Here is a 55,717-nt window from a genome sequence, read left to right on the forward strand (position 1 = left end):
TGGAGCAGGCATTCGTCGCGATCACCGAGGCCGAGGAGGCCGCAGCAGCATGAAGGCGCTCATCTCCCTGGAAATCCGCAGGTCCCTGCGGAACAAGAAGTTCCTGTTCTTCTCGGTGATCTACCCCTCCGCCCTCTTCCTGATGATCGCTGGCCCGCAGGGCAACGGAAAGGTCCCGCACACCAACCTGAGCATGGGCGCGTTCTACGTCGTCGCCATGGCCTCCTTCGGCGCCCTCACCGCCGTCCTGATGGGCAACAGCGAGCGCATCGCCAAGGAGCGCGAGAAGGGCTGGACCCGCCAGCTGCGGCTCACCACCCTCCCCGGACGCGGCTACGTCCTCGCGAAGATGGCGGGCGCGGCGGTCGTCACCCTCCCCTCGATCGTGATCGTCTTCGTCGTCGGCGCCCTGACCAAGGACGTCCGCCTGGAGGTCTGGCAGTGGATCGCCCTCACCGGGGTGATCTGGATCGGCAGCCTGTGCTTCGCGGCCCTCGGAGTGGCCCTCGGCTACCTCGTCTCCGGTGACGCGGTCCGCCCCGTCACCATGATCATCTACTTCGGCCTCTCGATCCTGGGCGGCCTGTGGATGCCCGCGACGGTCTACCCCGACTGGCTGCAGAGCATCGCGGAGTGGCTGCCGACGCACGCGTACGCGGGCCTGGGACAGTCGGTGGTGCTCGGCAGCGCCCCGGGTGCGCAGGACGTGCTGACGCTGGCCGGATACTTCGTACTGTTCGCCGCGGGAGCGGCCTGGCTGTACCGGAAGGACACCCTGAAGGCGTGAACACCCACCCGACACCCGGCCCGGCCGGTGGCAGGCCCACCGAGCCGGGCCCCGGCGCGCCCGGCCCCCTTCCCCGAGGCACCGCGCGGGTGCCCTTCGACGCCGAGGGGGAGGGGGCGTTCGGGTCGATCGGGGCCCGCCCCGACGGCCGCCGCCAGGCGCTGACCAAACTCCTGTGGGTGAGCATCTGGCTGGTGTTCATGGGCGCCCCGGTCGGCGACCTGCTCTCCGGCCGGCACACCGTCCCGGCGCTGGTGCTCGGCACGCTCGGGCTGCTCGGCTTCGTCGGCGTCTACCTCGCCCTCGTCTTCCGCTACAACAGCAGCTGCCCGCTCACCCCGCGCGCCGTCGTCGTGGTCCTCGCCGTCCTCTCGGCGCTGGCCGTCGTCCTGCCGCTGGCCCTCGGCCCGCCGTGGCTGGTGCTGTTCGTGTACGTGTCGGTGTCGGCCGGGGTCGCCCTGCCCTTCCGGTACGCCCGCTGGGTCGTCCCGGGCGCCACCCTGACACTGGTCCTCATCGGCCTGCACCTGGGCGTCACGGGGGACTCCCTGTCCGGGAACGTCCTCGGGGCGGTCCTCGCCGGGTTCTCCATGATGGGCGTGCGCCACCTCATCCGCACCACCATCGAACTGCGCGAGGCCCGCGCCACCGTCGCCCAGCTCGCCGCGAACGAGGAACGCCTGCGCCTCGCCCGCGACCTGCACGACCTGCTCGGCCACTCCCTCTCCCTGGTCACTATCAAGAGCGAACTCGCGGGCCGAATGCTGCCCGACCACCCCGAACAGGCGGCCCGGCAGGTCGCCGACATCGAGAAGGTCAGCAGGCAGGCCCTGGTGGACGTACGGGAGGCGGTCTCCGGCTACCGCCGCGCCACCCTGCCCGCCGAACTGGCGGGCGCCCGCACCGCGCTGACGGCGGCGGGCATCACGGCACAGGTGCCCGACGGCCCGCCGGACGCGGGGGACGGCGCGGGCGTGCAGCCGGAGCGCGAGGAGGCCCTCGCGTGGGCGCTGCGCGAGGCGGTCACCAACGTCGTACGGCACAGCGGCGCGCGGCACTGCACGGTGCGGCTGCGCGCGGCGCAGACCCTCGACGGCCGGTTCCTGGAACTGACCGTGACGGACGACGGCAAGGGAGCACCGGGCACCGGCCAGCAGCCCGGCAACGGCCTGCGGGGCATGAGCGAACGGCTGGCCGCGGTGGGCGGCACCGTCGGCACGGACCCCGCCCGCCCCGGCGCGTCCCCCGGCTTCGTCCTGACCGCCAGGGTCCCTCTAGGATCCGCCTCATGACCAGCAGCAACACGATCCGGGTCCTGCTCGCCGAGGACCAGTCCATGGTCCGCGAAGCACTGGCCGCCCTGCTCGGTCTGGAGCCGGACATCGACGTGGTCGCCCAGGTGGCGCGGGGCGACGAGGTGGTGGCGGCGGCGCGGGAGGCGGCGGTCGACGTCGCGCTGCTCGACATCGAGATGCCGGGGATGACGGGGATCGAGGCCGCCGCCCGGCTGACGGCGGAGCTGCCGGGGGTGAAGGTGGTGGTCCTCACCACCTTCGGGCGTCCGGGCTACCTGCGTTCGGCGATGGAGGCGGGCGCGGACGCCTTCCTGGTGAAGGACGCCCCGGCCGCCCAACTGGCGGCGGCGGTCCGCAAGGTGCTCGCGGGCGAACGCGTCATCGACCCCGCGCTCGCGGCGGCGGCCCTGGCGGGCGGCGCGAACCCGCTCACCGACCGCGAACGGGACGTCCTGCGCGCGGCGGCGGACGGCTCGACGAACGCGGAGATCGCCGCGCGGCTGAGGCTGTCCCAGGGCACGGTGCGCAACTACCTCTCCACAGCCATCCAGAAACTCGCCACCCGCAACCGGACGGAAGCGGCCCGCACGGCCCGCGAGAAGGGCTGGCTCTGACACACGCCACGCCCAGGGGCGCGGGGAACCGCGCGAGCAACCGACAACGCTCCCGCAGAGAACCCCCACCCCACCCCTCAGTTCAGCCGCGCCCGCGCCGCTCGGGCCCGCCCCCGCACCATCTCCGCCGTCCCCGGCTCCACCACCTCCACGATCTCCGCGTACGCCTCCAGGTCCCGCGCCCCGCCCAGGAAGTCCCCCCGCTGCACGAGGAGCTGCGCCCGTTCGTAGCGCAGCCGCGCCGGATGGGCCGGGAGCAGCAGCGACAGTTCGACCGCCCACAGCTGGACGTCGGTCCGCTCGGGGCGGGCCGCCGCCCACGCGCGGATGTTGTTCAGCACCCGCAGCACGATCTCCAGCGGGTCCGCAGCCCGCAGCATCGCCGGGTCGAGCGGCTCCCCGGTCGCCCCCGCCACCAGCAGTTCCGCGTCCGCGCCGGTCAGCAGCCGGCCGCCGTCGAAGGGGTCGGCCAGCACCTGTTCGCCGGGCCCGCCGCCCGGCGTCCCGAACCCGACGACGAAGTGCCCCGGCAGCGCCACCCCGTACACCGGTGCCCCGGCCCGTCTGGCCACTTCCATCCACACCACCGACAGCAGGATCGGCAGCCCTCTGCGGCGCCGCAGCACCTCCGGCAGGAGCGAGGACTCCAGCCGCTGGTAGTCGCCGGGGGAGCCCTCGAACCCGCAGCGCGCGCCCAGGAGTTCACCCAGTGCCGTCGCCCAGGACCGGGGCCCGGCCGGGCGGAACGGCAACAGCCCGGCCAGCCGGTCGAGTTCGATCTGCGCCTCGTCCAGCCCGGCCTGTCCGAGCCCGGGGTCGGCGACCGCGCCGATCAGCAGGCACAGCATCGCCGGATCGGGCTGCTCGGCCCGCGCCTCCTGAGCGAACTGCCGCCGCCAGTCCGGCAGTTCATCCTGCCCCGATGATTCCGGGGTCGTCGGAACGTCGTCTCCCATGTCTGCCTCGTACCCGCTCTACGCAGATCGGTAGTGGTGGTAGCGGTGATGGGTGGTGAATCCCATCCCGTCGTAGAGGGCCCGCGCCCCCTCGTTGTCCGACTCCACCTGGAGCCAGGCGGCCGACGCGCCCTCGTCGAGCGCCCGCCGCGCCAAAACCGCCATCACGGCCTTCGCCAGCCCCTGCCGCCGGTGCGCCGGGTCGACCTCGACGGCGGCGAACCCGGCCCACCGCCCGTCCACCACGCACCGCCCGATGGCCCGCGCCGCCGCGTCGTCACCCTCGCCGGGCACCGTCGCGAACCACACCGAGGGCCCGCTCCCCAGCACCTGCCCGACGTGCGCCCCCGGCGAGGTGAACCGCTGGTAGCGCGACATCCACCGCTCGTCGGCGGTCCGCGACAGCCCGACCCGCACCACCCCGGAGTCCACCGCCGCCGTGTCCAGGTCGCCGATCGGCGCCAGCGCCGCGATCCGTACCTCGGCGGAGACCTCCAGGGTCCAGCCGCGCGAGTCCAGTTCGGCGCCCAGGACCTCCTGGGTGCCCGCCGCGCCGGTGGCCACCTGCGCGTACGCCGGTAGGCCCCGCTCCGCGTACCACTGCCGCACCCGCGCCAGCGCCTCGTCCAGCGGACGTCCGGGGTCGCCCAGCGGCAGCACCGAGTTCGCCCGCCGGGTGAAGCCGTGCGCCGCCCGCAGCGTCCAGTCGCCGAGCGTCTCGCTCTCCACCGGCTGCCAGGCCCGTGCCATCACGTGCGCCAGTTCGGGGAAGTCCGCCGCGGGTCCGCGCCGCCGCGCCGGCGCCGAGGGCACCACCTTGCCCGCGACCAGCGCCTCCTCGTCGACCCGTACCGTCTCGCCACTCCTTCGTGTGATCGACAGCACACCCTTGTCCCAGGATGTGAGCACGCCGACCACGTCGGTGAACCGCTCACCCGCCGCGGAGCCCCCGGTCAGGCGCCGGACTGATACCCGTTTGCCCACGTCCTCGGGCGTCACGCGCACCTCAAGTTGTCCGCCGGCAGTGAATTCCACAGCTCTGCCCACCCCTCCTGTTCGGATCGTGTCCGGGAACGGAGATACTAGGTGCGGGCATCGCACGACGCCGCGCTCCCGCGCGCCCGTGGACGGAGCCGGAGAGCTGGCCCGCCGCGCCCTATCGAGGAGGAACGACAGCGTGACCTACGTCATCGCGCAGCCTTGTGTCGACGTCAAGGACAAGGCGTGCATCGAGGAGTGCCCGGTCGACTGCATCTACGAGGGCTCCCGGTCCTTGTACATCCACCCGGACGAATGCGTCGACTGTGGTGCCTGTGAGCCGGTCTGCCCGGTCGAGGCCATCTTCTACGAGGACGACACCCCGGAGGAGTGGAAGGACTACTACAAGGCGAACGTCGAGTTCTTCGACGAGCTCGGTTCGCCCGGTGGTGCCTCCAAGCTCGGCCTGATCGAGCGCGACCACCCCTTCGTCGCAGCGCTGCCGCCGCAGAACCAGTAACACTCTCGGCAGCGGTACGCGCGAGCCATGCGCCGCCCCGGTCCCGTACGGCCTCTGCCGCCGTACGGGACCGAGGCGTTTTCCCGTACGGCCCCGCGCGCCCCGTGCCGACCGGTCCGCCCTCGTACGCCACTGAAAGCGAAGAGCTCCGTGAGCACAGTCACCGACCGGCTGCCCACTTTTCCCTGGGACAAGCTGGAGCCCTACAAGAAGACGGCCGCGGCCCACCCCGACGGCATCGTCGACCTCTCCGTCGGCACCCCCGTCGACCCGGTCCCCGACTTCATCCAGAAGGCCCTCGTGGCGGCGGCGGACTCGCCCGGCTATCCGACGGTCTGGGGCACGGTCGAGCTGCGCGACGCGCTGGTGCGCTGGGTGCGGCAGCGGCTCGGCGCCAAGGACGCGGCGCACCCCCACGTGCTCCCGGTGGTCGGCTCGAAGGAACTGGTGGCCTGGCTGCCGACCCAGCTCGGGCTCGGCCCCGGCGACCAGGTCGCCTTCCCCCGGCTGGCCTACCCGACGTACGACGTGGGCGCCCGGCTGGCCCGCGCCGAGTCGGTGGTCTACGACGACCCGATCGCCGACCTCGACCCGGCCCGCCTCAAGCTGCTCTGGCTGAACTCGCCCTCCAACCCGACCGGCCGGGTCATCGGCAAGGACGAGCTGACCCGGATCGTGGCCTGGGCGCGCGAGCACGGCGTGCTGCTCGTCGCCGACGAGTGCTACCTGGAGCTGGGCTGGGAGACCGACCCGGTGTCGGTCCTGCACGAGGACGTCTGCGGCGGCTCCTTCGAGGGGATCGTCGCGGTCCACTCGCTGTCCAAGCGCTCCAACCTGGCGGGCTACCGGGCCGCGTTCATCGCCGGTGACGCGGCAGTCCTCGGCGACCTGCTCCAGCTGCGCAAGCACGGCGGCATGATGACCGCGGCCCCGGTGCAGGCGGCCACCGTCGCCGCCCTCGGCGACGACACGCACGTGGCCGAGCAGCGCGAGCGGTACGCGACGCGCCGCACCGCCCTGCGCACCGCCCTGGAGGCGCACGGCTTCCGCGTCGAGCACAGCGAGGCCAGCCTCTACCTGTGGGTCACCCGCGACGAGAACTGCTGGCGGACCGTCGCGCACCTCGCCGAACTGGGCATCCTGGTGGCACCCGGCGACTTCTACGGGGAGGCCGGCGAGCAGTTCGTACGGGTCGCCCTGACGGCCACCGACGAGCGGGTGGCGGCGGCGGTCGCCCGGCTGGCCTGAAACCGGCGGCGGCTTCGGCTGCCGCTTCGGCTTCGGTTTCGCCTTCGGCTTCGGTTTCGCCTTCGGCTTCGGTTTCGGCTTCGGTCGAGGCTGCGGCCAGAGGTGTACGGCACATGCGGAAGGGCCCCGGGAGTTCGTGCTCCCGGGGCCCTTCCGTGTGCGTATCGGCCGCGCGCCTCGGCGCCGCGGGTCAGCTCTGTGGGTCAGCCGAGGGGCAGGCCCTGGACGGGCAGCGTACCGGCTCCCGGCAGGCCACCGGTGGGCAGACCGCCGGTGGGCAGGCCGCCCTCGGTCGCGGTCTTGGCGGTCTCGCCGAGCACGTCGCCGGTGCTGCCCGCGACCTCACCGGCGGCCTTCTGGGCGGCGGGGGTGGCGGTCTTGCCGGCCTTGCCGACGGTCTTGCCGGCGGCGGGCACGGCCTTCTTCACGGCCGCGCTGCTGGTGTCGCCCGCCACGTTCGACGCCTTCTGCGACGCACCGTCGACGGCGTCACCGAGACCGGCGCCGTCCAGCTGGGTCAGACCACCGACGTTCGGAGCGGCCGGGAGGTCGACCGCGCTGGCCGAGCCGGCCGCACCGACCACGGACACTGCGCCGGCGGCGCCGAGCAGGGCGGCACGGGCGATCCGACGAGCCAGGGGGAGGGACATGGTGCTCCTTAGCGGGAGAAGACGTTGTGGAAACGTTGTCTGTCCGGCGATCGGACGACATGACAACCGGTCGAAGGGCGGGGGAGGTTGCGGTGCGGCAAGGTAAAGAGTTCGCAATGCGGCGCATGATCCGTGGCGGATAAAAACGGGCAAACAAGTTGTTTCGAAGGGGGGTGCGGTGGGGGCGATTCCCTTGAGGGGCAAGGGAATTGAGCGGATCGGGGTGGGGGTGGCCGGGGGAGTCGCGTGCGATTCGGTGCCCGGCGGCCCGGCTGCTCCCTTCGGGTGAACGCGCGGACGGGTGATCGCTTGGTGATCGGGCGGTGACCGGTGAGAGATCTGACCGTTATCGGCCAGTTGTCCGGTGAGGGGGCTGATTGGTGGGGGCGGGGCCGGGGCGTCCGGGGGGCGTCAGGGGGCCTACGGGGCCGGGGGCGTCCGGGGGTGGGGGTTCGGCTCCGCCGGGGGCCGCCCCCTTGCCCGCCCGTTCCGCCCCCGGGGGGCGGCCCCGACGCCCAAGGGGGCGGGGCTCGGCGGGCGGCCCCGCTACCCAAGGGGGCGGGGGCTCGGCGGGGGACGGGGTTAGACGGGGTTAGTTGGTGGTGCTGATGTGGACTTCGGTGGTGGTGGCCGGGGCCGTCGGGGCGGAGGTCCGCTGCCAGCCCTGCTTCGCCCGCTGGGCGCTCCACTCGCGGCCCGCGTACGAGATGCGGGTGATCCGCAGGTCGGCGGAGTGGGCCATCGCCCAGTGCGCCAGCTCCCAGCCGCGCTGCTCGCCCCGGCCGCCCGCGCCGTCCCCACGGCCGCCGTCCGCCATCACACCGACCTGTGCCCCGGTCACCGGCACGACGACGACCTTCGCGCCCGCCCTGCCGCCGCCGGCCTTGTCGTTCGTACCGCCCGCGCCGTCGCCCGCGCGGTCCTTCACGGGGGAGCCCGCCGTCGCGATCCGGGGGGCGACGCCCTCGCCGAACGCCTTGGCCAGTTCCCGCCGTACCTTCGCGGGGTCGCCGGGGCCCGCCTCGGCGGCACCGTTGGCCGCGTCGCACGACAGGGACGCGGGCGTACGGCCGGTCAGCGCCGAGGCAAGCAGCGCCGCGTCCGGCTCGTGCTTCGCGTACGCCTGCGGGAAACCGCTGCGCTGCACCCGCTGCGCCGCCACCGTCAGCGGCAGCCGCGAGTAGCCAGGGACCTCGGTGAGGTGCTGGTAGAAGCGGGCCGCCGAGTACGCGGGGTCGAGGATCTGGTCGCCGGTGCCCCAGCCCTGCGAGGGCCGCTGCTGGAAGAGGCCGAGCGAATCGCGGTCGCCGTGCCGGATGTTGCGCAGCGCGGACTCCTGGAGCGCGGTTGCCAGCGCGATGGTCACGGCCCGCTCCGGCATGCCCCGCCGGGTACCCACGGAGGAGATCACCGCGGCGTTGGCGGCCTGCTCGGCGGTCAGCTCGTACCGGGCGCCGCTGTCCTGCGTACCGTCCCCGCCGCGCACCACGCAGCGGGTGTCGGCGGGTTTGCCGCCCAGGTACTGCGCCGCCACGTATCCGGCCAGCGCCAGCAGGACGACGACACCCGCGGCGACACGGAGGGGGCGGCCACGGAGCGGGGAGTGAGGGGGGAGCTGAGGCACACAGTCAAGGTACTGGAGCCCGTACACCAGTCCGCCCGTGGCGCCCGGCCCGGACGCGGGGCCCGCCGGAGGGCCGCCGGGGGCCGGGCGGAAGGGCCGTCGGGGGCGGGCGGAGGGGCGGGCCGGGAGGTGGGACTAGGGTCGGACGCATGCCCGACACCACTCTTGACCTCAGCCGCGACGCCGCCGAGCTGACCGCACGGCTCGTCGACTTCCCGTCCGTGAGCGGCTCCGAGAAGCCCCTCGCCGACGCCATCGAGCAGGCCCTGCGGGCACTCCCGCACCTGACCGTGGACCGTTACGGGAACAACGTCGTCGCCCGTACGAACCTCGGCCTCGCCGAGCGCGTCATCCTCGCGGGTCATATCGACACCGTCCCGATCGCGGACAACGTCCCCTCCCGGCTGGACGAGAACGGTGTGCTGTGGGGCTGCGGCACCAGCGACATGAAGTCGGGCGTCGCGCTCCAGCTGCGGATGGCGGCCACCGTCACCTCCCCCAACCGCGACCTCACCTTCGTCTTCTACGACAACGAGGAGGTCGCCGCCCACCTCAACGGCCTGGGGCACGTGGCCGAGGCCCACCCCGACTGGCTGGCGGGCGACTTCGCGATCCTGCTGGAGCCGTCGTACGGCGAGGTCGAGGGCGGCTGCCAGGGCACCCTGCGGGTCCTGCTGCGCACGGCGGGCGAGCGCGCGCACTCCGCCCGCAGCTGGATGGGCGACAACGCGGTCCACAAGGCGGGCCCGATCCTCGCCAAGCTGGCCGGTTACGTGCCGCGCCGCCCGGTGATCGACGGCCTGGAGTACCGCGAGGGCCTGAACGCGGTGAAGATCGAGGGCGGCGTCGCCACCAACGTCATCCCGGACGCCTGCACGGTCACCGTCAACTACCGCTACGCCCCCGACCTCTCGGGCGACGAGGCGCTCGCGCACGTCCGCGAGGTGTTCGCCGACTGCGACATCGCCGAGTTCGTCGTCGACGACCACTCGCCCGCCGCCATGCCGGGGCTGTCGCACCCCTCGGCCGTCGCCTTCATGAAGGCGGTCGGCGGCACCGCCAAGCCCAAGTTCGGCTGGACGGACGTGGCGCGGTTCAGCGCGGTCGGCGTGCCCGCGGTCAACTACGGTCCCGGCGACCCGCTGTTCGCCCACAAGCGGGACGAACACGTCGAGGTGGCCAGGATCCATCACGCCGAAGAACGACTTCACGCCTGGCTGTCGGCCTGAATTTCACCTTTCGTCATCACCGGGGACCTAACCTGACCCGACAACGCACGGCAGCGGAGGGAGTACGGAATGACACATCCTGACGAGGGCTCGACGCCCGAACGGACGGCCGAGCGGGCCCGCGAGGAGCAGCGGCTCGGCCCGGTCGTGCGCCGCCGGGACCAGATCCAGCCCGGCACCACCGACCAGCGCCTCCTGGACACCGAGGGCGGCGACACCGCGTGGGTGCACACCGACCCGTGGCGGGTCATGCGCATCCAGTCGGAGTTCGTGGAGGGCTTCGGCGCCCTGGCGGAACTCCCCAGCGCGATCAGCGTGTTCGGCTCGGCCCGGACCCCGGCGGACACCCCCGAGTACGACGCGGGCGTACGGATCGGACGGGCCCTCGTCGAAGCGGGCTTCGCGGTGATCACGGGCGGCGGCCCCGGCGCGATGGAGGCCGCGAACAAGGGCGCCCGCGAGGCGAACGGCGTCTCGGTCGGCCTCGGCATCGAGCTCCCCTTCGAGCAGGGCCTGAACCCGCACGTCGACATCGGGGTCAACTTCCGCTACTTCTTCGTCCGCAAGACGATGTTCGTGAAGTACGCGCAGGGCTTCGTGGTACTCCCCGGCGGCCTCGGCACCCTCGACGAACTCTTCGAGGCACTGACCCTGGTCCAGACCCGGAAGGTCACCCGCTTCCCGATCGTCCTCTTCGGCACGGAGTACTGGGGCGGCCTCGTGGACTGGCTCCGCGACACGGTCATCGCCCAGGGCAAGGCATCGGAAAAGGACCTGCTGCTCTTCCACGTGACGGACGACGTGGACGAGGCGGTGGCCCTGGTGACCAAGGAAACCGGCAAATAACCCTGCCGAAGCAGCAAACACCCCCTCCTCCCACACGAGGTGCGCCCCCGTCAGGGGCGCGGGGCTGTACCAATTGTGCGGCTACCGCCGCGCGGGCACGAGCGTGGCACGCCCCGTCAGGGGCGCGGGGAACTGCGCGAGCAACCCCACTCCTCCCGCGCGGTGCGCACCCACCCTTCCTCGGCTCGCCACCCGGGGTCCGGGGCGGAGCTCCGGTTTCGGGAAGGGGCGGGGTGGGGTGAAGCTCCGCGCAGCGGGCCACTTGGGTGCGGAGCAGCGGGCCGGGGCCGGGCGGGGCCGAGGGGGTGCGGCTCCGCCGGGGGCCGCCCCCTTGCCCGCCCGTCCCGCCCCCGGGGGGCGGCCCCGCCGCCCAAGGGGACGGCGGCGGGCCCCGCCGCCCGAGGGGGCTTGCCGGGCGCGCCCGGCGCCCAAGGAAGCGGCTGGGGGCGTGGGTCAGGCGAGGCCGCGGCGGGCCACCGCCGGCGCCCGCCACCCCGCAATCGCCCCCACCATCTCCAGCACCTGCCGCGTCTCCTCCACCTCATGCACCCTGTACACCTGCGCCCCCAGCCACGCCGACACCGCCGTCGTCGCCAGCGTCCCGATGACCCGCTCCTTGACCGGCCTGTCGAGCGTCTCGCCGACGAAGTCCTTGTTGGACAGCGACACCAGCACCGGCCACCCCGTCTCCGTCATCTCGCCGAGCCGCCGCGTCGCCTCCAGGCTGTGCCGGGTGTTCTTCCCGAAGTCGTGCCCGGGGTCGATCATGATCGCGTCCCGCCGCACCCCCAGCGAGACGGCCCGTTCGGCCAGCCCCACCGTCACGTCGAGGATGTCCGCCATGACGTCCTCGTACGTCACCCGGTGCGGCCTGGTCCGCGGCTCGGCCCCGCCCGCGTGCGTGCACACCAGCCCCACGTCGTAGCGCGCCGCGACCTCCGCCAGCTTCGGGTCCACCCCGCCCCACGCGTCGTTGAGCAGGTCCGCGCCCGCCTCGCAGACCGCTTCGCCGACCTCGTGCCGCCAGGTGTCGACGCTGATCACGACGTCCGGGTACCGGCGCCGCACCTCCGCGACGAAGCCGACCGTGCGCCGGGCCTCCTCCTCGGCGCTCACCTCCTCGCCGGGGCCCGCCTTGACCCCGCCGATGTCGATGATGGCCGCACCCTCCGCCACCGCCTGCTCCACCCGCGCCAGCGCGGGCTCGTCGCGGAAGGTGGCCCCCTGGTCGTAGAAGGAGTCCGGGGTGCGGTTCACGATCGCCATGATCACCGGCTCGTGCGTCTCGAAAACCCGCCGTCCCAGCCGCAGCATCCGCACATTCCTCCTCGTGACAGGCCTGCCGGAACTCCGACAGGCCGTCTGCGACCTTAACCGTCACACCCGCATGGCACGATCGGGGCCGGAAGGTTTCCGCTTCCGTTCGTGTTCGGTGTGGCCCGGGGAGACGCGCGTGTTCTGGTTCTTGCTCTTGGCGATGGTGGTGGTCGTCGCCGCCGTGACGCTCGCCGTCGTCGGCGGCGGTGACGAGGGTTCCCTTCCGGAGGCGGCCCCCGACCGGCTGACCGACCCGCTGCCGTTGACGCGCCCGGTCGGCCGCGCCGACATCGAGGCGCTGCGGCTGCCGCTGGCTCCTCGCGGCTACCGGATGGCGGACGTGGACGACGTACTGGGCCGGGTCGGCGCCGAACTGGCCGAGCGGGACTCCCGTATCGCCGAACTGGAAGCGGCGCTGGCCGGCGCCCAGGCCGCGTCCGTCGGCGGCCCGGACCTCTTCACCAAACGCCCCCGGGCCACCGAGGACGGACCCACGGTCACCCCGGCCCCCTCGGCCACCACCCCGGAGCCCGTCGTGTCCGTCCCGGACGCCGCCCCGGAGCCCGCCCCCGCTTCCGAGCCCGCCCCGGACGACGGCCCACAGGACGCACACCCGTCCGCCCCGGCCCCCGAATCCGGCACCACCGGACCTACCGGAACCAAGGGCACCACCGCCCCCGCAGACCCACCCGCCCTCACAGACTCGTCCGACCCCACCAACCCCACCGGAACCGACCAGCCGCGCCCCGTCGGCGCCCCTGACGAGGAGCCCAAGCCGTGACCACGCCCCCCGGCTCCACAGCTTCCGGCTCCGCAGATCCCAGCTCCGCAGCCCCCGGCTCCGCCGCCCCCGGTCCCGACGGCGCCCTGCGCTGCCCCTGGGGGCTGGCCACCGAGGACTACACGGCGTACCACGACACGGAATGGGGCCGTCCGGTCCACGGCGACGACGCGCTCTACGAACGCCTCTGCCTGGAGGCCTTCCAGTCGGGGCTGTCCTGGCTGACGATCCTGCGCCGACGCGAGGGCTTCCGTACCGCCTTCGCCGGGTTCCGGATCGCCGAGGTGGCGAAGTTCGGGGACGACGACGCGGCCCGGCTGCTCGCCGACCCCGGCATCATCCGCAACCGCGCCAAGATCGCGGCGACCCTCGCGAACGCGAAGGTCCTCGCCGACTGGTCCGAGGGCGAGCTGGACCGGCTGATCTGGTCGCACGCCCCCGAACGAGCGGCCCGGCCGGTCCCGCGCACCCTCGCGGACGTGCCCGCCGTCACCCCGGAGTCGACGGCCCTGGCCAAGGACCTCAAGAAGCGCGGCATCCGCTTCGTCGGCCCGACCACGGCGTACGCCCTGATGCAGGCCTGCGGTCTCGTCGACGACCACCTCGCGGACTGCGTGGCCCGGGGCGGTGCGGGCGGCGACGGCGGGAAGTAGCCCCGCTCAGCGGCCGAGGTACTTCGGCCGCTGCTTCTCCACGAACGCCTGCACCGCGATGGCGTGGTCCTCCGAGGCGCCGGCCAGGGACTGCAGTTCGTCCTCCTTCTCCAGCGTCTCGGCCAGGCCGTGCCCGGCCCCGTACGCCAGCGACGCCTTCAGCGCCGCGTAGGCGACCGTCGGGCCCTCGGCCAGCGAACGGGCCACCGCCGTCGCCTCCGCGGCGAGCGCGGCGTCCGGCACCAGGCGGTTGACGATGCCCAGCTCGAAGGCCTCCTGTGCGGAGATCGACCGCGGGAACAGCAGCAGGTCGGCGGCCCGGCCGTGCCCGACCAGCCGCGGCAGCGTCCAGGACACGCCCGAGTCGGCGGTCAGCGCGACCCCGGCGAACGAGGTGTTGAAAGAGGCGCTCTCGGCGACAATCCGGTAGTCCGCGGCGAGCGCGAACCCGAAGCCCGCGCCGGCCGCGACCCCGTTGACCCCGGCCACCACCGGCTTGGGCATCTCGGTGAGGGCCCGTACGACCGGGTTGTAGTGCTCCCGCACGGTGCTCATCGTCTGCCCGGTGCCGGCCGCCCGGTCGGCCGCGAGCGAGGTGATGTGCTCCTTGAGGTCCTGGCCGACGCAGAAGGCCCGGCCGGTCGCGGTCAGCAACACCGCCCGTACGGCCGTGTCGGTGGCCGCGGCCTGCACCGCGTCCCGCAGGGCGACCTTGGCCTCGGTGTTCATCGCGTTCATGGCGTCGGGACGATTGATCGTGATCGTCGCGAGCCCGTCGGTCACCTCGTAGAGCACGGTGTCGGCCATCGTCGTTCCCCTCAGCACGTCCGGAAATGGCATGCCGGAGGGCATGCAAGGGCCAGCATGGCGGAGATCTCGAAGCCTGGACATGTGACCTGCGTCAAACAATCCGACCCCCGTGGCGGGGGCGAAGCGGCGAAGTATCGCAGGCGGATCCCCGAATTGGGTGGTTTTGCGGCTGCGCGTTGCACAAGCGATGCCCACCGATGTTGGTCATTGGGTCCAACGATGCGGGATAATGGCCTGGAAGCAATGTGTTCGATGCCGGTGACACCTGGGTTGTCGGCTGCGTGAGCTGGTTTCAGGAAGGGGAACGAGCATGGCGGCCATGAAGCCGCGGACGGGCGACGGCCCGCTCGAGGTGACCAAGGAGGGGCGGGGCATCGTCATGCGCGTTCCGCTCGAAGGCGGCGGTCGACTTGTCGTCGAACTGACTCCGGACGAGGCCGATGCACTCGGCGACGCCCTGAAGAAGGTCGTCGGCTGACGCCTGAAGGCGGAAAGCGCTCTCATCTCTCCACTGCCCCGGCCACGCGCGAGCGTGCACCGGGGCAGTGGTGTTTCCCCCGCGTGCGGTACGGGGCAGCGATAGCGATGGTGCCCCCGCGTGCGGTACGGGCCCCTCAGCTGCCCCCGCGTGCGGTACGGGGCCCTCAGCCCCGGCGCACCGCGCACAGCAGCCCGTCGCCCACCGGCAGCAGCGAGGAGACCAGCTCGGTGGACTCCCGGACCGTGCGCAGCAGTTCGCGCAGCCGCAGCACCTCGGCGGGCTGGGCGGCGGAGTCCACGGTGCGGCCGTCCGCGAAGACCCCCTCGAAGCACACCAGGCCGCCAGGTCGCAGCAGCCGCAACGATTCAGCGAGATAGTCCAGCGACTCCAGCCGGTCGCCGTCGCAGAACACGAGGTCGTACCCGCCGTCCGCGAGGCGGGGCAGGACGTCCAGGGCCCGGCCGGGGATGAAGCGGGCCCGGTTCCCCGCGAAGCCGGCCGAGCGGAACGCCTGCTTCGCGAAGGTCTGCCGCTCCGGCTCCAGATCGACGGTGGTGAGCACCCCGTCGGGCCGCATGCCGTGCAGCAGATAGATGCCGGACACGCCCGTGCCCGTACCGATCTCGGCGACGGCCTTGGCGTCCGCCGTCCCGGCCAGCAGCCGCAGCGCGGCGCCGGTGCCCGGGGACACCGAGGGCACGCCCGCGTCCCGGGCCCGGTCACGGGCCCAGCGCAGAGTGTCGTCCTCGGCGACAAAGGCGTCGGCGAACGCCCAGCTCGTCTGCCGGTTGGCGGTAATGACCCTCTCCTGTCCCCGTAGTTGGCGCAACGGTGACTGTATCCGCTGGAGTCGGGAACTCGCAGATGGGACCGGTCGTTATGAGGGGACAGGGGGGACAGATGGATCACGGCGACCGGGCCCGGCGACGGACCCAAAATTCACGCAAAGACTCTTATCCGGAGCTAACGGGCGAGGTGGTTATGGTAGGGGCTCCACTGGACACCACCAGAGCCGACAGGGGAGGTGCGGCTGCGGCCGGTGATCGGGGAGGAGTGCTACGGCGCTTTCTCAGGTCTGCGGGCGAGCCGAAATCCGTGACCAACACCGCTGACCGTTCCGCCTCCGCCACGGCGACCTTCGCAGAGTTCTCGGACGCCGACGAGGCGTGGACCCCTCCCACCTGGGAGGAGATCGTCAGCACGCACAGCACCCGTGTCTACCGCCTGGCGTACCGCCTCACCGGCAACCAGCACGACGCCGAGGACCTGACGCAGGAAGTGTTCGTCCGCGTCTTCCGTTCGCTGTCGACGTACACGCCCGGCACCTTCGAGGGCTGGCTGCACCGGATCACGACCAACCTCTTCCTGGACATGGTGCGCCGCAAGCAGCGCATCCGCTTCGACTCGCTCGGCGACGACGCGGCCGAGCGGCTGCCCAGCCGTGACCCGTCGCCCCAGCAGGCCTTCCAGGACACCCACTTCGACGCGGACGTGCAGCAGGCGCTGGACACCCTCGCGCCCGAGTTCCGCGCCGCCGTCGTGCTCTGCGACATCGAGGGCCTCTCCTACGAGGAGATCGCCGCCACGCTCGGCGTCAAGCTCGGGACCGTGCGCAGCCGCATCCACCGCGGCCGCTCGCACCTGCGCAAGGCGCTCAAGCACCGTTCCCCCGAGGCCCGCGCCGAGCAGCGCGCCATGGCCTCCGTGGGCACGGCCACGGGGGACGGCTTCCCGGCGGCCGCGGTCGGAGAGGGCGGACTCGGGTGAGCGGATCACGACCCACCCCGGCGGAGCAGCACCTCGGGGACCGTCTCGCCGCACTGGTGGACGGCGAGTTGAACCACGACTCGCGGGAGCGCGTCCTGGCCCACCTGGCGACCTGCGCCAAGTGCAAGGCCGAGGCCGACGCCCAGCGCAGGCTCAAGGACGTGTTCGCGCAGTCCGCACCCCCCGGCCCCTCCGAAGGCTTCCTGGCCCGCCTCCAGGGCCTGCCCGGCGGCTCCGGGGACGAGGACGGCGACGGCGGCGGAGGACCGTTCGGGCGGGGAAGATTCGGGGACGGCGCCCTCGGGGTCTTCGCGGCGGACGACCGTCTCGACGGACTGAGCTTCGGCCGCCGGATCGACTACGAGGCACCGAGCGCCCACCGCCCCATGTTCCCCGCGGGCTCCGGTGACCGGGGTTTTCGCATACACGAGGTCGGCCGTCCGGAGGGCGAGCGCTCCGGCGGGCGCAGGCCGCGCAGGTTCGCCTTCGCCGCGGCGAGCGCCGTGTCGATGGCGGCGATCGCACTCGGCGGGGCCCTGCCGCTGGACAGCACGACCGGCCCGACAGCCCGGGGCGAGCGCACGGGCGGGGTCTCCCCGGCCCGCGCCGCGACCCCGGCGAGCGGCTCGGACAGCTCGCGCCGTCAGGGCGGCGCCACCAGCGTCGGCAGCGGGATCACCAGCACGGGCGGCACCTTCGGCGCGGGCGGGGACACCACCGTGCTGTCCTCGACCACGAGCGCCAGTGGCGCGAGCGGTAGGGAGTTCACCACGGGGACCAACTCGGGCACGCCCACCGCGCCGCCCGCCCCGTACGGCAGCGGGCTGAAGATCTTCCCGATCGCGCTCCCGCAGGGCGCGGCACCGCAGTCCGGCGGCGGCCACGGCCCGTGGCGGCAGGGCGGCGGCGTACGGAACTTCCAGGCCTACCTGAACGGCATTCCGACCCCCTCACTGATACCTCCGGCGCCGACTCCGCCGCCCTCGACGGCATCGCCGGCGCCCAGCCACCTGGCCGTTCCCGCGAAGCCCGGACTGGCGGTTTCCCCCGGCCGCTGACCCGCCCTCTGCGCACGCAATCGCAAACCTGGTTGAATCCAGGGAAGGGGTGCCCGCCACGGGCGCGGAGACTGGTTCCGTGCGGATTTCCGCACGGACCGAGGGCAGTTGCGGGGAGAGCATGGACGAGGGGAAGCCCGCCGTACCACGGGCGAAGTGGTGGAGTCGTCCGGCACCCGGGAGGGCCCGCACCACGGCGGACCCGGTACCGACCGCCGGGGAGGACCTGCCGGCAGCGGCGGGCCGGGTGGACCGGGGAGAGCTGCCGGAGCGGGGCACCCCGACGGACCGGGGCACCCCGGCCGACCGCGCCCCGTACGAAGCGGCGGCGGAGTCCGAGGCCCCGTACGACGCGTCGGCTCCCGTCCAGGACGAGGGCGGTGACTACCTCGTGAAGCAGCCGGACGCCGTGCCGACGCCGGGGGACGCGGCAGCAGCGGATTCGCCGGTGAGGGACCGCGCGGTGGAGGACCGGCACCCGACGTCCCTGGTGAAGAACGAGAACGGCACGGCGGAGGACCGGCACCCGACCGGCACCGCCCCGACCGGCACCGCCCACACGGCTGACACGCCCGCCCCCGGCGCCGAGGCCGACACCGCCCACGGCGCCGACACGGCTGTCACACCCGCCCCCGGCGTCGCGGCCCACACCGCCCACACCGCCCATGCCGCCGACACGCCCGCCCCCGGCGTCGCGGCCGGGGAAGGCGTTGGCGGGGGGCAGCCGGTCGAGGCGGTCGTGCCGCGGCGGTCCGGGCCGCTGCACGACCCCGATCCGTACGGCACACCGCCCTACGGTGGCCCCGGACCGTGGGCGCCCGCGCCGCCCGTGCAGCGGCCGACCCCGGCCCAGGGCACCCACGTACCGCCGCAGCCCCCGGCCCCGGCGGCGGGCACTCATGCGTCGCCGCAGTTCAGCGCACCGCAGCCGCCGTTGCCGCACCTGCCGGAGGGCAGTCCGCTGCCGCCGCACCACCAGCCGCCGCAGCCGCCGCCGGCCCCCGGCGCGCCCCAGCAGTCCCACTCCTCCTCGCAGTACCCGCCGTCGCAGTGGCTGAGCTACGACCCGTGGAGCGCGGCACCGCCGCAGCAGCCGCTGACGTACGCCGGGCCGCCGCCCAGGAAGCGGCGGCGCGGCTCCCTGCTCGTCGGGGCGCTGCTGATCGCCCTCGTCGCCGGCGGCGTCGGCGGCGGCGTCGGCGCGTACATCGAGCGGAACAACGGGCTCACCGGCCCCGTCCAGCTCCCGCAGTCCGACAAGGCACCGCGCGACCGTGCCCCCGACACCGTCGCGGGCATCGCCGCCAGCGCCCTGCCGAGCGTCGTCACCTTCCACGTCAGCGGCAGCAGCGGCAAGGGCACCGGCACCGGGTTCGTCCTCGACAACAAGGGCCACATCCTCACCAACAACCACGTGGTGGAACCGGCCGGCGCCTCCGGTGTCATCTCCATCACCTTCAGCAGCGGCGAGAGCGCGAAGGCCAAGCTCGTCGGCAAGGACAGCGGCTACGACCTCGCCGTCGTCAAGGTCGTCGGCGTCTCGGGCCTCAAGCCGCTGCCGCTCGGCAACTCCGACAACGTCCGGGTCGGCGATCCGGTGGTGGCGATCGGTGCCCCCTACGACCTCCAGAACACGGTGACCTCGGGCATCATCAGTGCCAAGCAGCGGCCCATCACCGCGGGCGGCGAGAAGGGCGACGGCAGCGACATCAGCTACGTCGACGCCCTCCAGACCGACGCCCCGATCAACCCGGGCAACTCCGGCGGCCCGCTGGTCGACGGCCAGGCCAGGGTGATCGGCATCAACAGCGCCATCCGCGGCCCCGACAGCGGTTCGGGCCTCGAAGGCGGCCAGGGCGGCAGCATCGGGCTGGGCTTCGCGATCCCGATCAACCAGGCCAAGCGGGTCGCGGAGGAGATCATCAACACCGGCCGGGCCACCCACCCGGTGATCGGCGTCTCGCTCGACATGAAGTACACGGGCGACGGCGCGCAGGTCGGCACCAAGGGGGCGGACAACACCCCGTCGGTCACCCCCGGCGGCCCCGGCGCGAAGGCGGGCATCAAGCCGGGCGACGTCATCACCAGGATCGACGGCGAGCGGGTGCACAGTGGGGAGGAGCTGATCGTCAAGATCCGTTCGCGCAAACCGGGCGATCTGCTCCGCTTGACGCTGCGGCGCGACGCCCAGGAACGTGAGGTGTCCCTCAAGCTCGGCTCGGCAGGGGACTCATGACGGGGCGCGGTGGCCCAGGTCACCCGCCGTACGCTCAACGGCCCCTCGGGCGCCGGACGAGTGTCACCTGAAGGTACCGTCCGGACAGCTGGGGCGGGTACCGTGGAACGAGCCCGGATAATCCAAGGAGCTGCAAGGTGTTCACAGACATAGGCGGACTAGAGCTGCTGACGCTCGCGGTTCTCGCCGTGCTCATCTTCGGCCCGGACAAGCTGCCGAAGCTGATCCAGGACACCACGCGCTTCATCCGGAAGATCCGTGAGTTCTCGGACAGTGCCAAGCAGGACATCCGAACCGAGCTGGGCCCGGAGTTCAAGGACTTCGAGTTCGAGGACCTCAACCCCAAGAACTTCGTCCGCAAGCAGCTGGCGGAGCACGGCGGGGACGACCTCGGTCTCAAGGAGATCCGCGAGAGCTTCGACCTGCGCGGCGAACTCGCCGAGGTCACGGACGTGGTGAACGGCCGTTCCAAGCCGTCCGCCCAGACCTCCTCGGACACGCCCGAGACCACCGGCACCCGCGCCAACCTGACCAAGGACGACGCCCCCGCCCGCCCGGACATGCTGAAGAAGCCCGAGGCCCCGGCGGCGAACCTCCGCAAGGACGACCGGCCGGCCTTCGACCCCGACGCGACCTGATTCCGGACGTTCGGCGGCCCGGGACCGTGGCCGATTCGCCCCGGTCCGCCCCCGAAACACGTCCGCAAACCCCAGCCGTTCCCGCCGTCCAGGACCGGGGTGGCTATCCTCCATCTGTCCGGTAGCAGGACGCCCGAGGGGGGTGGGCCGCTCCGGACTCCGACGAGCAGAGGAGGCGGCCGGGCAGATGGAGACCACGAGTCTGGTAGGGGCGCAGGGGGATTCCGGTGCGCCCGGTGGGCCCACCGCGGAAGGAACGCCGGCGTCCCGGCGCACGGTCGACGGCTATCTGCGCGCACCGTTCCCCTGGTACGGCCTGGACGAGGCGTTCACGGGCCCGCGCTGGTTGATGCAGGTCACGGACGCCGCGGACGGCACCGTGCAGCACGGTGCCGTGGGGCACGGCGACGAGCCGTCGATACGAGCCGCCGGTGACGACGGCCCGGACAAGGAGCGGTTCGCGGTCGTGGTGACGGTCGCCGCCAATCCGGTCCGCCGCAGCGGCGACGGCACCGGGACGCTGGAGGCCACCTCGGTGTCCTCCGCCGCCTGGCTCGCCGGTTCCGGGCTGCTGTCGCAGACCTGGCCCGCGCAGCTCGACCACTCGATGCGGGACAACTGGCTGGACCAGCAGATCGAGGTCTCCTTCGAGCTGGCCGACGACCTCGAAGGCCCGGACTGGTCGGCGCTGTCGCTGCCGGTCGACGGGGTGCCGACGCCGTTCCACTACCGCGAGTCGGAGTACGGCTGGGTGCTCGCCGGGTCCACCGGCGCGGGTGTCCACCTCGGGGCGTACGGGCGCGGCATGAGCGCGTACGGCCTCGGCTTCTCGGTGGTCAAGGACATCACCACCTACGTCTGACCGGCCGCGGGACCGTACGCGTCAGCAGGACCGTACGAGTAACAGGACCGTACGAGTAAGGGGTGCCCCTGCGCGAGGCACCCCTTACTCATGACTTCCGCGCGGCTCCCGCGCCCCGTCCCGCACGGATCCCGTGCGTCCCGGGATCAGAACTTGTTGCGCGGGGTGATCCCCAGTGACATCCCGGACAGTCCGCGGGCCCGGCCGCCCAGCTTGCCCGCGATGCCCCGCAGCGCCGAGCCGGCCGGGGACTCGGGGTCGCTCAGCACGACCGGAAGGCCGTCGTCGCCGCCCTCGCGCAGTCGTACGTCGATGGGGATGGAGCCCAGCACCGGCACGGTCGCACCGGTCGTCTTCGTCAGGCCCTCGGCCACCCGCTCGCCGCCGCCCGTGCCGAACACGTCGACGATCTCGTCGCAGTGCGGGCACGGCATGCCGGACATGTTCTCGACGACGCCGACGATCTTCTGGTGGGTCTGCACGGCGATCGAGCCGGCCCGCTCGGCGACCTCGGCCGCGGCCTGCTGCGGGGTGGTGACGACCAGGATCTCCGCGTTCGGCACCAGCTGGGCCACCGAGATCGCGATGTCGCCGGTGCCCGGCGGCAGGTCCAGCAGGAGGACGTCCAGGTCGCCCCAGTACACGTCCGCCAGGAACTGCTGGAGGGCGCGGTGCAGCATCGGGCCGCGCCACACCACCGGCGCGTTGCCCGGGGTGAACATGCCGATGGAGATGACCTTCACGCCGTTCGCCGACGGCGGCATGATCATGTTCTCGACCTGGGTGGGACGGCCCTCCACGCCCAGCATGCGCGGCACGCTGTGGCCGTAGATGTCCGCGTCGACGACGCCGACCTTGAGCCCGTCGGCCGCCATCGCCGCGGCCAGGTTGACCGTCACCGAGGACTTGCCGACGCCGCCCTTGCCGGAGGCCACCGCGTACACCCGGGTCAGCGAACCGGGCTGGGCGAAGGGCACCTCGCGCTCGGCGGTGCCGCCGCGCAGCGCGCCGGCCAGCTCCTTGCGCTGCTCGTCGCTCATCACGTCCAGCTCGACGGAGACGCTGGTGACGCCCTCGACGCGCTCGACGGCCTCGCGCACGTTGCTGGTGATCGTCTCCCGCATCGGGCAGCCGGAGACGGTCAGATAGACCGCGACCGCGACCGCGCCGTCCGCTGCGACCTCGACCGATTTGACCATGCCGAGTTCTGTGATCGGTCGGTGGATCTCGGGGTCGTTCACCGTCGCCAGTGCTTCGCGCACCGCGTCTTCCGTAGCCATGGTTCCGATACTACGGCGGGACGGGACGCCCCCGGAAAGGGCCGTCAACGGTCGCCTTCGTCACTCCCGTTCGGCGGCTGGGGCGGGAATACGCTGCGCCGCTCCTCCAACTCCTTCACCAGGTCCTGGAGTTCGGAACGGATCCAGTCGCGGGTGGCGACCTCGCCGAGACCCATCCGCAGCGCGGCGACCTCACGTGTGAGGTATTCGGTGTCGGCGATGGAACGCTCGTTCTGCTTGCGGTCCTGCTCGTGGGTGACCCGGTCCCGGTCGTCCTGCCGGTTCTGCGCGAGCAGGATCAGCGGCGCGGCGTACGAGGCCTGCAACGACAGCGCCAGGGTGAGGAAGATGAAAGGGAACTCGTCGAACCGCAGGTCCTTGGGCGCGAAGACGTTCCACAGCACCCAGAGGATGATCACCGCGGTCATCCAGACGATGAACCGCCCCGTCCCCAGGAACCGCGCGATCTTCTCCGAGAACCTGCCGAACGCCTCCGGATCCCACTCGGGAAGCAGGCGCTTGCGCGGCGCCTTCGGCTGATCCAGACGCACACGCGAGGCGCGCGTCACCGCACTGGCGCCGGTCGTGGACCGCGCGCGCTCCTTGCCCTCACCACCCCGCTCAGTGGCCACCGACAACACCCCCCGGGTTGAACTCCGTCTCCCGCCAGTCGTCCGGCAGCAGGTGGTCGAGCACGTCGTCCACGGTCACGGCGCCGAGCAGCGCCCCGCCCTCGTCGACGACGGGTGCCGCGACCATGTTGTACGCGGCGAGATAGCTGGTCACGGCGGGCAGCGAGGTGTCCGGCGAGAGCGGCGGAAGATCGGACTCCACCACCGAGCTCACCAGCGTCCCCGGCGGCTCCCGCAGCAGCCGCTGGAAGTGCACCGTCCCCAGGTACTTGCCGGTCGGCGTCTCGTCCGGCGGCCGGCACACGTACACCTGCGCCGCGAGCGCGGGGGAGAGGTCCTGCTGGCGCACCCGGGCGAGGGCGTCGGCCACCGTGGAGTCGGGGCGCAGCACGATCGGCTCGGTGGTCATCAGACCGCCCGCCGTCCGCTCCTCGTAGGAGAGCAGGCGCCGTACGTCGGCCGCGTCGTCCGGCTGCATCAGCGTCAGCAGCCGCTCCTTGTCCTCCTCCGGCAGCTCCGACAGCAGGTCGGCGGCGTCGTCGGGGTCCATCGCCTCCAGGACGTCGGCCGCCCGCTCCTCCTTGAGCTTGCCGAGGATCTCGATCGAGTCGTCCTCCGGCAGCTCTTCGAGCACGTCGGCGAGCCGGTCGTCGTCCAGGGCGGAGGCCACTTCGGCGCGGCGCTTGGGGGTCAGGTGGTGCAGGGCGTTCGCCAGGTCCGTCGGGCGCAGCTGTTCGTACGCCGCGATCAGGTTCTCCGCGCCCTGCCCGTGCTCCTCCAGCGAGAACCCGGTGACCGCCGACCACTCCACGGTCAGGGTCTCCCCCTTGCGCCGCAGCGCACCGCCCTTGCCCTTGCGCACGAAGACCTTGTCGATCTCCCAGTCGCGGCGGGCCGGGAGCTGCGCGATGGCCACGTCCAGAACGGTGACCTCCTCGTCGTCCTCCACCAGCCGCACCCTGCGGTCCAGCATCTCGCCCAGCACCAGGCGCTCGGTGGGGCGCTGCTCGAAGCGGCGCATGTTGACCACGCCGGTGGTGATGACCTGGCCGGACTCCACGCCCGTCACCCGGGTCATCGGCAGGAAGATCCGCCGCCGGCTGACCACCTCGACGACCAGACCCAGCAGCCGCGGGGGCCGGTTGCCCACCCGCAGCATCGCCACCAGGTCGCGCACCCGGCCGACCTGGTCGCCGTTGGGGTCGAACACGGGGACTCCCGCGAGGTGCGACACAAAGACGCGCGGTGCGCCTGCCGCCATCCCGACCGCCTCCCTCCGAATACCGAATGCCGAACGACTCTCGTGACCCGTGATTCTCGCGTCTCCCGGCGCGACCGCCCGCACCCGCGAAATTGTCTGCAAATAAGCCGGACACCGGTTTCAGGCTAGCCCGAGAAGATCAACGACGCTCCGGCGGGCGTCCGGACGGCTCTCCCTCCGAGGGGGCGGACGACCCGGGTACGCTGCCCTCTGCCAACCGGACGTCCCCCACGCCCCGGACCCCCGCAGGAGAGGCAGTGCCGACCGTGACCGCTTTCCCCCCGGCTGCCCGGGCACGCAGGGCCGTACTCGTCGGCGCGGTCTGCGCAGGCCTCGCGGCCGGACTCACGGGCTGCGGCGAGGACCCGGACGAGGGGACCAACGGGGTCGGCAAACTGTCCGCCGCGGAGATCGAGGGCAAGGCGCGGGAGACCGCGAAGGCCTCCGCCGCCGTACGGCTGACCGGCACCTTCGTCAGCCGTGGTGGCACGTACAAACTGAACATGCGGCTGAAGAACACCGGCGGCGCCGGCTCCGTCACCACCAAGGACTCCACCTTCGAGCTGCTGCGCGTCGACGACCAGCTCTTCATGAAGGCGGGCGCGGACTTCTGGCGGCACGACGCCACCAAGCCCGGCGCGACCTTCGAGAAGGAGGACGCGGAGGCCGCCGACAAGCTGGAGGGACGCTACGTCAAGGTCCCCCGGGACGACCCCGCCTACGGCCAGTTCCGCGGCTTCACCGACAAGCAGGTGCTGCTCGACGGGCTGCTCGGCCTCAACGGCGAACTCGGCAAGGGCGACCGCGAGAAGATCCGCGGCATGCGCACCATCAAGGTCGTCGGCGGTGCCGAGGGCGAGGGCGGCGCGCTCGACGTCTCGCTGGAGAAGAAGCCCTATCCGCTGCGGCTCGCGCGCGCGGGCGGGGCCGGAGTGGTCCAGCTGACGGACTGGGACCTGGACTTCCCGCTCTCCGCGCCGCCGAAGGAGATGACCGTCGACTACGGCGGCAAGCTCCCGCGCACCAACAACTAGGGTCTGCCGCCCGCAGCGGGGCCCCGGCCCCGCTGCTTCCCGGCCCGCCCCCGCCGCCTACTTCCCGGCCCGGCGCCCGCGCTTCAGGAGCAGTCTGGGCAGGGCCGCGGGCACCGGCTGCCGGGTCGTCGCCGGGGTCGCCAGCGGTACGGCGGCCAGCGAGCCGTCCGGGAGGGTGCCCGGTGCACCCTGCGGGGTCAGCCGCAGCAGCCGGCACTCCCGGGCCCAGCGCTCGGTCATCCGCTCGGCGTCGGGCGCGTTCAGCCGCTTCCCCTTGAGCTCGGCGACCGCCGCCTCCCACTCCTCGGTGCCCGGGGCGAGTTCCCGCACGGCGGCGCTCCAGGTGACCAGCCGGCCGCCCTTGTCCTTGCTGCGTACGGTGACCTCGGCCGTACCGCCGTCGGCGAGGCCGGGGAACGGCTGTTCGCCGGGGCCGTCGCCGATCAGGTGGGCGGCTCCGTCCAGCCAGACGTGCCAGAGGGCGCGGGCGGGGCCGGTGCCCCGGACCCAGAGGAGGCCGGACTTCTTGGTGGCCTCCTCGACGAGGGCCCGGTCGAGGAGAGGGGTCTGCGACATGGGGCAAGCGTAGGGGGTGGGGCGGTGGGCCCCGCTCAGAGCCACCCGTTGCGCTTCAGCAGGCGGTGGATGGTCACACAGACCACCGCGATGCCGCCGATGACCATCGCGTACCCGTACCGCCAGTGCGTCTCGGGCATGTAGTCGAAGTTCATGCCGTACACCCCGCAGATCATCGTCGGGACGGCGACGATGGCCGCCCACGAGGTGATCTTGCGCATGTCCTCGTTCTGGGCGACCGTCGCCTGCGCGAGGTTGGCCTGGAGGATGGAGTTGAGGAGTTCGTCGAAGCCGACGACCTGCTCGTGCACCCGGGCCAGGTGGTCGGCCACGTCGCGGAAGTACTTCTGGATGTCGGGGTCGACGAGCCGCATCGGGCGCTCGGAGAGCTGCTGCAGCGGGCGCAGCAGCGGTGCCACCGCCCGCTTGAACTCCAGCACCTCGCGCTTGAGCTGGTAGATCCGGCCCGCGTCGGCCCCCCGCGAGCTGCCCTTGGCGGGGGCGGAGAAGACGTCGATCTCGACCTCGTCGATGTCGTCCTGGACGGCGGAGGCGACCGCGATGTAGCCGTCGACCACGTGGTCGGCGATGGAGTGCAGCACCGCCGAGGGGCCCTTGGCCAGCAGCTCCGGGTCCTCCTGGAGGCGGTGGCGCAGCGCGCGCAGCGAGCCCTTGCCGCCGTGCCGGACGGTGATCACGAAGTCCGGTCCGGTGAAGCACATGACCTCGCCGGTCTCCACGACCTGGCTGGTCGCCGTCAGCTCGGTGTGCTCGACGTAGTGGATGGTTTTGAAGACGGTGAACAGGGTGTCGTCGTAGCGCTCCAGCTTCGGCCGCTGGTGGGCGTGCACCGCGTCCTCCACGGCCAGCGGGTGCAGCCCGAACTCGGCCGCGATACCGGCGAATTCGGCCTCCGTCGGCTCGTGCAGGCCGATCCAGGCGAAGCCGCCCTGTTCCCGTACGCGGATCATCGCCTCGTGCGGGGTGCCGCACTCCTTCATCCTCCGGCCGTCGCGGTAGACGGCGCAGTCGACGACCGCGCTGGAGGCGGAGTGGTCGCGGGTGGCGTCGTAGTTGCTGTAGACGGTGGGGCTCCTGCGCAGGGAGGGGCGTACGACTGCGCGCAGGTCACGGATCATCGACATGGCGGGCTCCTTCGCAAAGAAGCCGTCGGCGTGGCGTGGCACTGCCCGGAATGGAGACGTGCGGGGCCACGGCGCTGTGACAGGGGTGCACGTCGGCAAAGCGGGCGGCACCGCGAGGACGCGGTGACGGCGTTCGCTCAGACACGGATCAGGCAAATCAGGTGAGGGTGAAGTGCTCTTCCGTCGTGCGAGACGCAACGGAAACCGAGTGGTTTCGGTACTCCGAGGGCCGGGTACGAAGCCTCAGGCCGCAGTATGCGGAAGTGGCGCGGAAGAGCGGTTGGTACTACCGGGTCGACTTCGATCCACCGCAGCCCCACCTCCTCCGGCCGGTCCCCCGTGAGGGACGACGTGTCGTCAGGGGCTCGAAAAGTAATGCCGTCGTGTTTTCCACGGACCGCCCCGACCAGCAGCCCAGGCTACCAGCCGCCTCTGGTGTCAAGCCCCGTCAAGCCCCTCCTTTGCCCGTTCCATACGCGGCCTATGCTCGCGGACCATGGGAGATGTACTTGCGCTGGTAGAGGCCCGACTTCGGACGACCCTGGGCGAACCGGACGCGCGCGCCGCCGTCACGTTCCTCGGTACGGACCGCGTCGAGGTGCTGCGGTTCCTGGACGGCGACATCGTCAGGTACGCCACTCTCGGCATGTCGGCGGCCCCGATGACCGACCCCACGGCGGCCCTGGCCGACCCGGTGAAGGGGCCGCGCGCCGAGCTGGTCCTGTCGGTGCGGGCAGGGCTCGCGGACACCGACAAGGTGCTGCGGCCGCTGGCCGTGCTGGCCGCGTCGCCGCAGGTGGAGGGTCTGATCGTGGCTCCGGGCGCCTCGCTGGAGGTGGGGGAGCCGCTGTGGCCGGGGGCGCCCTTCAGCTCGGTGCTGGTGGCCGAGGGCGGGGGCCTGGTCGAGGACCTGGAGCTGGACGCGCCGATGGACCCGGTGCGCTTCCTGCCCCTGCTGCCGATGACGGCCAACGAGGCCGCCTGGAAGCGGGTGAAGGGCGCCCAGGAGCTTCAGGAGCGGTGGCTCGCACAGGGAACGGACCTGCGCGATCCGCTCCGGGCGGGCGCGCGGCTGGACTGAGAAGCGGCGGAGGAAATGGGCCGAAACCCATCGCTCCGCCGCTCGGTGCGACGCGCCGTCAGGAGCGCAGGGCGGCCCAGGTGTTCGGGCCGACCTTGCCGTCGACGACGAGTCCGCCGAACCACTCCTGGAACTGCCGGACCGCCCCTTCCGTGTTCGCCCCGAACTTCCCGTCCACACCCTGCGGCCCCACCCCGAAGCCCCACGAGACCAGCAGGCACTGCGCTTCGCGGACCCGGTCGCCGGTGTTGCCCCGGACGGTGAGTCCGGTGCCGAAGTAGTACCCGCAGTCGCGGGCGATCGAGGGGGCCGGGGCGGGCGCCGCCGCCTCGGCCGCGCCGACGGCGAGCCCCGCGGTCAGCACCGCGGCGGCCAGTGCGCCGAACAGCTTCCTGCGCTGGAACATGGTCTTTCCCTCCGTACCGGCAGGCTTCCGTGTCCTGCCGGTACGAAGGTGGGGCGCGGCCCGCGCCGCTGTCGAGACACCTGCCGTAGCCCTCCGCGAAGGGAAACGGGCAACCCCGGGGAAACGGCCGGCGGGGTCAGTTGGCGAAGACCGTGACGCCGTCCTCGGTGGCGTGCGCCGGCTTGAGCTCCTCGGCCTCGTGCACCAGGGATCCGCGCCGCACCAGGACGACGACGGCGCCCAGCACGGCCGTCACGGCCGCGACCACGAACGGGATGTGGATGTTGCTCCACTCCTCGATCTTCGGTGCCAGGAACGGGGCGGCTGCCGCGGCGAACCAGCGGACGAAGTTGTAGCCCGCGCTGGCCACCGGGCGCGGCGCGTCCGACACGCCGAGCGCCAGTTCCGTGTAGACGGTGTTGTTCACGCCGATGAAGGCGCCGGAGAGGATCGTGCAGACGACGGCCGCGGTGTGGTTCCCGTACCCGAGGACCAGCAGGTCGACGGCGAGCAGCACCAGCGAGCCGCCGAGCACCTTCAGCGAGCCGAAGCGCTCCTGCATACGGGGGGCGACCAGCACGGAGAAGACGGCGAGCAGCAGGCCCCAGGCGAAGAAGACCGCGCCCGACTTGTACGGCGTCATGTCCAGCACGAACGGCGTGAACGCCAGCACGGTGAAGAACGCGTAGTTGTAGAAGAAGGACGAGGCGGCGACGGAGGCCAGGCCGCCGTGGCCGAGCGCCTTGATCGGGTCGAGCAGCGAGGTCTTCCTCGCGGGCCTGGGCTGTTCCTTCAGGAACGCGGTGATGCACAGGAAGCCGATCGCCATCAGCGCCGCGGTGCCGAAGAACGGGTAGCGCCAGCTGGCGTTGCCGAGGGCCGCGCCGAGCAGCGGGCCGCACGCCATGCCCAGGCCGAGGGCCGACTCGTACAGCAGGATCGCGGCGGCGCTGCCGCCTGCCGCCGCGCCGACGATCACGGCGAGCGCGGTCGAGACGAAGAGCGCGTTGCCCAGGCCCCAGCCGGCCCGGAAGCCGACCAGCTCGCCTACGGACGAGGAGGTGCCGGAGAGCGCGGCGAAGACGACCACCAGGGCGAGTCCCAGCAGCAGCGTCTTCCTGCCGCCGATCCTGCTGGAGACGAAGCCCGTGACGAGCATCGCGACCGCGGTGATCAGGAAGTACGAGGTGAACAGGAGGGACACCTGGCTCGGCGTGGCGCTGAGGCCCTTGGCTATCGAGGGGAGGATCGGGTCGACGAGCCCGATGCCCATGAACGCGACGACCGAGGCACCGGCCGTCGCCCAGACCGCCTTCGGCTGGCGCAGGATGCTGCCCGCGCCTTCGTCGAAGGGGTCGGTTTCGCTGCTTTCTCCCGTTGCTGCGCCCTGCTGCATGGGGTCTCCCGTCCTCCGTCAGATCGTTGCGATATACAAACAATAAGTTAGGTCGGCTAATGAATGCAAGCTACATCTAGTTTTGGCCGGTGGGAGGGGTGGGGAGATTTCCGGGGAGCGCCGGAAAGCGGCGCGCGCCGGACGGGTGATCGTCCTTGACGCGGCGTCGACCGGGGAGGACTGTTGGGCGCTATGAGGGGCGAACCCAGTTGCCCGAAGTGCGGAGGCCGGGTCAGGGCGCCCGGTCTCTTTGCCGATACCTGGCAGTGCTCCGCGCACGGCGCCGTGCACCCGCTCCAGCCGGTGCTGCCGCCCAGCGTCGAGGCCCTCGCGGTCGCGGTGAACCGCGCCCGGGTGCCCATCTGGATGCCGTGGCCGCTGCCGGTGGGCTGGCTGTTCAGCGGCGTCGCGTACGCGGGCGACGACCGCAGCGGCGGCCGGGCCACCGCCGTCGCCTGCTCGGGCCCCGGACCGCTCGGCGGATTCGGTGAACTCCTGCTCGTCGCCGAGGAACTCGGCGTCGGCCTCGGCGCACGCTACGCCGGGATCGACGGGCCCGACCCCGGCGCCCACATCGCCATGGAGAAACCCCCGGTCACCAAGGTCCTCGCGGCCGGCCGCCCCACCCCCCTGTGGCACGTCTCCGGTACGCCGACGGACCGCGCCGTCTTCGCGGGGGAGGCGCGCGGGCTGTGGCTGTGGGCGATCGTCTGGCCGGAACAGTCCGGACTGCTGATGTACGACGAACTGGTCCTGACCGACCTGCGCGACGCGGGCGCCGAGGTCGAACTGCTGCCCTGCGGGGCGCTCTCGCCGCGGATCCTGGCGTAACGGCCGTCCCCGCGCCGCCCGCGCCGCAGGTGGGGCGGCGTCGCGTGACCCGGTGATGTTCGAATCGCCGTTACTCTTGACGCGTCACCTTCCGTCCGCCCTGCCCCTGGAGTAAGCGTCGTGCGCATCGACCTGCACACCCACTCCACGGCATCCGACGGCACCGACACCCCCGCCGAGCTGGTGCTGGCCGCCGCCGCCGCGGGCCTCGACGTCGTCGCGCTCACCGACCACGACTCGGTGCGCGGCCACGCGGAAGCCCTCGCGGCCCTCCCCGAGAACCTCACCCTGGTGACCGGCGCCGAGCTGTCCTGCCGCCTCGACGGCACCGGCATGCACATGCTGGCCTACCTCTTCGACCCCGACGAGCCCGAGTTCGCCCGCGAGCGCGAACTGGTCCGGGACGACCGGGTGCCGCGCGCCCGCGGCATGGTCGCCAAGCTCCAGGACCTGGGCGTACCGATCACCTGGGAACAGGTCGCGCGGATCGCCGGCGACGCCTCCCTGGGCCGGCCGCACATCGCCGAGGCCCTCGTCGAGCTGGGCGTCGTGAAGACCGTCTCCGACGCCTTCACCGCCGAGTGGCTCGCCAACGACGGCCGGGCGTACGTCGACAAGCACGAGCTGGACCCCTTCACCGCGATCCGGCTGGTCAAGGCCGCGGGCGGGGTCACCGTCTTCGCGCACCCCGGCGCGGCCAAGCGCGGCGACACCGTCCCGCTGACCTCGATAGCCGAGCTGGCCGCCGCCGGTCTCGACGGCATCGAGGTCGACCACATGGACCACGACGACTCCGACCGCGCCCGGCTGCGTGCCTTCGCCGCGGACCACGGACTGCTCGTCACCGGCTCCAGCGACTACCACGGCAGCCGCAAGACCGTACGGCTCGGGGAGTACACGACGCACCCCGAGGTGTACGGCGAGATCACGCGGCGTGCGACCGGCGCCTTCCCGGTGCCCGGCGCGGGTGGACGCCCGCGCGCCTGAGCCCCTCCCGGCCCACGGCGCACCTCCCGGCGCCCGGATCCCACGATCCCGGCGTCCTACGAGTCAACGATCCTCATGTTGACCCGGCGCTCTTCGTGCGGGCGTCGGTACGGGTCAACAATCCTCATGTTCCGCACCCGAGTCGTGCCCGCGCGCCCGCCGCGCACCGGCACGGCCCTCTCCTGCAAGGCATCACTGTGTTCGACTTCGCCGTCTTCGGATCCCTCTTTCTCACGCTTTTTGTGATTATGGATCCCCCCGGTATCACCCCGATCTTCCTCGGCCTGACCTCCGGCCGGCCCGCCAAGGTGCAGCGCCGGATGGCCTGGCAGGCGGTGACCGTCGCCTTCGGCGTGATCGCCGTCTTCGGCGTCGTCGGCCAGCAGATCCTCGACTATCTGCACATCACCACCCCCGCGCTGATGATCGCGGGCGGTCTGCTCCTGCTGCTCATCGCGCTCGACCTGCTCACCGGCAAGAACGAGGAGCCGACCCAGACCAAGGACGTCAACGTCGCCCTGGTGCCGCTCGGCATGCCGCTGCTCGCCGGGCCCGGCGCGATCGTCTCCGTCATCCTCGCCGTGCAGCACAACGGCACCGTCGCCGGTCAGATCTCGGTGTGGACGGCGATCATCGCCATGCACGTGGTGCTGTGGCTGGTCATGCGCTTCTCGCTGGTGATCATCCGGGTGATCAAGGAGGGCGGTGTGGTGCTGGTGACCAGGCTCGCGGGCATGATGCTCTCCGCGCTGGCGGTGCAGCAGATCATCAACGGCGTCACCCAGGTCGTCCGCGGCGGCTGACGGCCGTAGCCGCGCATACGGCGAGCGCCCCCGTGCACGTACTGCACGGGGGCGCTTTCGCTGTCTTCTTCGCTACGTCTGCGTCGGTACGTCGTCGGTATTACGAGGCCGTGGATTCGGCCGGGCGGATGTAGATGCGCTGACCGATGGAAGCGGCCTGCTGCACGATCCGGTTGACGGAGGCGGCGTCCACGACGGTGCTGTCCACGGCGGTGCCGTCAACATCGTCCAGTCGCATGATTTCGAAGCGCACGCGCTTCTCCCTTCGTCTGATCCTCCTGCTGGAGAACTGTGGTGAATGTGTGGGGCGCGCGTGGCACGACGGCCACACGTTCCATACGGGTACAACGAGCCTCCCCACGAGAACATTCCCTACGCTAAAGAAAATTTTCGCGAGACTAACTACTCGCCGGTGAGACACCGGTTGTGCGGCGCCCGCGAGGGCCCGGACAATGGGATCCGTATGGACGACGCACAGCCTCCGGGCTTCCCCGCCAGCTCCCACGGCTCCGCCGCAACTCCCGCCGACGGCGACCGCACCACAGCGCTCGCCGACCGCCTGGACCGCACGAACGAGCTGCTCACCCGCATGCTCGCGGAGGTCGCCAAGACCCCGTCCACGCACGCGATCTTCGTCGACGCCGGATACGTGTACGCGGCGGCGGGCCTGCTGGTCACCGGCACCGAGGACCGGCGCTCCTTCGACCTCGACGCGGAGGGACTGATCGAGGCCCTCATCGACAAGGCCCGCATCATCTTCGCGGACAGCCGCCTGCTGCGCGTGTACTGGTACGACGGCGCCCGGCGCCGCATCCACACCACCGAGCAGCAGACCATCGCCGAACTCCCCGACGTCAAGGTCCGCCTCGGCAACCTCAACGCCAACAACCAGCAGAAGGGCGTCGACTCCCTGATCCGCACCGACCTGGAGTCGCTCGCCCGGCATCGCGCGATCAGCGACGCGGCCCTGGTCGGCGGCGACGAGGACCTGGTGCCGGCGGTGGAGGCGGCCCAGGGGTACGGGGCGCGGGTCCACCTCTGGGGCATCGAGGCGGGCGACGGCCGCAACCAGGCCGAGCCGCTGCTCTGGGAGGTCGACAGCCAGCGCACCTTCGACCTGGACTTCTGCAAGCCGTACGTCACGCGCCGCCCGGTCACCACGTACGAGCAGGAGAACGGCCCGCCGCCGTCGCGCGACGACGTGCGCTTCCTCGGCGCGCAGATCGCGGCGAAGTGGCTGGCCGAGCGCGGCCGGCAGCAGCTGGGCGAACTGCTGCCGGGACGGCCCTACCTGCCGGGCCCCGTCGATCAGGAGCTGCTCGTGGAGGCGGAACGGATGCTCCAGCGGTCGCTGCGCGGCCACTCCGACCTGCGGAGGTCGCTGCGGGACGGCTTCTGGCAGCACCTCCAGTCCCAGTACTAGACCAGTACTGGAGCGGGCCCCAGGGATTCGCCGCGGTCGCGGGGGACGCCCTTGGCTCCGCCCGGGTGCCGTCAGCGTCCCGTCATGCCGTGGTGCCGTGGTGCCGTGGTGCCGTCAGCGTGCCGCCGTGCCGTCCCAGAACTCGACGAGGGCCCGCGCGGTCTCCTCGGGGCGGTCGGTGTTGGGGGAGTGGCCGGCCCCCTTGATCACGCTGCGGTGGGCGTCGAGGCGTACCGCCATGTCGTCCAGCAGCGGGACGGGCCACGTGTCGTCGACCGTGCCGGAGACCACGTGCAGGGGCAGGCCCGTGGCGCGCAGTTCGGCGACCCGGTCGGGCTCGGCGACGAGCAGGCGCCCGGTCGCGACGAGCTGGGCGGGGCTGTGCCGCAGCCAGCGGTCGCGCAGCGCCTTCTCGTGCGCCGCACTGTCCCCGCCGGTGTCCGTCTCCTCCGGCACGGGGGTCTCCATCGCCTGCATGGCGTCCCACACCTCGCCCATCGACATCGTGGCGAGGGCCTGCGTCAGCAGGGCGATCTTCTCCTGCTGGGAGGGGTCCACCTGCGCGGGCCCCGACGACATCAGCGTGAGCGAGCGGAACGGGGTGGGGTCGAGCAGGACCGCGGCCCGCGCGATCTGACCGCCCAGGGAGTGCCCCAGCAGGTGCACGGGGGCGGCGGAGCCGCCGACGGCCGCCGCCTGGGCGAGTACGTCCCGGGCCAACTCGGCCTGGGCGTACGGGGATTCGTCGTCCGCCGGGCCCTGGGACTCGTACTGGCCGCGGCCGTCCACGGCGACGGCCCGGTACCCGGCACGGGCCAGCGGGCCCAGCATCGCGATGAAGTCCTCCTTGCTGCCGGTGAAGCCGGGCAGCAGAAGGGCGGTACCGGCGGGTTCGGCGGCGGGCGCCGCTTCGAGGGCGGCGAAGGTGCCGCGCTCCGTGCGCAGCGGCACGGACCGGACGCCGGAGGGCGGGGTGAAGGTGGGCGGCCTGCTCATGCCGCCGAGATTACCCGGGGGCCCGTCCGGCGAAGCGCGCCGCCACCACCCCCGGGCGCGGAGGCGGCGGCGTGGCGCGGCCCCGGGGGGAAACGGCGGCGGCCCCGCCCTCCCCGGTGGGGGAGGACGGGGCCGCCGGTGCGCGGAGGGTCAGCTCTCCGGGGTGGTACGGCGCGGTGCGCGGCGGCGACGCGGCTTCGCGTCGGCCTCCGGCTCCGTGGCGGGCGCCGAGGCGGCGGCCGTCTTCTTGGCCGCGGTCTTGCGCGGGGCGGCCGTCCGGCGACGGGGCTGGGTCGGCTCCGGCTCCGGCATCGGTGCCATCTGGAAGTCGACCTCGGGCTCGGCGGACACCCGCGCCCGGACCGGGCGCTTCAGCCGCGGACGGGCCGGTGCCTCGACGACCTCGGGCAGCTCGGCGACCTTGGCGGTCCGCGCCGGAGCGGCCTTGCGGGTCGCGCGGGCCTTGACCGGCTTGGACGCGGCGGGCTCGACGGCCTCGGTCGCGGCCTCGACCTTGATCCTGGCCGTACGCGTGCGGGTCCGGGCGGCCTTGACCGGCGCGGCCTCGGCGGCCGGAACCTCGACGCTCTCCACGGCCTTGGCCTCGGCGACCTCGGCGGGCGCCGCGGCGGCCTTGCGGGTGCGGGTCCGGGTACGGGCCTTGGGCTCGGCCGGTGCCTCGGGCTCCGTGACGACCGGTGCCTTCGGCTCCACGACCGCCGGGGCCTCGGCGACCGCGGTGGCCGCGGTCGCCACCGGCGCGGCGGTGGCGGTGGCGGTGGAGCGGGTGCGGCGGCGACGGCGCGGCGTGCGGGGCTCCGTCGCCCCGTCGGACTCGGCCGGGGCTTCCGCCGCCGGTGCCTCGGTCGCCTCGCCGAGGTCCGAGCCGCCCCGGGTGCGGCGCCGCTGGCGCGGCGTACGCGTACGGGCCGGACGCTCCTCGGTCACCACGGCCGCCGCCGCGGTCCTGCGGCCCCGGCCGCCCGTCTCGCCCAGGTCCTCGACCTCTTCCGCGCGCAGTCCGGCGCGGGTGCGGTCGGCCCGGGGCAGTATGCCCTTCGTGCCGGCCGGGATGGAGAGGATCTCGTAGAGGTGGGGAGAGGTGGAGTACGTCTCCTCGGGCTCGTCGAAGGGCAGGTCCAGCGCCTTGTTGATGAGCTTCCAGCGCGGGATGTCGTCCCAGTCGACCAGGGTGATCGCGGTGCCGGAGGCGCCCGCGCGGCCGGTGCGGCCGACCCGGTGGAGGTAGGTCTTCTCGTCCTCGGGGGACTGGTAGTTGATGACGTGCGTCACGCCCTCGACGTCGATGCCGCGGGCGGCGACGTCGGTGCACACCAGCACGTCGACCTTGCCGTTGCGGAAGGCGCGCAGCGCCTGCTCGCGGGCGCCCTGGCCGAGGTCGCCGTGCACGGCGCCGGACGCGAAGCCGCGCCGCTCCAGCTGCTCGGCGATGTCCGCGGCGGTCCGCTTGGTGCGGCAGAAGATCATCGCGAGTCCGCGGCCCTCGGCCTGGAGGATGCGCGCGACCATCTCCGGCTTGTCCATGTTGTGCGCGCGGAACACGTGCTGCGTGATGTTCGCGACGGTCGCGCCCTCGTCGTCCGGCGCGGTGGCGCGGATGTGCGTGGGCTGCGACATGTAGCGGCGGGCCAGGCCGATGACGGCGCCGGGCATCGTCGCGGAGAAGAGCATGGTCTGCCGCTTGGCCGGCAGCATGTTCATGATCCGCTCGACGTCGGGCAGGAAGCCCAGGTCCAGCATCTCGTCGGCCTCGTCGAGGACGAGCGCGCGGATGTGGGACAGGTCGAGCTTGCGCTGACCGGCGAGGTCCAGCAGGCGGCCCGGGGTGCCGACGATGATGTCGACGCCCTTCTTGAGCGCCTCGACCTGCGGCTCGTACGCACGGCCGCCGTAGATCGCCAGCACGCGCACATTGCGCGCCTTGCCGGCCGTGAGCAGGTCGTTGGTGACCTGCTGGCACAGCTCACGGGTCGGTACGACGACCAGGGCCTGCGGCGCGTCGGTGAGCTTGTCGGGACCGCCACGGCCGGCCTCGACGTCGGCGGGGACGGTGACGCGCTCCAGCAGCGGCAGACCGAAGCCGAGGGTCTTGCCCGTACCGGTCTTGGCCTGGCCGATGACGTCGCTGCCCGAGAGCGCGACGGGGAGGGTCATCTCCTGGATGGGGAAGGGGGACGTGATGCCGACCGCCTCAAGGGCTTCGGCCGTCTCGGAAAGGATCCCGAGGTCTCGGAACGTAGTCAGGGTGCTGCCTCTTCTGTGAGACGCGACGTGAGGCGAACAACGGGGGTCGTACCGTGCCTGGGGGTTTCATCCGGCCTTGGGAGGGCCGGGTGGCGCGGGACCACTGCCATTGCTCTAGCGCTCGTGCCGCTGAGGGTTCCCTCGTCTGCGGTGATGCTTGTGCACCGCCCGCACGGAGGGCTGTCGGGTCGGAGCCGATCGGGCCACCGACCGGGCATCCTCATTCGGATGGCCTGCAAAGTTGCGTACGGACCGGAGTTCGTACGGCATGAAAGCTCAGCAAGCGCATTACCACTGTACCCCGGATTCGCGCATGTGTGTTGGGTGAATTCGTAGGAATGGTGCGGCGGCGGTGCATCCCGTGCTTGCTGACCAGGCGATCCCCGGCCCATGGCGGTCATCTGGTCCTACCGACGCGGAGCGCTATTGTGCGCTTTATGGAGACGCCTGACACCCCCGCCGAAACCCCCGCCGAGCCGACCCCCGCACCCACCGGAATCGCCGCCCAGGACTGGGCGACCGCATCCGTGGAGCCGACGTACCGCGCCGCGGTCGTGGACCTGCTCGGCGCACTCGCGTACGGCGAGCTGGCGGCCTTCGAGCGGCTCGCCGAGGACGCCAAGCTGGCGCCGACGCTGGGCGACAAGGCGGAGCTGGCGAAGATGGCGTCCGCCGAGTTCCACCACTTCGAGCGGCTGCGCGACCGGCTGTCGGCGATCGACACCGAGCCGACCGCGGCGATGGAGCCGTTCGCCAAGGCCCTCGACGACTTCCACCGGCTGACCGCCCCCTCCGACTGGCTGGAGGGCCTGGTCAAGGCGTACGTCGGCGACTCGATCGCCAGTGACTTCTACCGCGAGGTCGCCGCCCGCCTGGACACCGACACCCGCTCCCTGGTGCTCGCCGTCCTCGACGACACCGGGCACGGGAACTTCGCCGTGGAGAAGGTGCGCGCCGCCATCGAGGCCGACCCGCGGGTCGGCGGACGGCTCGCGCTGTGGGCGCGGCGGCTGATGGGCGAGGCGCTCTCGCAGGCCCAGCGCGTGGTCGCCGAGCGCGACTCGCTCTCGACGATGCTGGTGGGCGGCGTGGCGGACGGCTTCGACCTCGCGGAGGTCGGCCGGATGTTCTCCCGCATCACCGAGGCCCACACCAAGCGGATGGCCGCCCTGGGCCTGGCCGCCTAGCAGCTGCCCGGCCGGGCGGCCGGAGCGCGGCGGCGCAGCCGGGGGCTACGCCGCCGCCGACCTGCGGCGGATGCGGCCGGCGGGACGCAGCAGCAGCGAGACGGTGACGGCGCCCACCGCGACCGCGCCGAGCAGTGTGACCAGCAGATGGCCGGGGCCGACCGCCGTGTGCGTGAGCCAGGCGCCGAACAGGGCACCGAGCAGTCCCGCGGTCAGTACGTGCGGGCGCGAGGGCAGCCGGTCGGGCAGCCGGGACGCGGCGGTCCAGGCGAGCGCGAGGCCAAGGACGACGGAGCCGAGAGCTTCCCAGATCAACGCGGTTCCTTCCTGCACGGCAACGTGGGCAAATGGGTCGTAGCCCGTCTTACCCGGGGGTCGCGGAACGCAACCCTCCTCGGGCCCGCAGGCATACGAACAGACCGTGTACACCAGGCGAACGGAGACGGACGCGGGTGTGCACCGGGCGGCCACAGGGGTCCCGGAGGGGCATGCGCAAGGCCCGGCGGGATCGCTCCCGCCGGGCCTTTGAGGTGTTGCGTGCGAGGAGCCGTACGGCTCCCGCGTACCGCGCGTACTAGAGGGCGCCGAAGCCCACCCGACGCTGCGTCGGCTCGCCGATCTCCACGTAGGCGATCCGGTCCGCCGGCACCAGGACCTTGCGGCCCTTGTCGTCGTTCAGGCTGAGCAGCTGTGCCTTGCCGGCCAGCGCGTCGGCCACGGCGCGCTCGACCTCCTCGGCAGACTGCCCGCTCTCCAGAACGATCTCCCGGGGTGCGTGCTGCACGCCGATCTTGACCTCCACGGCTATGTCCCTCCGACGATCCGGTCGGCGCGGTCGCCCCGCGCCGTACGTCCAGCCACATTAGCCCGGTGAGGGGACAAGATCGGCGCTCCGGGACCACGCCGGGAGCGAACACGGCGCTCCGGGCGCTCCCGGCGACCGCTTCGGCGGCCCGTTCCCGCTGTCAGGAGCGGGTGCCGGAGCCGGGTGCCGGAAATCAGTGCTGGTCGGTGCCGTGCAGCGGGAAGCCCGCGATGCCGCGCCAGGCGAGCGAGGTGAGGAGCTGCACCGCCGTCTCGCGCGGGATGGTGCTGCCGCTGGACAGCCAGTAGCGGGCCACCACCTGCGACACCCCGCCCAGGCCCACGGCCAGCAGCATCGACTCGTCCTTGGACAGGCCGGTGTCCTCGGCGATGACCTCGCTGATCGCCTCGGCGCACTGGAGCGAGACCCGGTCCACGCGCTCGCGCACGGCCGGCTCGTTCGTCAGGTCCGACTCGAAGACCAGCCGGAACGCGCCGCCCTCGTCCTGGACGTAGGCGAAGTAGGCGTCCATGGTGGCGGCGACGCGCAGCTTGTTGTCCGTGGTCGACGCCAGGGCGGTGCGCACCGCCTGGAGCAGCGACTCGCAGTGCTGGTCCAGCAGCGCCAGGTAGAGGTCGAGCTTGCCGGGGAAGTGCTGGTAGAGCACCGGCTTGCTGACGCCCGCGCGCTCGGCGATGTCGTCCATCGCCGCCGCGTGGTAGCCCTGTGCGACGAAGACCTCCTGGGCCGCGCCCAGCAGCTGGTTGCGTCGGGCCCGGCGTGGCAGGCGGGTACCCCGTGGGCGTGCCGCCTCTGTCTGCTCCGTGGCTGTCACGCCGCCTCCCATGTCTTTCCAGTTCACGCAACCCCACCGCACGGCTGTTCCGTGTGATGTGCGCCGCGGCGGCCATCGTACTTTTGAGTAACCCGTGTGTGCGCGGTGCGGACGCAGAATTTCACGGAGCGGACACCGCGTGAAGGGCGATCCGTCCCCGCGGTGGCCGGGACCGGGCCCGGACCGGGGCGGGAAGAGGCCGGTGCGCGGCCCCGGATCAGCGGTAGTCCTCCTCGTCGACGGGGACGGTGCGGGACTGTTCCGCGGCGTCCGCCTCGTTGGCCGCGGCCGGGTCGAAGGAGGGCGGCGGGTCGTCCTGGTCCGGTGCCACGTCGGTGTGCTGTTCCGCGGTGTCCGCCTCGGGCGTCGCGTCGGGGAGCGAGGGGGGCGTCCCGGGCGGCTCGGCGTCGTAGGTGTCCGGGTCGGTGGGATCCACGTTCGTCATGGTGTTCCGCCTTTCCGGCGGGTACGCCGTCATGTGCGCGCCGCGCCTCTTTTCGAGCGTAGGAGCACCGGGGGGCGTGCGCCATGCGGTCTGTGACCGCGAACACATGAGCCCCTGCGTGATCGTCTCGTAACATTGGCGCCATGTCTTCGACCGAGCTGCCGCAAGCCGGCGCAGCCGCACCACTGCCCCTGGTCAGTGCCGTCAAGGTCGCGGAGGGGGAAGAACTGCGGTCCGTCGCCCTGCCGGGACTGGCGCTGACCGTGCGCTCGCGCCCCGCGGCCCGCTCCGGCCTGCCGCGCGCGCTGTACGTGCACGGGCTCGGCGGTTCCTCGCAGAACTGGTCCGCCCTGATGCCGCTGCTGGACGGTGCCGTCGCGAGCGAGGCGATAGATCTGCCGGGCTTCGGGGACTCCCCGCCGCCCCCGGACCGCGACTACTCGATCACCGCGCAGGCGCGGGCGGTGATCCGCTACCTCGACTCCGAGGGGAGCGGCCCCGTCCACCTCTTCGGGAACTCGATGGGCGGCGCCGTCTCCACCCGGGTCGCCGCCGTCCGCCCCGACCTGGTGCGGACACTCACGCTGATCTCGCCCGCGCTGCCGGAGATCCGGGTGCAGAAGACGGCGGTGCCCACCGCGCTGCTGGCGATCCCCGGGGTCGCGGGGCTCTTCGCGAAGCTCAGCCGGGACTGGACCGCGGAGCAGCGCACCCGCGGGGTGACCGGGCTCTGCTACGGGGACCCGGGGCGGGTCACGCCCGAGGGTTTCCGGGCCGCCGTGGACGAGATGGAGCGCAGGCTCCAGCTGCCGTACTTCTGGGACGTGATGACCCGTTCCGCGCGGGGCATCGTCGACGCCTACACTCTCGGCGGCCAGCACGGACTGTGGCGGCAGGCGGAGCGGGTGCTCGCGCCGACACTGCTGGTGTACGGCGGGCGGGACCGTCTGGTGGGGTTCCGGATGGCGCACCGGGCCTCGGCCGCGTTCCGTGATTCCCGGCTCCTGAGTCTTCCGGACGCGGGACACGTGGCGATGATGGAGTACCCCGAACTGGTGGCCGAGGCGTTCCTCGGGCTCCTGGGGGACAGTGGGACCGCGGGGAACCGGGTGACGGGCCAAACCCGTGTAACGGAAGAAAGCAGTGGCACGGGTGGGGCCTCCGTCACGGAGGCTGGCGTACGTGCAGAAATGCAGCAGACGGAAAATAGGAGCTGATCCGGCGCGTGGGACGTCATAGCCGCCGAGGTGCCGCACCGAAGGGTGCCGACGAGACCCCCGGCATACCCGGGGGCGGTGCCGGACCCACAGGTACAGCGGGGGCTTCAGGGGCTCCCGGGACTTCCGGGGCTCCCGGGAGCGGACGGCGCAGGCGGGGCGACACGGGCGCCGTTCCGCGCGTCCAGGACTCCACGGGCCCGGTGCCGCGCTTCAGCCCGCACCACCTCGCGGGCGGGCCGCAGCAGCCCCCGCAGGGCGGGCAGCAGGACCGGCCGCACGACCGGCCGCAGGTCAGGGGCGGACACCCCGAGCAGCACGAGCCGGGCGGCGGCTGGGGTACACCGGGGTACGACACCGGGTCCTTCCGCGCCGCAGGGGACACCGGTTCCTTCCGTCCCGTGGGGGACACCGGATCATTTCCCGCCGTCGGCGACACCGGCGGCGGGCGGTACGGCGACTGGGTCGGTGCGCCGCGGGGCGCGACGGCGTACGCGCCGCCGCAGGTCCGGCCGCCGGGCGGGCTCGGCGCCGGGGCGCGGGTGCCCGGACAGCGCACCGCGGGACCGCAGGCAGCGGGTCCCCGTGCTCCGCAGGCGCCCGGTGGTCCCCGGCGGGACTTCATGGAGGCGTTCGACGGCCCGCGGGACCCTGCGCAGGCACCCGGCCGGGAGCGTCCGGCGGGCCGGGACCCGTTCGACGCCGTCACCGACTGGGACGACGCGAAGGCCGTCGGCGGCGACCTCGCGGATCCGGACGGCACGGACCCGGCCGACGGCGCCGACGCGCCCCGTACCAGGCGGCACCTGGTCAGGACCGCCACCGGGGTGTCCGCCGCCGTGGTGACCGTCGCGCTGGCGGTCGTGGTGGCCGGGCAGCGCTCCGGCACGGACGCGAACCAGAAGGAGACGGCGGCGCCCGGAGTGGGGGACCGCCCGTTCGCCGACGGCGCCTCGCGCGACGAGGAACGGGCCACCCCGCAGGGCGGGGCCGCACCGGCCGCTCCGCCGACGTACGAACAGCGCATGGCGCAGAAGCTGAGGATGGCCGCCGACCAGAAGGGGCCGAACACCTTCGACACCGTTCCCGGAAAGAGCCCGGCACCGGGCAGGGGAAAGGTGTGGAAATACCGGGTGGACGTCGAGAAGGGCATGGGACTCGACGGGAAGTTCTTCGCGGACGCCGTCCAGAAGACCCTGAACGACAAAAGGAGTTGGGCCGGGGACGGCGAAATGACATTCGAGCGGGTTTCCACCGACAAGGCGGATTTCGTCGTGACGCTCGCCACTCCCGTCACCACCGACATCTGGTGCGAGAAATCCTCCCTCAATACGCTCGAACAGAATGTTTCCTGTGATTCCGCCGCCACCGAGCGCGTGATGATCAACGCATTCCGGTGGGCCGGCGGATCGCCGACCTTCGGCGACGACAAGCTCTTCGCCTACCGGCAGATGCTGATCAACCACGAGGTCGGGCACCGGCTCGGGCACAACCACAGGACCTGCGACAAGAACGGCGCGCTCGCCCCGGTGATGATGCAGCAGACCAAGACGCTCCAGACCGGCTCGGACAAGTGCAGGCCCAACCCCTGGGTGCACCCCGGGAGTTGAGGCCGCACGGCCCGCCGGTGACCAGTATGTGAGACGCCGTCTCACAAGCGGATTGACACGGGTGTGCGGGGTCGTTCATATTTCTCGGCATGTCACCCCGCCACGCAGCCGCCACCGATCGCGAAGCCATTGAGCTCGCGCTCATCGGTGTGACCGCGCACTGCGTCGCCGACATTCTCTGTAGCTGACGCCTGCCCTTCGCAGTTCTGTCCGCAGGCGCGGCAATTTCTCTGTGACCGTGACGAGGCCCTCTCGGGTCTCCTCCTCGGGTTCTCCCGGTTCGCCGGGCGCCTGCGTGTGCTCATTCTTCCTTTTCCGGGTGCGCCGTTCGCCGTGCCCGGTGTCCCGAGAGGTCCCTTCGCCGTGCGCCCTTCATCCGCCATGTCCAGACGAGCCGCAGTCATAGCCGCCGGCCTCGCCCTCACCACCCTCGCCACCGCCTGCGCGGGACCGCAGGGCGACGGTGCCGGAGCCGCGACCGGCACCGGCGGCAAGGCCGGTGCGCCCCAGCAGGGCGGCACCCTCCAGGTCCTCAACCGCAAGCCGCAGACCGACTTCGACCCCGCCCGCCTCTACACCTCCGGCGGCGGCAACGTCCCCTCCCTGGTCTTCCGTACGCTCACCACCCGCAACCGGGAGAACGGCGCCGAGGGCACCAAGGTCGTCCCCGACCTCGCCACCGACCTCGGCAGGCCCAGCAAGAACGCCACGGTGTGGACGTACACCCTCAAGGAGGGCCTCAAGTACGAGGACGGCACCCCGATCACCAGCGCCGACATCAAGTACGGCATCGAGCGCTCCTTCGCAGCCGAACTCTCCGGCGGCGCGCCCTACCTGAGGGACTGGCTGATCGGAGGATCGTCCTACGAGGGTCCCTACAAGTCGAAGAAGGGACTCGACTCGATCGAGGTCCCCGACGCCCGGACGATCGTCTTCAAGCTCAACAAGCCGGAGGGCGAGTTCCCCTACCTGGCGACCCAGACGCAGACCACGCCCGTGCCCAAGGCCAAGGACACCGGAACCAAGTACGAGGAGCACCCGCTCTCCTCCGGCCCGTACAAGGTCGTCAAGAACGAGAACGACGGCGAGCGGCTGATCCTGGAGCGCAACCCGCACTGGGACGCCAAGACGGACGAGGAGCGCAAGGCGTACCCCGACCGGATCGACGTGCGCTCCGGCCTCGACGCGTCCGTCATCAACCAGCGCCTGTCCGCGAGCGCGGGCGCGGACGCCGCGGCCGTCACCACCGACAACAACCTCGGCCCCGCCGAACTCGCCAAGGTCGGCGGCGACAAGAACCTCGCGGCCCGCGTCGGCACCGGCCACTTCGGCTACACCGACTACCTCGCCTTCAACCCCAAGGTGAAGCCGTTCGACAACCCCAAGGTGCGGCAGGCCGTCGCGTACGCCGTCGACCGCTCGTCCGTGGTCAACGCGGCGGGCGGCTCCTCGCTCGCCCTGCCCGCGACGACGAACCTGCCCCCGCAGAAGTCCTTCGGCTACGTCAAGTACGACCACTTCCCGGCGGGCGAGTCCGGCAACCCGGCCAAGGCGAAGGAGCTCCTGAAGGAGGCCGGGTACGACAAGGGCCTGACGATCACCCTCGCGCACTCCAACGCCAAGGGCGCCGAGAACGGCCCGGAGATCGCCACCGCGCTCCAGGACGCCCTCAAGAAGTCCGGCATCACCCTGGAACTCAAGGGCCTCGAGGACAACGACTACAGCGACACCGTGCACAGCGTGAAGAAGGCCCCCGGCCTCTTCCTCGCGAGCTGGGGCGCCGACTGGCCGTCCGGCGGCCCGTTCCTCGCGCCGATCTTCGACGGACGCCAGATCGTCAAGGACGGCTCCAACTACAACACCGCGCAGCTCGACGACCCCGCCGTCAACAAGGAGGTCGACGAGATCAACAAGCTGACCGATCTGTCGGCCGCCGCCGCGCGCTGGGGCGCCCTCGACAAGAAGATCGGCGAGCAGGCACTCACCGTGCCCCTGTTCCACCCGGTCTACAAGCGGCTGTTCGGCAAGGACGTCAAGAACGTCGTCATCAGCGACTGGACCGGTGTGCTGGACGTGTCGCAGGTAGCGGTCAAGTAGACATGAGCGAGGCCTTGTTGGCCCGGGAGGCGGGGGCGGCGCAGACTGCCGCCCCCGCGTCCGGGGCCCGTCAGTTCTGGCGGCGGCTGCGTGCGCAGCGGGCCGCCGTCGCCGCAGCCGTCGTGGTCGGCCTGCTGGTCGCCGTCGCGCTCGCCGCGCCCCTGCTCGCCGCGCTGGAGGGGCAGGACCCCCATTCCTTCCACCCCCAGCTCGTCGACTCGGCCGCGGGCGGCGCCCCGCTCGGGCCCTTCGGCGGGATCAGCGCCGACCACTGGCTCGGCGTGGAGCCGCAGACCGGCCGCGACCTGTTCGCCCGCGTGGTCCACGGCGCCCGGGTCTCCCTCGGCGTCGCCCTCGCCGCGACCGTCCTCCAGGTGTTCCTCGGCGTGCTCGTCGGCCTCGCCGCGGGGCTCGGCAGCCGCACCGTCGACCAGGTGCTCAGCCGGATCACCGAGGTCAACGTGGCGATGCCGCTCATGGTGATCTCCCTCGCCCTGCTCGCCGTCGTCCCCGCGGAGTTCCCGCGGCCGGTACTGATCGCACTGGTGGTCGGCGTCCTCGGCTGGGCCGGCACCTCCAAACTCGTACGGGCGCAGACCCTGATGCTCAAGTCGCTGGACTACGTGGCCGCGGCCCGGCTCAGCGGCTGGGGCAACTGGCGGATCGCCCGGCGCGAGCTGCTGCCCTCGCTCGCCGCACCCGTCCTCACCTACACGGCGCTGCTGCTGCCGCAGAACATCGTCGTCGAGGCCGCCCTGTCCTTCCTGGGCATCGGCATCAAACCGCCCACGCCCTCCTGGGGACAGATGCTCACCGACGCCGACGTCTGGTACCAGGCGGCGCCCTCCTACCTGCTGATCCCCGCCGCCCTGCTGTTCGTCACGGTCCTCGCGCTGACGGTGCTCGGCGAGGGCGTGCGCACGGCGCTCGACCCGCGCGCACGGTCCCGGCTGGGCACCTCCGCCCGCACCCGCGGCCCGTTCCGCCGCAGGAAGGGAGCAGCCCGATGACCGGCTTCCTGCTGCGCAGGCTCGGCGGAGCGCTCTTCGTGCTCTGGGCACTGAGCGTGCTGCTCTACCTGGTCTTCTACGTCGCTCCCGGCGACGTCGCGCAGATCGCCTGCGGTCCGCGCTGCTCGCCCGTGCAAGTGGCCCAGGTGCGCGACCAGCTGCGGCTGGACGACCCGCTGTGGGTGCAGTACGCGCACTTCGTGCAGGGCATCTTCGCCGGCCGTGACTACTCCTCCGGTACCGGAGTGCTGCACTGCGACGCGCCGTGCCTGGGACTCTCGTACCAGAGCGACCAGCAGGTCACCCAGCTCATCCTCGCCAAGCTCCCGGTCACCGGGTCGCTGGTGGTCGGTGCGCTGGTGCTGTGGCTGCTGCTCGGCGTCGGCACCGGCGTGCTGTCCGTGTGGCGGCGCGGGCGGCCCACTGAGCGGGTGCTGACCTGGCTCACCCTCGCCGGCACGGCCACACCCGTGTTCGTGATCGGACTGCTGCTGATCATCGCGTTCTGCTCGACCCTCCAGTGGCTGCCCTTCCCGACGTACGTGCCCTTCGCCGAGAACCCCGAGCAGTGGGCGTGGAACCTGCTGCTGCCCTGGGTGTCGCTGGCCGCCATCGAGTCCGCCAAATACGCGCGGCTGACCAGGAGTTCCATGCTGGAGACGCTCGCCGAGGACCATGTGCGGACCTTCCGCGCCTACGGGGTGGGCGAGCGCGCGCTCGTCGGGCGGCACGCGCTGCGCGGCGCGCTCGCACCCGTGATCACGCTGAGCGCGATGGACGTCGGATCGATGTTCGGCGGCGCGGTGCTCACCGAGTCGCTGTTCGGACTGCCCGGACTCGGGCGGGAGTTGGTGGAAGCGGTGAAGGTGGTCGATCTGCCCGTCGTGGTCGGCATGGTGCTTGTCACGGGATTCTTCGTGGTGCTCGCCAACGCCCTCGCGGACGTGCTGCACGCCCTGGCCGACCGGCGGGTGGTGCTGGCATGAGCGAGCACCTCGTGGAGGTCTCCAGCCTCTCGGTGACCTTCCCCGGCGAGGGCGCCTCGGACGGCGTCGCGGCCGTGCGGGACCTGTCGTTCACCCTCCCCAGGGGCGGCGCGCTCGCCCTGGTCGGCGAGTCCGGCTCCGGCAAGAGCGCCACCGCCTCCGCCCTGCTCGGGCTGCACCGGGGGAGCGGAGCGCGGGTCGAGGGCCTGGTGCGGGTCGCCGGAGTGGACGTCACCGCGGCCACCGAGGCCGAACTCAGGGCACTGCGCGGGGCGCGGGCCGCCATGGTCTTCCAGGACCCGCTCTCCTCCCTGGACCCGTACTACGCCGTCGGCGACCAGATCGCCGAAGTCCTGCGGGTGCACCGCAAAGTGACCCGGCGGGCCGCCCGCGCGCGGGCCGTCGAGGCACTGGACCGGGTGGGCATCCCGGACGCGGCACGCAGGTCCCGCGCCCGGCCGCACGAGTTCAGCGGCGGCATGCGGCAGCGGACCCTGATCGCCATGGCCCTCGCCTGCGCACCCGAACTGCTCATCGCCGACGAGCCCACCACCGCCCTCGACGTCACCGTGCAGGCCCAGATCCTGGACCTGCTGCACACGCTGCGCCGCGAGGAGGGCATGGGCCTGCTCCTGGTCACCCACGACGTGGGAGTGGCCGCCGAGAGCGTCGAGGACGTCCTGGTGATGCGGGACGGACGGGCGGTGGAGCGCGGCCCGGCGGCCGAGGTGCTGGCCGCGCCCCGGGACACGTACACCAAGGCGCTCCTGGAGGCCGTGCCCCGGCTGGACGGGCCGCTGAAGCGGCCCGCGGGGCGCGCCACGGGTACGGCCGGGACGGGCGGGCCCGTGGCGGACGGCTCCGCGGCGGGTGTGCGGGAGGCCGGCGAACCGCTGCTCGAAGCCGTCTCGCTGCGGCGGGAGTTCGGGCGTGGCGCGAAGGCCGTGACCGCCGTCGACGACGTGTCGCTGACCGTGCGCCGGGGCGAGACCCTCGGCATCGTCGGCGAGAGCGGCAGCGGCAAGACCACGCTCGGGCGGATGCTCGTGCGTCTGCTGGAGCCCACCTCGGGCCAACTCCGTTACGGGGGTACGGAGAACGGCCCGGGGCGGGCGTCCGGCGCGCGGCGAGGCCCCGGCGCACGGCGCGGTCCCGGCGGTCGGGGCGGGGACGGCGGCCTTGGGGTGCAGATGGTCTTCCAGGACCCGGTGGCCTCCCTCAACCCGCGCCGCAGCATCGGCGAGTCCATCGCCGACCCGCTGCGCGCCGCGGGCGAACGGGACGAACGGGTGCTCCGCGCGCGCGTGCGGGAACTCCTGGAGCGCGTCGGGCTCGACCCCGACCGCTACGACCGCTACCCGCACGAGTTCAGCGGCGGCCAGCGCCAGCGCGTCGGCATCGCCCGCGCGCTTGCCCCGTCGCCGCAGCTCGTGGTCTGCGACGAACCGGTCTCCGCCCTGGACGTCACCACGCAGGCGCAGGTGATCGAGCTGCTGGGCGAGCTGCAGCGCGACCTGGGGCTCTCGCTGGTCTTCGTGGCACACGACCTGGCCGTCGTGCGGCAGGTGAGCGATCGGATCGTGGTCATGAAGGACGGGAGGATTGTTGAACAAGGTGACGTGAGTCAGGTCTACGATTCACCCGCCGACCCGTACACCCAGCAGCTCCTGGCCGCCGTCCCCACCCTCGACCCGGTGCTGGCAGCCGTCCGCAGGGCGGCCCGCAAGGAGCTGGTGGACGCCTGACGGACCGCGCGGTGCGGGCCGGCGGCGAGCCGCCCGTACCCGCGCGGTGCGGGGACGCGCGACGCACGCGCGCGTGGCGCGAGTTCTAGCACGCGTACGTCCCTCTCTAGCGCGAGAGAACGCGGGCCACGCCCGAAAGTTACGACTGTTCACCCCTTCCGGTGGTGCGATGGACAACCGTCCGTCGCACCACCGGCATGTCCGCATACGGTCGGTCCCGCTGCGAGTCGCCGGTACAACGGCGGCTGCCCACAAGGGAGATCGGGGGTGTACACGTGCGGATCGGACTGCTGACGGAGGGTGGCTACCCGTATGCGACCGGTGAGTCCAGATACTGGTGCGACCGTCTTGTGCGCGGGCTCGCGCGGCACGAGTTCGACATCTATGCCCTGAGCCGCAGCGCGGACCAGGAGGAACAGGGCTGGCTTGAGCTGCCGCCCCAGGTCCACCGGGTGCGTACGGCCGCGCTGTGGTCCTCGGAGACGGAGTTCAGGACCGCCCACGGACGGCTCGACGGCCGGAGCGGCGGGCGCGGCTACGGGCGCCGCGAGCGGCGCCGGTTCGACACCCACTTCGGGGAGCTGGTCGGGGCCGTCTGCAGCGCCGACGGGGACCGCCGGGGAGCGGCGGCGGAGCGTTTCTGCAACGGCCTGTACGGGCTGGCCGAACTCGCCCGCGAGAAGGGCGGACTGCACACCGCCCTGCGCTCGGAACGCGCCGTGCGGGCACTGGAGAGCGCCTGCCGCGCACCCGGCGCACCCCGCGTCGTGCAGACCGCCAAGGTCAACGACTACCTCGTCTTCGCCGACCTGCTGGAGCGCGCCCTGCGCCCGCTCTCCCTCGACTGGTACGACGCGGGCGAGGGCGGCCTCGGGGACGTCGACCTCTGCCACGCCGCGTCCGGGGGCGCGGCGGCACTGCCCGGACTGCTGGCCAAGCGGTTCTTCGGCGTACCGCTGCTGGTCACCGAGTACGGCGTACAACTGCGGGCGCACTACCTCGCCGCGCAGGAGGCCGAGCTGAACGCGCCCGTGCGGACGCTGCTCGCCGCCCTCCAGGGGCTGCTCGCCGCCGAGGTGTACGCCCAGGCCGCCGTGATCACCCCCGGCAACGCGCACGCCCGCCGCTGGCAGGAGCGCTGCGGCGCCGACCGGGCCAAGCTGCGCACCGTGTACCCGGGGATGGAGTCAGCGCGGTTCGCCGAGGTCGGCGAGGCCGACGGGGCGGGCGCGGACGGCACGCTGGTCTGGGTCGGCCGGGTGGAGCCCAGCAAGGACCTGGTCGCGCTGCTGCACGCGTTCGCGGAGGTGCGCAAGGGCGAGCCGGACGCCCGGCTGCGGATCATCGCCGCGCCGGTCGCGGACGAGGACGAGGTGGGCGCCGGCTATCTGGCGCACTGCCGGGCGCTGGCCCACCACCTGTTCCCCGACGAGGCGCGCGGGGCGTACGAGGAGGGCGAGAGCCCAGTCCGGTTCGAGGAGATCGGCGGACCCGGCGCCCCCGGACTGGCGGACGCGTACGCGGCGGGCTCGGTGGTGGTGCTCTCCAGCGTGGTCGAGGGCTTCCCGATCGGGCTGGTCGAGGCGATGTTCTGCGGCCGGGCGACCGTCTCGACCGATGTGGGAGCGGTGGTCGAGGTGATCGGCGGTACGGGGCTGGTGGTCCCGCCGCGCAATCCGCGCGCGCTCGCCGACGCCTGCCTGGCACTGCTGCGGGACCCGGAGCGCAGGGAACGGCTGGGCGCCGCGGGGCGTGCGCGGGCGCTCGAACTCTTCACTGTGGAGCAGAATCTCGCGGCATTTCGCGGCATTTACCTGGAACTGGTTTCACGCTGCCCGGTACGGCGCGAGGCCCTGGACGGCGACCCCCTGCCGTTCGAACTGGCGGCGGAGGCGTACGTGCCGGGCGCGTGGACGGTGGGGGGCGCGGGGGCTGGAGCGAATGCGGTGGCTGGCGTGGGCGCGGTGGGCGGCGCGGGCGTCGGTGCGGGTGCGGGGGCCGGGGCGGACGTGGGTTTTGGGGCGGGGCTGTCGGAACACGGTGCCGTGGTGGGTGCCTCGGTGGGCTCGTCGGACCACGGTGCGGTGCTGGCGGCCGGGGCCACGGTGGAGATGGCGGTGGTGGGGCGGGCCGGTGGGCCGGTGGAGAGCGGCGGACCGGTGGGGGCCGGTGTTTCGGCGAGCGGCGGCGGTTCGGTGGGGGCCGACGGGCTGAGGGGGCCCGGCATGACGTACGAGCCCGGTATGACGTACGAGCCCGGCCTGACATCAGCGGCAGACGTGACGGTGGCGACCGGAGTGACGGTGGCGACCGGAGTGACAGCGGCGACCGCTGCGACGGCAGCGGTCGGTGCGGCGGGCCAGACCGAGGTGGCTGTGGAGTTCGGTGCGGCCATGGGGTCCGGCGGGACGGCGAGGACTGGTGCGGTCGTGGGGTCCGGCGGGGCGGCGAGGACTGGTGCGGCCATGGGGCCTGGCGGGACGGTGCGGGCCGGTGAGGTCGCGGGGGCGGGCGGGGCTGCCGGGACCGGTGCGGACATGGAGACCGGTGCGCCCGGGGAGGCGGCCGGGGCCGCAGGGGGCGGTGTGTTCCTGGAGGTGGGGGCCGGGGCGGGCGCGGACGTGGTGGGTCCCGCCGTGGGTGTCGCGGCGGCTTCCGTCCTCGCCGACCCCACGGGCGCCGACGCGGCGGCCCTCCCGCCGCCCGGCGTCGCCGAGCGTGCGCCCGCCGGGGCCGCGTACGAACACGACGAGAGCGGGCGGACCGCGGCGGTCGGCACCCTCACGGTGCTGGTCGACCGCGCGCCCGAACTCCCGCTGCCGGACCACCTGTCCGGCCTGGGGGAGCGGATGACCGGTCTGGAGTGGCGCGTCGCGGGACTGGGCGAACGGCTCTCCGGGCTGGATGCGCGGATGTCCGGTCTGGAGGGACGCGTGGCGGCCGAGGTCGCCGCCGCACGCCGCCCGCCCGGCGACGACACGGATTCAGTACGGGAGACACGTCCATGACCACGCAGACAGCAGACCCGACGGGCATGGCCCACACCCCGGCCCACGGCACGCGGCAGATCGCCGACCAGGGTGTCCGTACCCCGGCCCACGGCACGCGGCAGACCGCCGACCACGAGGCCCGTACGCCGGGCCCCGGCACGCGGCGGATCGCCGACCAGGAAGCCCGTACCCCGGGCCCCGCCAGGACCGGCCCCGCCGACCCCGTCCGGGTGCTCATGCACCGCCACCGCGAACTGTGCGAACGGGCCGTCGACCCCCTGGAGATCGCCGCCGGACTCGAAGCGCACGGGGTCACCGACCGTACCGCCGCCCGCTTCCGGCACCGGGACGTCTTCTCGCTCGCCGAGGAGCTCTACGCGCGCGTGCCACGGGCGGACGAGGACGAGACCCGTGCGCCCGCACCCGAACTCCCCGCCCGCGACGGCACACTGCCGACCGCCTGGGCCGCGTACGCACTGCTGCCCGGCGCCCTGTGCGCCCTCACCCTGCTCGGCGCGAGTCACGCGACGGGCGGGGTGCGGATCGCCGTGATCGCCCTCGGGACGCTCGCCGCCACGGCCGCGCTCCTGCTGTGCCTGCGCCACGGACCGCTGCGCGCCGAGGGGTACGCGCCCTGGACGCGCACCGGCTGGCTGCTGCTGTACGCGGTCCTCGGCGACGGCGCGGTGGGCCGGCTGCTCGGCGAGGGCCCGCTCTGGGCGCCCGCGCCCGCCGCGCTGGTCGGCCTGGCGGCGGCCGTCGCCCCCGCCGCCTGGTGCGCGCGGCTGCTGACCGTCCAGGCGCACCGCAGACTCACCGTGAGCCGGGGCACCGAGGACTTCGGCGCCGCCGTCCGGCCGCTGCTGTTCGGCGTCTTCGGGCTGTACGCCGTCGCGCTGACCCTCCTGCTGTACGGGGCCGCCGGGCTCGGCTTCGGCGGGAGCTTCGCGCTCTCCGCCCTCGCCGTCGGTGCGCTCCTCTTCCTGGCCAGACTGCTCGCCGTGCACGGCCTGCCCGAGGCGGGTTCCACCGGACTCACCTTCGCCTGCGCCGTCGAGGTCACCGTCCTCGGCTGCCTGCTGGCCTCCCGGCTGCCCGGCTGCGAGGTCCTGGCCGAGCCGGTGCGGACCGTCGTACGGCACTGGGGAGCGGGCGCCGTGCCCACCCTCGCCTGCGGAGCCGCCGCGCTGGGGCTCCTGTGCCACGCGGCGGTCGCGCTGTCCCGGGCCTCGGCCCACGCGGGGCGGCGCGACTGACCCGCCGGGGCCCGTGCGGTCCGGCCCGTCCGGCGCCCCGCCCTCCGGTACCGGCCGGCCCTCCTCAGCCCTCCTCCACGCTTCGGGACTTTGTCCTTTTGTCCTGACAAGAACCCCGGTTGCCGCGAAGCCGACGTCGCGACCGCCGGTGCACCACCCCTGTCCCTGTCCCCGACGACGCACCACCGCAGCACCACGTACCACCCGCACCACCGCAGCACCCGTACAACACCCAAGGAGAACGTCACATGACCCCCCTACCCCCTCTTTCCGTGCAGCCCGTGCGCGTCCGTCGGCACCGAGGGGACGCACGATGAGGGTTCTGCTGCTCGGCGCCAACGGATACCTCGGCCGCTTCGTCGCGGACCGTCTCCTCGCCGACCCCGCCGTCCAGCTCACCGCCCTCGGGCGGGGCGACGACGCGGACGTACGGTTCGACCTGGCCACCGGCAGTCCCGGAGCGCTCACCCGCTTCCTGGACGCCGTCCACCCCGGGGTCGTCGTCAACTGCGCCGGGGCCACCCGGGGCGGCGCCCGCGACCTCACCCGGCACAACACCGTCGCCGTCGCCACCGTCTGCGAGGCGCTCCGGCGCAGCGGCTGCGGGGCCCGGCTCGTCCAGCTCGGCTGCGCCGCCGAGTACGGGCCCTCGCAGCCCGGCTCGTCGACGGCGGAGGACGCCGTGCCGCGCCCCGGCGGCCCGTACGGCGTCAGCAAGCTGGCGGCCACCGAACTCGTCCTCGGCTCCGGCCTGGACGCGGTGGTCCTGCGGGTGTTCTCGCCGGTCGGCCCCGGCACCCCGGCCGGCTCACCGCTCGGCAGGCTCGCCGAGGCGATGCGCCGCGCCATGCAGTCCGGCGACGGCGAACTGAAGCTCAGCGGCCTCGGGGTGCAACGCGACTTCGTCGACGTGCGGGACGTGGCACGGGCCGTGCACGCGGCCTCGCTGTCGGCCGCGCAGGGCGTCGTCAACATCGGTACCGGGCGCGCGGTCCGGCTGCGCGACGCCGCCGCCGTCCTCGCCCGGGTCGCCGGATACGGCGGCGCGCTGCACGAACTGGACGCCCCCAGCGGCTACTCCAGCTCCGCCGCCGCCAGCGCGGCCGTCCGCAACGGCGGCGTGCCGACGATCGGCGCGCCCCGCTCCCCGGACTCCCTGACCGAGCACCTGGGAGCGGCCCCGTTCCCCTACCCGGACGGCTGCGGCAGCTGGCAGCAGGCCGATGTGCGCACCGCCCGCGACCGGCTCGGCTGGCGGCCCCGGATCAACCTGGAGGAATCCCTCGCGGACATCTGGATGGAGGCGGCGTGCCGCATCTGACCACGTCCGGTGCCGTCCGCCCCGCCATAGGGGCGGACCGGCTCGGGATCGGCGTCCCGGGTTATGCGCACCCGCTGCTCGCACCGGTGGAATGGGCCGAACTGCTCCGGTTCTCCCGGCTGTACGCGGCCGGGCCCGGTCACGCGGCCCCGCTGCACTGGACCGTGCTCAACGTCGCGGACGGGCCCGGCGCCCGCCCCGACCCGCACTGCCTGGAAGCCGTGGGACGGCTGCGCAACGCGGGGCTCAGGGTGCTCGGACACCTCGACATGACGTACGGGGCCCGGGAGTTCGGCGAGCTGGTCACGGACGCCCAGCGCCACCTGGACTGGTACCACGTCGACGGCTTCTACCTGGACCGCTGTCCGGGCGAACGGGAGGAGCTGGCGGAGACCCGGCGGCTCACCGAGACGCTGCGGACGATGTTCCACGGCACGGACGCCCTCGACGGCGGCAGGCTCGTCCTCGGGCACGGCACCCATCCGTACGCCGGATACGCGGAGAGCGCCGACCAGTTGGTGACCTTCTCCGGGCCGTGGACCGACTACCGCTGGTCCCAGGCGGCCCCGTGGACGGCCGCCCACCCGGCGTCCAGGTTCTGCCACCTGGTGCACGGGGTGCCGCGCACGCATCTGGACGAAGCCCTGCGGATCGCCCGCTGGCAGGGCGCCGGAACGATCTGGTTCACGGACCGGACGGACCGGGACAGGGCGGGTGACCAGGTGGGCAGCCCCTGGGAGGGGTTGC

54 protein-coding genes and 1 pseudogene (2 of these 55 cut by a window edge) are annotated in these 55,717 nt (G+C 72.8%); 34 read left to right on the forward strand and 21 right to left on the reverse strand.

Going from position 1 to position 55,717, the window contains the following annotated elements; all coding sequences use genetic code 11:
- The 4 genes from ACFYVL_RS13450 to ACFYVL_RS13465 all read left to right on the forward strand — a co-directional run.
- Positions 1–53 carry the end of an ABC transporter ATP-binding protein gene (locus tag ACFYVL_RS13450; protein ID WP_389243963.1) on the forward strand. The gene continues 919 nt to the left of window position 1, outside the view, so 53 of the gene's 972 nt are visible here — the last part of the coding sequence; its start codon lies beyond the left edge, outside the window; it ends in the stop codon at positions 51–53.
- On the forward strand, positions 50–787 hold the full coding sequence (locus tag ACFYVL_RS13455; protein WP_389243965.1) for an ABC transporter permease: 738 nt from the start codon (positions 50–52) through the stop codon (positions 785–787). The genes ACFYVL_RS13450 and ACFYVL_RS13455 overlap by 4 nt, the downstream gene beginning before the upstream one ends.
- An 89-nt stretch (positions 788–876) precedes the next feature.
- Positions 877–2,079, forward strand: coding sequence for a sensor histidine kinase (locus tag ACFYVL_RS13460; protein ID WP_389244218.1), 1,203 nt, complete (start codon positions 877–879; stop codon positions 2,077–2,079).
- Entirely contained in the window at positions 2,076–2,696 is a 621-nt protein-coding gene (locus tag ACFYVL_RS13465) for a response regulator (RefSeq protein ID WP_389243967.1), read from the forward strand. Before ACFYVL_RS13460 ends, ACFYVL_RS13465 begins: the two co-directional genes overlap by 4 nt.
- A 77-nt stretch (positions 2,697–2,773) precedes the next feature.
- Here ACFYVL_RS13465 and ACFYVL_RS13470 read toward each other — a convergent pair whose 3' ends face one another.
- Both ACFYVL_RS13470 and ACFYVL_RS13475 read right to left on the reverse strand, forming a co-directional pair.
- Positions 2,774–3,652 (reverse strand): tetratricopeptide repeat protein, encoded by an 879-nt coding sequence (locus ACFYVL_RS13470; RefSeq protein WP_389243969.1) that lies wholly within the window; start codon positions 3,650–3,652, stop codon positions 2,774–2,776.
- A gap of 18 nt (positions 3,653–3,670) precedes the next feature.
- Positions 3,671–4,687, reverse strand: a complete 1,017-nt coding sequence (locus ACFYVL_RS13475) for a GNAT family N-acetyltransferase (RefSeq protein WP_389243971.1) — start codon at positions 4,685–4,687, stop codon at positions 3,671–3,673.
- 142 nt (positions 4,688–4,829) lie between these two features.
- Between ACFYVL_RS13475 and fdxA the strand changes: the two genes are divergently transcribed.
- Both fdxA and dapC read left to right on the forward strand, forming a co-directional pair.
- Entirely contained in the window at positions 4,830–5,150 is a 321-nt protein-coding gene (fdxA, locus tag ACFYVL_RS13480; protein WP_019058397.1) for a ferredoxin, read from the forward strand.
- 150 nt (positions 5,151–5,300) lie between these two features.
- On the forward strand, positions 5,301–6,398 hold the full coding sequence (dapC, locus tag ACFYVL_RS13485) for a succinyldiaminopimelate transaminase (RefSeq protein ID WP_389243973.1): 1,098 nt from the start codon (positions 5,301–5,303) through the stop codon (positions 6,396–6,398).
- A gap of 203 nt (positions 6,399–6,601) precedes the next feature.
- Here dapC and ACFYVL_RS13490 read toward each other — a convergent pair whose 3' ends face one another.
- A complete protein-coding gene (locus ACFYVL_RS13490) occupies positions 6,602–7,048 on the reverse strand; it encodes an ATP-binding protein (protein ID WP_389243975.1) in 447 nt (148 codons plus the stop codon).
- A gap of 592 nt (positions 7,049–7,640) precedes the next feature.
- Positions 7,641–8,672 (reverse strand): hypothetical protein, encoded by a 1,032-nt coding sequence (locus tag ACFYVL_RS13495; protein WP_389243977.1) that lies wholly within the window; start codon positions 8,670–8,672, stop codon positions 7,641–7,643.
- A 149-nt stretch (positions 8,673–8,821) separates the two neighbouring features.
- Here ACFYVL_RS13495 and dapE point away from each other — a divergent pair, with 149 nt between their 5' ends.
- Positions 8,822–9,901 (forward strand): succinyl-diaminopimelate desuccinylase, encoded by a 1,080-nt coding sequence (dapE, locus tag ACFYVL_RS13500; RefSeq protein ID WP_389243979.1) that lies wholly within the window; start codon positions 8,822–8,824, stop codon positions 9,899–9,901.
- Positions 9,902–9,970: 69 nt separating this feature from the next.
- Positions 9,971–10,747 carry a TIGR00730 family Rossman fold protein gene (locus ACFYVL_RS13505; protein WP_389243981.1) on the forward strand — a complete coding sequence of 259 codons (777 nt, stop codon included), beginning with the start codon at positions 9,971–9,973 and terminating at the stop codon, positions 10,745–10,747.
- 453 nt (positions 10,748–11,200) lie between these two features.
- Here the strand turns inward: ACFYVL_RS13505 and folP are convergent, their stop codons facing one another.
- Positions 11,201–12,061 (reverse strand): dihydropteroate synthase, encoded by an 861-nt coding sequence (gene folP / locus ACFYVL_RS13510; RefSeq protein ID WP_389243983.1) that lies wholly within the window; start codon positions 12,059–12,061, stop codon positions 11,201–11,203.
- A gap of 139 nt (positions 12,062–12,200) precedes the next feature.
- On the opposite strand from folP, the gene ACFYVL_RS13515 reads away from it, so the two are divergent.
- Positions 12,201–12,845 carry a DivIVA domain-containing protein gene (locus tag ACFYVL_RS13515; protein WP_389243985.1) on the forward strand — a complete coding sequence of 215 codons (645 nt, stop codon included), beginning with the start codon at positions 12,201–12,203 and terminating at the stop codon, positions 12,843–12,845.
- An 86-nt stretch (positions 12,846–12,931) separates the two neighbouring features.
- A complete protein-coding gene (locus tag ACFYVL_RS13520) occupies positions 12,932–13,498 on the forward strand; it encodes a DNA-3-methyladenine glycosylase I (RefSeq protein ID WP_389244220.1) in 567 nt (188 codons plus the stop codon).
- Positions 13,499–13,504: 6 nt separating this feature from the next.
- On the opposite strand, the gene ACFYVL_RS13525 is transcribed toward ACFYVL_RS13520, so the two are convergent.
- Entirely contained in the window at positions 13,505–14,305 is an 801-nt protein-coding gene (locus ACFYVL_RS13525; RefSeq protein WP_389243987.1) for an enoyl-CoA hydratase/isomerase family protein, read from the reverse strand.
- A gap of 313 nt (positions 14,306–14,618) precedes the next feature.
- Here ACFYVL_RS13525 and ACFYVL_RS13530 point away from each other — a divergent pair, with 313 nt between their 5' ends.
- Complete coding sequence (locus ACFYVL_RS13530) at positions 14,619–14,786, forward strand: DUF3117 domain-containing protein (RefSeq protein ID WP_003966491.1); 168 nt, start codon at positions 14,619–14,621, stop codon at positions 14,784–14,786.
- A gap of 166 nt (positions 14,787–14,952) precedes the next feature.
- Here the strand turns inward: ACFYVL_RS13530 and ACFYVL_RS13535 are convergent, their stop codons facing one another.
- Complete coding sequence (locus tag ACFYVL_RS13535; protein WP_389243988.1) at positions 14,953–15,618, reverse strand: O-methyltransferase; 666 nt, start codon at positions 15,616–15,618, stop codon at positions 14,953–14,955.
- A gap of 152 nt (positions 15,619–15,770) precedes the next feature.
- On the opposite strand from ACFYVL_RS13535, the gene sigE reads away from it, so the two are divergent.
- The 5 genes from sigE to ACFYVL_RS13560 all read left to right on the forward strand — a co-directional run bounded on the left by sigE (position 15,771) and on the right by ACFYVL_RS13560 (position 21,350).
- Positions 15,771–16,556 (forward strand): RNA polymerase sigma factor SigE, encoded by a 786-nt coding sequence (gene sigE / locus ACFYVL_RS13540; RefSeq protein WP_389243990.1) that lies wholly within the window; start codon positions 15,771–15,773, stop codon positions 16,554–16,556.
- Positions 16,553–17,614 (forward strand): anti-sigma factor family protein, encoded by a 1,062-nt coding sequence (locus ACFYVL_RS13545; protein WP_389243992.1) that lies wholly within the window; start codon positions 16,553–16,555, stop codon positions 17,612–17,614. The genes sigE and ACFYVL_RS13545 overlap by 4 nt, the downstream gene beginning before the upstream one ends.
- Positions 17,615–17,693: 79 nt before the next feature.
- On the forward strand, positions 17,694–19,850 hold the full coding sequence (locus ACFYVL_RS13550; protein ID WP_389243994.1) for a trypsin-like peptidase domain-containing protein: 2,157 nt from the start codon (positions 17,694–17,696) through the stop codon (positions 19,848–19,850).
- A 137-nt stretch (positions 19,851–19,987) separates the two neighbouring features.
- On the forward strand, positions 19,988–20,488 hold the full coding sequence (locus ACFYVL_RS13555; protein ID WP_389243996.1) for a sec-independent translocase: 501 nt from the start codon (positions 19,988–19,990) through the stop codon (positions 20,486–20,488).
- 187 nt (positions 20,489–20,675) lie between these two features.
- On the forward strand, positions 20,676–21,350 hold the full coding sequence (locus ACFYVL_RS13560; protein ID WP_389243998.1) for a hypothetical protein: 675 nt from the start codon (positions 20,676–20,678) through the stop codon (positions 21,348–21,350).
- 146 nt (positions 21,351–21,496) lie between these two features.
- On the opposite strand, the gene ACFYVL_RS13565 is transcribed toward ACFYVL_RS13560, so the two are convergent.
- The 3 genes from ACFYVL_RS13565 to ACFYVL_RS13575 are packed head-to-tail and all read right to left on the reverse strand — an operon-like array spanning position 21,497 to position 24,523.
- Positions 21,497–22,630: an Mrp/NBP35 family ATP-binding protein gene (locus ACFYVL_RS13565; RefSeq protein ID WP_389244000.1), complete on the reverse strand. Its 1,134-nt coding sequence runs from the start codon at positions 22,628–22,630 to the stop codon at positions 21,497–21,499.
- A gap of 44 nt (positions 22,631–22,674) precedes the next feature.
- Positions 22,675–23,271 (reverse strand): DUF1003 domain-containing protein, encoded by a 597-nt coding sequence (locus ACFYVL_RS13570; protein ID WP_389244002.1) that lies wholly within the window; start codon positions 23,269–23,271, stop codon positions 22,675–22,677.
- Positions 23,252–24,523, reverse strand: coding sequence for a magnesium transporter MgtE N-terminal domain-containing protein (locus ACFYVL_RS13575; RefSeq protein WP_389244004.1), 1,272 nt, complete (start codon positions 24,521–24,523; stop codon positions 23,252–23,254). Before ACFYVL_RS13575 ends, ACFYVL_RS13570 begins: the two co-directional genes overlap by 20 nt.
- 266 nt (positions 24,524–24,789) lie before the next feature.
- Here ACFYVL_RS13575 and ACFYVL_RS13580 point away from each other — a divergent pair, with 266 nt between their 5' ends.
- Positions 24,790–25,557 carry a hypothetical protein gene (locus ACFYVL_RS13580; protein WP_389244006.1) on the forward strand — a complete coding sequence of 256 codons (768 nt, stop codon included), beginning with the start codon at positions 24,790–24,792 and terminating at the stop codon, positions 25,555–25,557.
- A 57-nt stretch (positions 25,558–25,614) separates the two neighbouring features.
- Here the strand turns inward: ACFYVL_RS13580 and ACFYVL_RS13585 are convergent, their stop codons facing one another.
- On the reverse strand, positions 25,615–26,133 hold the full coding sequence (locus ACFYVL_RS13585; RefSeq protein ID WP_389244008.1) for a hypothetical protein: 519 nt from the start codon (positions 26,131–26,133) through the stop codon (positions 25,615–25,617).
- Between the two features lie 35 nt (positions 26,134–26,168).
- A complete protein-coding gene (locus ACFYVL_RS13590; RefSeq protein ID WP_389244010.1) occupies positions 26,169–27,278 on the reverse strand; it encodes a magnesium and cobalt transport protein CorA in 1,110 nt (369 codons plus the stop codon).
- A gap of 496 nt (positions 27,279–27,774) precedes the next feature.
- Between ACFYVL_RS13590 and ACFYVL_RS13595 the strand changes: the two genes are divergently transcribed.
- Complete coding sequence (locus tag ACFYVL_RS13595; protein WP_389244012.1) at positions 27,775–28,359, forward strand: suppressor of fused domain protein; 585 nt, start codon at positions 27,775–27,777, stop codon at positions 28,357–28,359.
- A gap of 58 nt (positions 28,360–28,417) precedes the next feature.
- Here ACFYVL_RS13595 and ACFYVL_RS13600 read toward each other — a convergent pair whose 3' ends face one another.
- Both ACFYVL_RS13600 and ACFYVL_RS13605 read right to left on the reverse strand, forming a co-directional pair.
- Positions 28,418–28,765, reverse strand: coding sequence for a peptidoglycan-binding protein (locus ACFYVL_RS13600; RefSeq protein WP_389244014.1), 348 nt, complete (start codon positions 28,763–28,765; stop codon positions 28,418–28,420).
- Between the two features lie 136 nt (positions 28,766–28,901).
- The gene (locus ACFYVL_RS13605) at positions 28,902–30,161 is read right to left on the reverse strand and encodes an MFS transporter (protein ID WP_389244016.1); all 1,260 of its coding nucleotides are present in this window, start codon (positions 30,159–30,161) and stop codon (positions 28,902–28,904) included.
- A 192-nt stretch (positions 30,162–30,353) separates the two neighbouring features.
- Here ACFYVL_RS13605 and ACFYVL_RS13610 point away from each other — a divergent pair, with 192 nt between their 5' ends.
- The 3 genes from ACFYVL_RS13610 (at position 30,354) to ACFYVL_RS13620 (ending at position 32,782) form a co-directional block, all read left to right on the forward strand.
- Positions 30,354–30,992 carry a DUF6758 family protein gene (locus ACFYVL_RS13610; protein ID WP_389244018.1) on the forward strand — a complete coding sequence of 213 codons (639 nt, stop codon included), beginning with the start codon at positions 30,354–30,356 and terminating at the stop codon, positions 30,990–30,992.
- Between the two features lie 120 nt (positions 30,993–31,112).
- Complete coding sequence (locus tag ACFYVL_RS13615; protein WP_389244020.1) at positions 31,113–31,979, forward strand: PHP domain-containing protein; 867 nt, start codon at positions 31,113–31,115, stop codon at positions 31,977–31,979.
- Positions 31,980–32,176: 197 nt separating this feature from the next.
- Positions 32,177–32,782 (forward strand): MarC family protein, encoded by a 606-nt coding sequence (locus ACFYVL_RS13620; protein WP_389244022.1) that lies wholly within the window; start codon positions 32,177–32,179, stop codon positions 32,780–32,782.
- Positions 32,783–32,882: 100 nt separating this feature from the next.
- Here the strand turns inward: ACFYVL_RS13620 and ACFYVL_RS13625 are convergent, their stop codons facing one another.
- Positions 32,883–33,035 (reverse strand): hypothetical protein, encoded by a 153-nt coding sequence (locus tag ACFYVL_RS13625; protein WP_389244024.1) that lies wholly within the window; start codon positions 33,033–33,035, stop codon positions 32,883–32,885.
- 210 nt (positions 33,036–33,245) lie between these two features.
- Here ACFYVL_RS13625 and ACFYVL_RS13630 point away from each other — a divergent pair, with 210 nt between their 5' ends.
- Positions 33,246–34,205, forward strand: coding sequence for an NYN domain-containing protein (locus tag ACFYVL_RS13630; protein WP_389244026.1), 960 nt, complete (start codon positions 33,246–33,248; stop codon positions 34,203–34,205).
- Between the two features lie 114 nt (positions 34,206–34,319).
- Here ACFYVL_RS13630 and ACFYVL_RS13635 read toward each other — a convergent pair whose 3' ends face one another.
- Both ACFYVL_RS13635 and ACFYVL_RS13640 read right to left on the reverse strand, forming a co-directional pair.
- Positions 34,320–35,201, reverse strand: coding sequence for an alpha/beta fold hydrolase (locus tag ACFYVL_RS13635; RefSeq protein WP_389244028.1), 882 nt, complete (start codon positions 35,199–35,201; stop codon positions 34,320–34,322).
- 150 nt (positions 35,202–35,351) lie between these two features.
- The gene (locus tag ACFYVL_RS13640; protein ID WP_389244030.1) at positions 35,352–37,376 is read right to left on the reverse strand and encodes a DEAD/DEAH box helicase; all 2,025 of its coding nucleotides are present in this window, start codon (positions 37,374–37,376) and stop codon (positions 35,352–35,354) included.
- Positions 37,377–37,894: 518 nt separating this feature from the next.
- Here ACFYVL_RS13640 and ACFYVL_RS13645 point away from each other — a divergent pair.
- A complete protein-coding gene (locus ACFYVL_RS13645; RefSeq protein ID WP_389244032.1) occupies positions 37,895–38,653 on the forward strand; it encodes a ferritin-like fold-containing protein in 759 nt (252 codons plus the stop codon).
- A gap of 45 nt (positions 38,654–38,698) precedes the next feature.
- Here the strand turns inward: ACFYVL_RS13645 and ACFYVL_RS13650 are convergent, their stop codons facing one another.
- The 4 genes from ACFYVL_RS13650 to ACFYVL_RS13665 form a co-directional block, all read right to left on the reverse strand.
- Positions 38,699–38,968 carry a hypothetical protein gene (locus ACFYVL_RS13650; RefSeq protein ID WP_389244034.1) on the reverse strand — a complete coding sequence of 90 codons (270 nt, stop codon included), beginning with the start codon at positions 38,966–38,968 and terminating at the stop codon, positions 38,699–38,701.
- A 259-nt stretch (positions 38,969–39,227) separates the two neighbouring features.
- A complete protein-coding gene (locus ACFYVL_RS13655) occupies positions 39,228–39,455 on the reverse strand; it encodes a DUF3107 domain-containing protein (RefSeq protein WP_389244036.1) in 228 nt (75 codons plus the stop codon).
- Between the two features lie 196 nt (positions 39,456–39,651).
- A complete protein-coding gene (locus tag ACFYVL_RS13660) occupies positions 39,652–40,293 on the reverse strand; it encodes a TetR/AcrR family transcriptional regulator (RefSeq protein WP_389244038.1) in 642 nt (213 codons plus the stop codon).
- Positions 40,294–40,510: 217 nt separating this feature from the next.
- Complete coding sequence (locus ACFYVL_RS13665; RefSeq protein WP_389244040.1) at positions 40,511–40,738, reverse strand: hypothetical protein; 228 nt, start codon at positions 40,736–40,738, stop codon at positions 40,511–40,513.
- 143 nt (positions 40,739–40,881) lie between these two features.
- On the opposite strand from ACFYVL_RS13665, the gene ACFYVL_RS13670 reads away from it, so the two are divergent.
- From ACFYVL_RS13670 to ACFYVL_RS13720, 11 genes and pseudogenes are all read left to right on the forward strand, one after another.
- Complete coding sequence (locus tag ACFYVL_RS13670; protein ID WP_389244041.1) at positions 40,882–41,955, forward strand: alpha/beta fold hydrolase; 1,074 nt, start codon at positions 40,882–40,884, stop codon at positions 41,953–41,955.
- 203 nt (positions 41,956–42,158) lie between these two features.
- The gene (locus ACFYVL_RS13675) at positions 42,159–43,565 is read left to right on the forward strand and encodes a DUF3152 domain-containing protein (RefSeq protein ID WP_389244043.1); all 1,407 of its coding nucleotides are present in this window, start codon (positions 42,159–42,161) and stop codon (positions 43,563–43,565) included.
- 89 nt (positions 43,566–43,654) lie between these two features.
- A complete protein-coding gene (locus ACFYVL_RS13680; RefSeq protein WP_389244045.1) occupies positions 43,655–43,753 on the forward strand; it encodes an Ms4533A family Cys-rich leader peptide in 99 nt (32 codons plus the stop codon).
- Between the two features lie 193 nt (positions 43,754–43,946).
- The gene (locus ACFYVL_RS13685) at positions 43,947–45,662 is read left to right on the forward strand and encodes an ABC transporter substrate-binding protein (protein ID WP_389244047.1); all 1,716 of its coding nucleotides are present in this window, start codon (positions 43,947–43,949) and stop codon (positions 45,660–45,662) included.
- Between the two features lie 2 nt (positions 45,663–45,664).
- Positions 45,665–46,672, forward strand: coding sequence for an ABC transporter permease (locus ACFYVL_RS13690; RefSeq protein ID WP_389244049.1), 1,008 nt, complete (start codon positions 45,665–45,667; stop codon positions 46,670–46,672).
- Entirely contained in the window at positions 46,669–47,658 is a 990-nt protein-coding gene (locus ACFYVL_RS13695; RefSeq protein ID WP_389244051.1) for an ABC transporter permease, read from the forward strand. Before ACFYVL_RS13690 ends, ACFYVL_RS13695 begins: the two co-directional genes overlap by 4 nt.
- Positions 47,655–49,403: a dipeptide ABC transporter ATP-binding protein gene (locus ACFYVL_RS13700; RefSeq protein WP_389244053.1), complete on the forward strand. Its 1,749-nt coding sequence runs from the start codon at positions 47,655–47,657 to the stop codon at positions 49,401–49,403. The genes ACFYVL_RS13695 and ACFYVL_RS13700 overlap by 4 nt, the downstream gene beginning before the upstream one ends.
- 275 nt (positions 49,404–49,678) lie before the next feature.
- Positions 49,679–51,403, forward strand: a pseudogene (locus ACFYVL_RS13705) (DUF3492 domain-containing protein); the annotation flags it as partial.
- Between the two features lie 1,004 nt (positions 51,404–52,407).
- Complete coding sequence (locus ACFYVL_RS13710; protein WP_389244054.1) at positions 52,408–53,649, forward strand: hypothetical protein; 1,242 nt, start codon at positions 52,408–52,410, stop codon at positions 53,647–53,649.
- Between the two features lie 313 nt (positions 53,650–53,962).
- Complete coding sequence (locus ACFYVL_RS13715; protein WP_389244056.1) at positions 53,963–54,970, forward strand: NAD-dependent epimerase/dehydratase family protein; 1,008 nt, start codon at positions 53,963–53,965, stop codon at positions 54,968–54,970.
- Positions 54,958–55,717, forward strand: the 5' portion of a protein-coding gene (locus tag ACFYVL_RS13720; RefSeq protein ID WP_389244058.1) for a spherulation-specific family 4 protein. It continues 53 nt past the right edge of the window; the window shows 760 of its 813 coding nt (coding positions 1–760); the start codon lies at positions 54,958–54,960; its stop codon lies beyond the right edge, outside the window. Before ACFYVL_RS13715 ends, ACFYVL_RS13720 begins: the two co-directional genes overlap by 13 nt.

This window comes from Streptomyces sp. NPDC004111 (genome assembly GCF_042874215.1).
In the GTDB taxonomy this organism is placed as follows: Bacteria; Actinomycetota; Actinomycetes; order Streptomycetales; family Streptomycetaceae; genus Streptomyces.

What these genes read in the sequence shown, in the direction of transcription:
- ACFYVL_RS13590 (WP_389244010.1), bottom strand. Translation starts at nt 27,278, where the DNA reads ATGTCGATGATCCGTGACCTGCGCGCAGTCGTACGCCCCTCCCTGCGC.
- ACFYVL_RS13680 (WP_389244045.1), top strand. Translation starts at nt 43,655, where the DNA reads ATGTCACCCCGCCACGCAGCCGCCACCGATCGCGAAGCCATTGAGCTC.
- folP (WP_389243983.1), bottom strand. Translation starts at nt 12,061, where the DNA reads ATGCTGCGGCTGGGACGGCGGGTTTTCGAGACGCACGAGCCGGTGATC.
- ACFYVL_RS13670 (WP_389244041.1), top strand. Translation starts at nt 40,882, where the DNA reads ATGTCTTCGACCGAGCTGCCGCAAGCCGGCGCAGCCGCACCACTGCCC.
- ACFYVL_RS13455 (WP_389243965.1), top strand. Translation starts at nt 50, where the DNA reads ATGAAGGCGCTCATCTCCCTGGAAATCCGCAGGTCCCTGCGGAACAAG.
- ACFYVL_RS13665 (WP_389244040.1), bottom strand. Translation starts at nt 40,738, where the DNA reads ATGACGAACGTGGATCCCACCGACCCGGACACCTACGACGCCGAGCCG.
- ACFYVL_RS13710 (WP_389244054.1), top strand. Translation starts at nt 52,408, where the DNA reads ATGACCACGCAGACAGCAGACCCGACGGGCATGGCCCACACCCCGGCC.
- ACFYVL_RS13465 (WP_389243967.1), top strand. Translation starts at nt 2,076, where the DNA reads ATGACCAGCAGCAACACGATCCGGGTCCTGCTCGCCGAGGACCAGTCC.
- ACFYVL_RS13525 (WP_389243987.1), bottom strand. Translation starts at nt 14,305, where the DNA reads ATGGCCGACACCGTGCTCTACGAGGTGACCGACGGGCTCGCGACGATC.
- ACFYVL_RS13575 (WP_389244004.1), bottom strand. Translation starts at nt 24,523, where the DNA reads ATGGCGGCAGGCGCACCGCGCGTCTTTGTGTCGCACCTCGCGGGAGTC.
- ACFYVL_RS13715 (WP_389244056.1), top strand. Translation starts at nt 53,963, where the DNA reads ATGAGGGTTCTGCTGCTCGGCGCCAACGGATACCTCGGCCGCTTCGTC.
- ACFYVL_RS13565 (WP_389244000.1), bottom strand. Translation starts at nt 22,630, where the DNA reads ATGGCTACGGAAGACGCGGTGCGCGAAGCACTGGCGACGGTGAACGAC.
- ACFYVL_RS13490 (WP_389243975.1), bottom strand. Translation starts at nt 7,048, where the DNA reads ATGTCCCTCCCCCTGGCTCGTCGGATCGCCCGTGCCGCCCTGCTCGGC.
- sigE (WP_389243990.1), top strand. Translation starts at nt 15,771, where the DNA reads ATGGTAGGGGCTCCACTGGACACCACCAGAGCCGACAGGGGAGGTGCG.
- ACFYVL_RS13605 (WP_389244016.1), bottom strand. Translation starts at nt 30,161, where the DNA reads ATGCAGCAGGGCGCAGCAACGGGAGAAAGCAGCGAAACCGACCCCTTC.
- ACFYVL_RS13470 (WP_389243969.1), bottom strand. Translation starts at nt 3,652, where the DNA reads ATGGGAGACGACGTTCCGACGACCCCGGAATCATCGGGGCAGGATGAA.
- ACFYVL_RS13600 (WP_389244014.1), bottom strand. Translation starts at nt 28,765, where the DNA reads ATGTTCCAGCGCAGGAAGCTGTTCGGCGCACTGGCCGCCGCGGTGCTG.
- ACFYVL_RS13695 (WP_389244051.1), top strand. Translation starts at nt 46,669, where the DNA reads ATGACCGGCTTCCTGCTGCGCAGGCTCGGCGGAGCGCTCTTCGTGCTC.
- ACFYVL_RS13610 (WP_389244018.1), top strand. Translation starts at nt 30,354, where the DNA reads ATGAGGGGCGAACCCAGTTGCCCGAAGTGCGGAGGCCGGGTCAGGGCG.
- ACFYVL_RS13690 (WP_389244049.1), top strand. Translation starts at nt 45,665, where the DNA reads ATGAGCGAGGCCTTGTTGGCCCGGGAGGCGGGGGCGGCGCAGACTGCC.
- ACFYVL_RS13560 (WP_389243998.1), top strand. Translation starts at nt 20,676, where the DNA reads ATGGAGACCACGAGTCTGGTAGGGGCGCAGGGGGATTCCGGTGCGCCC.
- ACFYVL_RS13685 (WP_389244047.1), top strand. Translation starts at nt 43,947, where the DNA reads ATGTCCAGACGAGCCGCAGTCATAGCCGCCGGCCTCGCCCTCACCACC.
- ACFYVL_RS13700 (WP_389244053.1), top strand. Translation starts at nt 47,655, where the DNA reads ATGAGCGAGCACCTCGTGGAGGTCTCCAGCCTCTCGGTGACCTTCCCC.
- ACFYVL_RS13635 (WP_389244028.1), bottom strand. Translation starts at nt 35,201, where the DNA reads ATGAGCAGGCCGCCCACCTTCACCCCGCCCTCCGGCGTCCGGTCCGTG.
- ACFYVL_RS13585 (WP_389244008.1), bottom strand. Translation starts at nt 26,133, where the DNA reads ATGTCGCAGACCCCTCTCCTCGACCGGGCCCTCGTCGAGGAGGCCACC.
- dapE (WP_389243979.1), top strand. Translation starts at nt 8,822, where the DNA reads ATGCCCGACACCACTCTTGACCTCAGCCGCGACGCCGCCGAGCTGACC.
- ACFYVL_RS13505 (WP_389243981.1), top strand. Translation starts at nt 9,971, where the DNA reads ATGACACATCCTGACGAGGGCTCGACGCCCGAACGGACGGCCGAGCGG.
- ACFYVL_RS13595 (WP_389244012.1), top strand. Translation starts at nt 27,775, where the DNA reads ATGGGAGATGTACTTGCGCTGGTAGAGGCCCGACTTCGGACGACCCTG.
- ACFYVL_RS13530 (WP_003966491.1), top strand. Translation starts at nt 14,619, where the DNA reads ATGGCGGCCATGAAGCCGCGGACGGGCGACGGCCCGCTCGAGGTGACC.
- ACFYVL_RS13640 (WP_389244030.1), bottom strand. Translation starts at nt 37,376, where the DNA reads ATGACCCTCCCCGTCGCGCTCTCGGGCAGCGACGTCATCGGCCAGGCC.
- ACFYVL_RS13630 (WP_389244026.1), top strand. Translation starts at nt 33,246, where the DNA reads ATGGACGACGCACAGCCTCCGGGCTTCCCCGCCAGCTCCCACGGCTCC.